50 protein-coding genes and 1 pseudogene (2 of these 51 only partly in view) are annotated in these 56628 nt (G+C 62.4%); 24 read left to right on the top strand and 27 right to left on the bottom strand.

Annotated features, from left to right (window positions below):
• A protein-coding gene (locus ACNAZA_RS05655) for a Crp/Fnr family transcriptional regulator (protein WP_415795480.1) crosses the window boundary here: on the bottom strand, window positions 1-244 show its start. Its footprint begins 488 nt before the window's first position; the window shows 244 of its 732 coding nt (coding positions 1-244); it begins with the start codon at window positions 242-244; the stop codon falls past the left edge of the window.
• A 257-nt stretch (window positions 245-501) separates the two neighbouring features.
• Here ACNAZA_RS05655 and ACNAZA_RS05650 point away from each other — a divergent pair, with 257 nt between their 5' ends.
• The 8 genes from ACNAZA_RS05650 (at window position 502) to ACNAZA_RS05615 (ending at window position 10210) form a co-directional block, all read left to right on the top strand.
• On the top strand, window positions 502-2430 hold the full coding sequence (locus ACNAZA_RS05650) for an AMP-dependent synthetase/ligase (protein ID WP_415795479.1): 1929 nt from the start codon (window positions 502-504) through the stop codon (window positions 2428-2430).
• An 11-nt stretch (window positions 2431-2441) separates the two neighbouring features.
• Window positions 2442-3227: an ABC transporter ATP-binding protein gene (locus ACNAZA_RS05645; protein ID WP_415795478.1), complete on the top strand. Its 786-nt coding sequence runs from the start codon at window positions 2442-2444 to the stop codon at window positions 3225-3227.
• Window positions 3228-3238: 11 nt separating this feature from the next.
• Entirely contained in the window at window positions 3239-4168 is a 930-nt protein-coding gene (locus ACNAZA_RS05640) for a branched-chain amino acid ABC transporter permease (RefSeq protein ID WP_415795477.1), read from the top strand.
• Window positions 4169-4185: 17 nt separating this feature from the next.
• Window positions 4186-5250 carry a branched-chain amino acid ABC transporter permease gene (locus ACNAZA_RS05635; protein WP_415795476.1) on the top strand — a complete coding sequence of 355 codons (1065 nt, stop codon included), beginning with the start codon at window positions 4186-4188 and terminating at the stop codon, window positions 5248-5250.
• 66 nt (window positions 5251-5316) lie between these two features.
• Entirely contained in the window at window positions 5317-6633 is a 1317-nt protein-coding gene (locus ACNAZA_RS05630; RefSeq protein WP_415795475.1) for an ABC transporter substrate-binding protein, read from the top strand.
• Between the two features lie 190 nt (window positions 6634-6823).
• On the top strand, window positions 6824-7663 hold the full coding sequence (locus tag ACNAZA_RS05625; protein ID WP_415795474.1) for an ABC transporter ATP-binding protein: 840 nt from the start codon (window positions 6824-6826) through the stop codon (window positions 7661-7663).
• A gap of 118 nt (window positions 7664-7781) precedes the next feature.
• Window positions 7782-9029 (top strand): phenylacetate--CoA ligase family protein, encoded by a 1248-nt coding sequence (locus tag ACNAZA_RS05620; protein ID WP_415795472.1) that lies wholly within the window; start codon window positions 7782-7784, stop codon window positions 9027-9029.
• Between the two features lie 188 nt (window positions 9030-9217).
• Window positions 9218-10210, top strand: a complete 993-nt coding sequence (locus ACNAZA_RS05615; protein WP_415795471.1) for a tripartite tricarboxylate transporter substrate-binding protein — start codon at window positions 9218-9220, stop codon at window positions 10208-10210.
• 64 nt (window positions 10211-10274) lie between these two features.
• Here the strand turns inward: ACNAZA_RS05615 and ACNAZA_RS05610 are convergent, their stop codons facing one another.
• The 3 genes from ACNAZA_RS05610 to ACNAZA_RS05600 all read right to left on the bottom strand — a co-directional run bounded on the left by ACNAZA_RS05610 (window position 10275) and on the right by ACNAZA_RS05600 (window position 12587).
• Window positions 10275-10604, bottom strand: a complete 330-nt coding sequence (locus tag ACNAZA_RS05610; protein ID WP_415795470.1) for a DUF1840 domain-containing protein — start codon at window positions 10602-10604, stop codon at window positions 10275-10277.
• Between the two features lie 8 nt (window positions 10605-10612).
• A complete protein-coding gene (locus tag ACNAZA_RS05605; protein ID WP_415795469.1) occupies window positions 10613-11875 on the bottom strand; it encodes a class I SAM-dependent methyltransferase in 1263 nt (420 codons plus the stop codon).
• Window positions 11876-11969: 94 nt separating this feature from the next.
• On the bottom strand, window positions 11970-12587 hold the full coding sequence (locus ACNAZA_RS05600) for a hypothetical protein (RefSeq protein WP_415795468.1): 618 nt from the start codon (window positions 12585-12587) through the stop codon (window positions 11970-11972).
• 31 nt (window positions 12588-12618) lie between these two features.
• Here ACNAZA_RS05600 and ACNAZA_RS05595 point away from each other — a divergent pair, with 31 nt between their 5' ends.
• On the top strand, window positions 12619-13827 hold the full coding sequence (locus ACNAZA_RS05595; RefSeq protein WP_415795467.1) for an aminopeptidase: 1209 nt from the start codon (window positions 12619-12621) through the stop codon (window positions 13825-13827).
• A gap of 110 nt (window positions 13828-13937) precedes the next feature.
• A complete protein-coding gene (locus ACNAZA_RS05590) occupies window positions 13938-15659 on the top strand; it encodes a phosphoethanolamine transferase (RefSeq protein WP_415795465.1) in 1722 nt (573 codons plus the stop codon).
• A 68-nt stretch (window positions 15660-15727) separates the two neighbouring features.
• Here ACNAZA_RS05590 and ACNAZA_RS05585 read toward each other — a convergent pair whose 3' ends face one another.
• The 5 genes from ACNAZA_RS05585 to ACNAZA_RS05565 all read right to left on the bottom strand — a co-directional run bounded on the left by ACNAZA_RS05585 (window position 15728) and on the right by ACNAZA_RS05565 (window position 20051).
• Window positions 15728-16495 carry an ABC transporter permease gene (locus tag ACNAZA_RS05585; protein WP_415795464.1) on the bottom strand — a complete coding sequence of 256 codons (768 nt, stop codon included), beginning with the start codon at window positions 16493-16495 and terminating at the stop codon, window positions 15728-15730.
• A gap of 11 nt (window positions 16496-16506) precedes the next feature.
• Window positions 16507-17355 carry an ABC transporter ATP-binding protein gene (locus ACNAZA_RS05580; RefSeq protein ID WP_415795463.1) on the bottom strand — a complete coding sequence of 283 codons (849 nt, stop codon included), beginning with the start codon at window positions 17353-17355 and terminating at the stop codon, window positions 16507-16509.
• A gap of 73 nt (window positions 17356-17428) precedes the next feature.
• Window positions 17429-18457, bottom strand: a complete 1029-nt coding sequence (locus ACNAZA_RS05575) for an ABC transporter substrate-binding protein (RefSeq protein WP_415795462.1) — start codon at window positions 18455-18457, stop codon at window positions 17429-17431.
• Window positions 18458-18497: 40 nt separating this feature from the next.
• The gene (locus ACNAZA_RS05570; RefSeq protein ID WP_415795461.1) at window positions 18498-19022 is read right to left on the bottom strand and encodes a nucleoside deaminase; all 525 of its coding nucleotides are present in this window, start codon (window positions 19020-19022) and stop codon (window positions 18498-18500) included.
• A gap of 12 nt (window positions 19023-19034) precedes the next feature.
• The gene (locus tag ACNAZA_RS05565; protein ID WP_415795460.1) at window positions 19035-20051 is read right to left on the bottom strand and encodes an ABC transporter substrate-binding protein; all 1017 of its coding nucleotides are present in this window, start codon (window positions 20049-20051) and stop codon (window positions 19035-19037) included.
• On the opposite strand from ACNAZA_RS05565, the gene ACNAZA_RS05560 reads away from it, so the two are divergent.
• Entirely contained in the window at window positions 20037-20318 is a 282-nt protein-coding gene (locus ACNAZA_RS05560; protein WP_415795459.1) for a hypothetical protein, read from the top strand. The genes ACNAZA_RS05565 and ACNAZA_RS05560 overlap by 15 nt on opposite strands.
• 230 nt (window positions 20319-20548) lie before the next feature.
• Window positions 20549-21553, top strand: coding sequence for an isopenicillin N synthase family dioxygenase (locus tag ACNAZA_RS05555; protein WP_415795458.1), 1005 nt, complete (start codon window positions 20549-20551; stop codon window positions 21551-21553).
• A gap of 151 nt (window positions 21554-21704) precedes the next feature.
• On the opposite strand, the gene ACNAZA_RS05550 is transcribed toward ACNAZA_RS05555, so the two are convergent.
• From ACNAZA_RS05550 to ACNAZA_RS05530, 5 genes are all read right to left on the bottom strand, one after another.
• On the bottom strand, window positions 21705-21959 hold the full coding sequence (locus ACNAZA_RS05550; protein ID WP_415795457.1) for an acyl-CoA-binding protein: 255 nt from the start codon (window positions 21957-21959) through the stop codon (window positions 21705-21707).
• A 227-nt stretch (window positions 21960-22186) separates the two neighbouring features.
• A complete protein-coding gene (locus ACNAZA_RS05545) occupies window positions 22187-23395 on the bottom strand; it encodes a porin (RefSeq protein WP_415795455.1) in 1209 nt (402 codons plus the stop codon).
• Window positions 23396-23686: 291 nt separating this feature from the next.
• Window positions 23687-24655 (bottom strand): Bug family tripartite tricarboxylate transporter substrate binding protein, encoded by a 969-nt coding sequence (locus ACNAZA_RS05540; protein ID WP_415795454.1) that lies wholly within the window; start codon window positions 24653-24655, stop codon window positions 23687-23689.
• 23 nt (window positions 24656-24678) lie between these two features.
• Window positions 24679-25737 (bottom strand): beta-keto acid cleavage family enzyme, encoded by a 1059-nt coding sequence (locus ACNAZA_RS05535; protein ID WP_415795453.1) that lies wholly within the window; start codon window positions 25735-25737, stop codon window positions 24679-24681.
• A 43-nt stretch (window positions 25738-25780) separates the two neighbouring features.
• Window positions 25781-26629 (bottom strand): TauD/TfdA dioxygenase family protein, encoded by an 849-nt coding sequence (locus ACNAZA_RS05530; protein WP_415795452.1) that lies wholly within the window; start codon window positions 26627-26629, stop codon window positions 25781-25783.
• 154 nt (window positions 26630-26783) lie between these two features.
• On the opposite strand from ACNAZA_RS05530, the gene ACNAZA_RS05525 reads away from it, so the two are divergent.
• Complete coding sequence (locus ACNAZA_RS05525) at window positions 26784-27797, top strand: AraC family transcriptional regulator (RefSeq protein ID WP_415795451.1); 1014 nt, start codon at window positions 26784-26786, stop codon at window positions 27795-27797.
• 77 nt (window positions 27798-27874) lie between these two features.
• Here the strand turns inward: ACNAZA_RS05525 and ACNAZA_RS05520 are convergent, their stop codons facing one another.
• The gene (locus ACNAZA_RS05520) at window positions 27875-29086 is read right to left on the bottom strand and encodes a M20 aminoacylase family protein (protein ID WP_415795450.1); all 1212 of its coding nucleotides are present in this window, start codon (window positions 29084-29086) and stop codon (window positions 27875-27877) included.
• Between the two features lie 223 nt (window positions 29087-29309).
• On the opposite strand from ACNAZA_RS05520, the gene ACNAZA_RS05515 reads away from it, so the two are divergent.
• Window positions 29310-31370, top strand: a complete 2061-nt coding sequence (locus tag ACNAZA_RS05515; protein WP_415795449.1) for a molybdopterin-containing oxidoreductase family protein — start codon at window positions 29310-29312, stop codon at window positions 31368-31370.
• A gap of 177 nt (window positions 31371-31547) precedes the next feature.
• Window positions 31548-33128, top strand: coding sequence for a sensor domain-containing diguanylate cyclase (locus tag ACNAZA_RS05510; protein ID WP_415795448.1), 1581 nt, complete (start codon window positions 31548-31550; stop codon window positions 33126-33128).
• A gap of 196 nt (window positions 33129-33324) precedes the next feature.
• Here the strand turns inward: ACNAZA_RS05510 and ACNAZA_RS05505 are convergent, their stop codons facing one another.
• The 5 genes and pseudogenes from ACNAZA_RS05505 to ACNAZA_RS05485 all read right to left on the bottom strand — a co-directional run bounded on the left by ACNAZA_RS05505 (window position 33325) and on the right by ACNAZA_RS05485 (window position 38809).
• Window positions 33325-34953 carry an MFS transporter gene (locus ACNAZA_RS05505; RefSeq protein WP_415795447.1) on the bottom strand — a complete coding sequence of 543 codons (1629 nt, stop codon included), beginning with the start codon at window positions 34951-34953 and terminating at the stop codon, window positions 33325-33327.
• On the bottom strand, window positions 34943-35353 hold the full coding sequence (locus ACNAZA_RS05500) for a DoxX family protein (RefSeq protein ID WP_415795446.1): 411 nt from the start codon (window positions 35351-35353) through the stop codon (window positions 34943-34945). The genes ACNAZA_RS05505 and ACNAZA_RS05500 overlap by 11 nt, the downstream gene beginning before the upstream one ends.
• A gap of 1 nt (window position 35354) precedes the next feature.
• Window positions 35355-37224, bottom strand: a pseudogene (locus tag ACNAZA_RS05495) (amidohydrolase).
• Window positions 37225-37328: 104 nt separating this feature from the next.
• Entirely contained in the window at window positions 37329-38006 is a 678-nt protein-coding gene (locus ACNAZA_RS05490) for an isochorismatase family protein (protein WP_415795445.1), read from the bottom strand.
• An 83-nt stretch (window positions 38007-38089) separates the two neighbouring features.
• Window positions 38090-38809 carry a pirin family protein gene (locus ACNAZA_RS05485; protein WP_415795444.1) on the bottom strand — a complete coding sequence of 240 codons (720 nt, stop codon included), beginning with the start codon at window positions 38807-38809 and terminating at the stop codon, window positions 38090-38092.
• A 177-nt stretch (window positions 38810-38986) separates the two neighbouring features.
• Between ACNAZA_RS05485 and ACNAZA_RS05480 the strand changes: the two genes are divergently transcribed.
• Window positions 38987-39889, top strand: coding sequence for a LysR family transcriptional regulator (locus tag ACNAZA_RS05480; protein WP_415795443.1), 903 nt, complete (start codon window positions 38987-38989; stop codon window positions 39887-39889).
• 111 nt (window positions 39890-40000) lie between these two features.
• On the opposite strand, the gene ACNAZA_RS05475 is transcribed toward ACNAZA_RS05480, so the two are convergent.
• From ACNAZA_RS05475 to ACNAZA_RS05465, 3 genes are all read right to left on the bottom strand, one after another.
• Window positions 40001-40975 carry a Bug family tripartite tricarboxylate transporter substrate binding protein gene (locus ACNAZA_RS05475; protein WP_415795749.1) on the bottom strand — a complete coding sequence of 325 codons (975 nt, stop codon included), beginning with the start codon at window positions 40973-40975 and terminating at the stop codon, window positions 40001-40003.
• A gap of 100 nt (window positions 40976-41075) precedes the next feature.
• Window positions 41076-42158 (bottom strand): TraB/GumN family protein, encoded by a 1083-nt coding sequence (locus tag ACNAZA_RS05470; protein ID WP_415795442.1) that lies wholly within the window; start codon window positions 42156-42158, stop codon window positions 41076-41078.
• Window positions 42159-42177: 19 nt separating this feature from the next.
• Window positions 42178-43233: a fumarylacetoacetate hydrolase family protein gene (locus tag ACNAZA_RS05465; RefSeq protein ID WP_415795441.1), complete on the bottom strand. Its 1056-nt coding sequence runs from the start codon at window positions 43231-43233 to the stop codon at window positions 42178-42180.
• A gap of 113 nt (window positions 43234-43346) precedes the next feature.
• On the opposite strand from ACNAZA_RS05465, the gene ACNAZA_RS05460 reads away from it, so the two are divergent.
• The 3 genes from ACNAZA_RS05460 to ACNAZA_RS05450 all read left to right on the top strand — a co-directional run bounded on the left by ACNAZA_RS05460 (window position 43347) and on the right by ACNAZA_RS05450 (window position 45773).
• Entirely contained in the window at window positions 43347-44150 is an 804-nt protein-coding gene (locus ACNAZA_RS05460; protein ID WP_415795440.1) for an IclR family transcriptional regulator, read from the top strand.
• Window positions 44151-44173: 23 nt separating this feature from the next.
• Entirely contained in the window at window positions 44174-45277 is a 1104-nt protein-coding gene (locus tag ACNAZA_RS05455; protein ID WP_415795439.1) for a DUF3108 domain-containing protein, read from the top strand.
• Window positions 45278-45485: 208 nt separating this feature from the next.
• Window positions 45486-45773 (top strand): BTH_I0359 family protein, encoded by a 288-nt coding sequence (locus tag ACNAZA_RS05450; RefSeq protein WP_120971723.1) that lies wholly within the window; start codon window positions 45486-45488, stop codon window positions 45771-45773.
• 42 nt (window positions 45774-45815) lie between these two features.
• Here ACNAZA_RS05450 and ACNAZA_RS05445 read toward each other — a convergent pair whose 3' ends face one another.
• Window positions 45816-46910, bottom strand: a complete 1095-nt coding sequence (locus tag ACNAZA_RS05445) for an AbrB family transcriptional regulator (protein ID WP_415795438.1) — start codon at window positions 46908-46910, stop codon at window positions 45816-45818.
• A gap of 134 nt (window positions 46911-47044) precedes the next feature.
• On the opposite strand from ACNAZA_RS05445, the gene ACNAZA_RS05440 reads away from it, so the two are divergent.
• Window positions 47045-47974 carry a ChaN family lipoprotein gene (locus ACNAZA_RS05440; protein ID WP_415795437.1) on the top strand — a complete coding sequence of 310 codons (930 nt, stop codon included), beginning with the start codon at window positions 47045-47047 and terminating at the stop codon, window positions 47972-47974.
• A gap of 51 nt (window positions 47975-48025) precedes the next feature.
• Here ACNAZA_RS05440 and ACNAZA_RS05435 read toward each other — a convergent pair whose 3' ends face one another.
• Window positions 48026-50365 (bottom strand): putative bifunctional diguanylate cyclase/phosphodiesterase, encoded by a 2340-nt coding sequence (locus tag ACNAZA_RS05435; RefSeq protein ID WP_415795435.1) that lies wholly within the window; start codon window positions 50363-50365, stop codon window positions 48026-48028.
• Between the two features lie 51 nt (window positions 50366-50416).
• Between ACNAZA_RS05435 and purU the strand changes: the two genes are divergently transcribed.
• From purU to ACNAZA_RS05415, 4 genes are all read left to right on the top strand, one after another.
• Entirely contained in the window at window positions 50417-51265 is an 849-nt protein-coding gene (purU, locus tag ACNAZA_RS05430) for a formyltetrahydrofolate deformylase (protein ID WP_120971727.1), read from the top strand.
• A gap of 46 nt (window positions 51266-51311) precedes the next feature.
• Window positions 51312-52238: a LysR substrate-binding domain-containing protein gene (locus tag ACNAZA_RS05425; protein ID WP_415795434.1), complete on the top strand. Its 927-nt coding sequence runs from the start codon at window positions 51312-51314 to the stop codon at window positions 52236-52238.
• 135 nt (window positions 52239-52373) lie between these two features.
• Complete coding sequence (locus ACNAZA_RS05420) at window positions 52374-53495, top strand: ABC transporter substrate-binding protein (protein ID WP_415795433.1); 1122 nt, start codon at window positions 52374-52376, stop codon at window positions 53493-53495.
• Window positions 53496-53643: 148 nt separating this feature from the next.
• Complete coding sequence (locus ACNAZA_RS05415; RefSeq protein WP_415795432.1) at window positions 53644-55191, top strand: FAD-linked oxidase C-terminal domain-containing protein; 1548 nt, start codon at window positions 53644-53646, stop codon at window positions 55189-55191.
• Window positions 55192-55200: 9 nt separating this feature from the next.
• Here the strand turns inward: ACNAZA_RS05415 and ACNAZA_RS05410 are convergent, their stop codons facing one another.
• Window positions 55201-56544, bottom strand: a complete 1344-nt coding sequence (locus tag ACNAZA_RS05410; RefSeq protein ID WP_415795431.1) for a D-serine ammonia-lyase — start codon at window positions 56542-56544, stop codon at window positions 55201-55203.
• A 45-nt stretch (window positions 56545-56589) separates the two neighbouring features.
• On the bottom strand, window positions 56590-56628 hold the end of the coding sequence (locus ACNAZA_RS05405) for an efflux RND transporter permease subunit (protein WP_415795430.1). Its footprint extends 3084 nt past the window's final position; the window shows 39 of its 3123 coding nt (coding positions 3085-3123); its start codon lies beyond the right edge, outside the window; the stop codon is at window positions 56590-56592.

Below are 56628 nucleotides of genomic sequence, written 5' to 3'. Positions count from 1 at the left end.
TCATGCTCGCGCCATCGGCACTATCGGTGTTCATCTTGAGCAATCCGTCCACCACGCCAAACCAGTAGGTGGGTGAACGTCCGGTACGGCAAACGTAATCGCCTGGATCGGCATCGCCCACCACCAGCACGTTCAACACTTTGTCGCGCTCGGCGGGCTGCAGGACTGACAACCACGGTATTCCATCCAACTCATCGGGCCGAGGCTTTCGGCGCCTCTGGTGCAAAGACAGTTCTTGACTCATGGGGCAAGAGCATTGCCGCTGCAGCACGCCAGGGAAAGCGGGATTCCCCCGAGGCAGTAAATGCGCCCCTTTCTGCAGCATTTGCCACAGCGGATATCCACTATGGAGAGTTACCCTTGAATTGTCGTCAGACAGACATCAGGGCGTCAAAGTCACCCATAGGATGCCTGCAAGACTTTGTAAACAGCGTTTGGTGCTTCGCCTTTCGAGCGGCTGTTTGCTTTTTGACAACCAAGAATTGCAACAGAGGACTAGGCATGACCACCACGTTCCCGCACCTGCTGCTCAAGCACGCGACCGAACGCCCTGATGCTCCGGCCCTGCGCGAGAAGGAATACGGCATCTGGCAAAGCTGGAGCTGGCGCCAGGCCGAGCAAACCGTACGCCATATGGCCTGCGGCCTGCGTGCCCTGGGCTTGCAACGCGGTCAGAACCTGGCCTTCATCAGCGACAACCGGCCCCATGTGTACATGGGCTTTCTCGCCGTCCAGGCCTGCGGCGCCGTACCGATTCCGCTGTATCAGGATGCGGTGGCCGCCGAAATGCGCTTTGTGATGGAAGACGCAGAAATCGCGTTTGCCTTTGCAGAAAACCAGGAGCAGGTGGACAAGCTGCTGGAAGTACGCGAGTTGGTGCCCTCCATCACCCACATCATTTATGACGACCCGCGCGGTCTGCGCAAATACGACCAGCCCGGCCTGATCAGCACGCAAGACCTGCTGGCCAAGGGCAAGGAATGGGAAGCACAGCATGCCGGCGGCTATGAGGCCATGCTACAGGCCATCTCACCCGACGATGTTTCGGTCATCCTCTACACCTCGGGCACAACGGGCAAGCCCAAGGGCGTATGTCAGACGCACAAAAGCTTTGGCGAATCCGCCCGTGGCGGCGTGGAGACCGACAAGCTCACCGCCTCCGACAATGTGATCTGCTACCTGCCCCCGGCCTGGGTGGGCGACCATCTGTTCTCGTTTGCGCAGTGGCTGGTGGCTGGCTTCACTATCAACTGCCCGGAATCGGCCTCCACCATCTCCATAGACCTGCGCGAGATCGGCCCCACTTACTACTTTGCGCCGCCCCGTATTTTCGAAGGCATGCTGACTTCGGTGTCGATTCGCATGGAGGACGCCGCACCCTTCAAGCAATGGATGTATGACAAGGCCATGGCCGTGGCACGCCGCGTGGGCTCGGACATTCTGGACGGCAAGAATGTGAGCACCCTGGACAAGCTCAAGTACCAGCTGGGCAGCCTGTTTATCTACGGGCCGCTGCGCAATGCCTTGGGTCTGTCGCGCATCCGTGTGGCTTATACCGCCGGCGCCGCCATCGGCCCGGAGCTGTTCCGTTTTTTCCGCTCCATCGGCATCAACCTCAAGCAGCTCTACGGCCAGACCGAAACCTGCGCCTATGTCTGCATTCAGCGCGACCGGCAGGTGGAACTGTCCAGCGTGGGCCAGGCCGCCCCAGGCATCGAGCTCAAGATTGCCGACAACGGCGAAGTGCTGGTCAAGGGCGTGTCCGTGCTCAAGGAGTATTACAAGCGCCCCGACGCCACGGCCGAAGTGATTGACGAAAACGGCTACTTTCACACCGGCGATGCCGGCGTCATCGATGCCAGCGGCCAGTTGCGCATCATCGACCGCGCCAAGGATGTGGGCAAGACCAGCCGCGGCGCCATGTTTGCGCCCAACTACATAGAAAACAAGCTCAAGTTCTTCCCGCACATCAAGGAAGCCGTGTGCTTCGGTCATGGCAAGGACGAGGTCTGCGCCTTCATCAACATCGACTACGAAGCCGTGGGCAACTGGGCCGAGCGTCAGGGTCTGCCTTATGGCGGCTATGTGGATCTGGCTTCCAAGGCCAAAGTGCTGGAGCTGGTAGCCGAATGCATAGGCCAGGTCAATGCCGACCTGGCTGCCGAAGCCGGCATGGCCGACACCCAGGTGGCGCGTTTTCTGGTGCTGCACAAGGAGCTGGATCCGGACGACGACGAACTCACCCGCACCCGCAAGGTGCGCCGCAACTTCATTGCCGACAAATACGGCGTGTTGGTCGAAGCCCTGTACACGGGCAAGACACAGCAGTTCATCGAGACCCAGGTCAAGTTCGAGGACGGGCGCACCGGCAGCGTCAGCGCCACCCTCACCATCCTGGATGCCAAGGTTCACCCGGCCCGCGCCGCCTGAGAAGGAATGCCATGAGTACAAGAAAAGCTGGCGACGTCATTCTGGACATCAAGAACATCAGCCTGCGCTTTGGCGGGGTGAAGGCCTTGACCGACATCTCGTTCAATGTGCGCGAGCATGAGATCCGCTCCATCATCGGCCCCAACGGTGCCGGCAAGAGCTCCATGCTCAACTGCATCAACGGCGTCTACACACCGTCGGAAGGCTCTATCACCTTCCGAGGTCAGACCTTCAATCACATGAACAGCCGTCAGGTGGCAGAGATGGGCGTGGCCCGTACCTTCCAGAATCTGGCGCTGTTCAAGGGCATGAGCGTGATCGACAACATCATGACCGGCCGCAACCTCAAGATTAAGAGCAACGTCCTCATGCAGGCTCTGCGCATAGGGCCTGCACAGCGCGAAGAAATTGCCCACCGCGAGTTTGTCGAACACATCATCGACTTCCTCGAAATCCAGGCCTACCGCAAGACCCCCGTGGGCCAGCTGCCTTATGGCCTGCAAAAACGCGTGGACTTGGGCCGCGCCCTGGCCATGGAACCGCAGGTGCTGCTGCTCGATGAACCCATGGCCGGCATGAACGTGGAAGAAAAGCAGGACATGTGCCGCTTCATCCTCGATGTGAACGAAGAGTTCGGCACCACCATCGTGCTGATCGAGCACGACATGGGCGTGGTGATGGACATCTCCGACCGCGTCGTGGTGCTGGACTACGGCAAGAAGATCGGCGATGGCGAGCCCGAAGAAGTACGCAATAACGCAGACGTGATCCAGGCCTATCTGGGCGCTGGTCACTGAAGGAGCAGAGCATGGGATTTTTCCTAGAAACCTTGTTCGGCGGCCTCATGGTGGGCACGCTGTACGCACTGATCGCCATCGGCTTTGTGCTGATCTTCAAGGCCTCGGGTGTTTTCAACTTCGCCCAGGGCGCCATGGTGCTGTTCTCGGCCCTGGCCATGGCGCGTTTTTCGCAGTGGATTCCCGGCTGGCTGGGCATGGCGCCAGGCATCGTCGGCAATCTGCTGGCCATCATCGTCACCCTGGCCCTGATGGTCGTCGTGGCCTGGGTGATCGAGCGGCTGGCCCTGCGCCATCTGGTCAATCAGGAACCCATCACCTTGCTGATGGCCACTCTGGGCATTGCCTATCTGCTGGACGGCCTGGGCCCCATGGTCTTCGGCAGCGAGGTCTACAAGATCGATGTGGGCATGCCCAAGGACCCCATCTTCATCATGGACGGCCTGTTCCCCGGTGGCGTGCTGATCAGCCTGGAAGACCTGTACGCCGCCTGTATCGCCGCCATCCTGGTGCTTGCCTTGAGCATCTTTTTCCAGAAAACCAAGACGGGCCGCGCTCTGCGCGCCGTGGCGGACGACCACCAGGCGGCTCAATCCATAGGCATCCCCCTGTCGCGCATCTGGGTCATCGTCTGGTCGGTGGCCGGCGGCGTGGCCCTGGTGGTAGGCATCATCTGGGGCAGCAAGCTCGGCGTGCAGTACTCCCTGTCTCTGGTGGCCCTGAAGGCCTTGCCCGTGGTGATTCTGGGCGGCCTGACCTCGCTGCCCGGCGCCATCATCGGCGGCCTGATCATCGGCGTGGGCGAGAAGCTCTCCGAAGTCTATCTGGGCCCCATGGTGGGCGGCGGCATCGAGACCTGGTTTGCCTACGGTCTGGCCCTGTGTTTCCTGCTGGTACGGCCTCAAGGCCTGTTCGGCGACAAGATCATTGACCGCGTCTGAACCGGGAGAACAAGAAGATGTTTTATCGTGAAAACGGGCAGTTCAAGACCAGCTACGCGGCCGATCAGCAAATCTTTGGCGTCACCCAGGATCGCCTGGCCATCTGGCTCATTTTGGCTGTGGCCTTTCTGATCGTCCCCTTCATCGCCAGCGACTACACCTTTCAGGCGATTCTGATTCCCTTCGTCATCATGTCGCTGGGAGCACTGGGCCTCAACATCCTCGTGGGCTACTGCGGCCAGATTTCTCTGGGAACCGCAGCCTTCATGGCCGTAGGCGCTTATGCAGCCTACAACCTGCAGGCCCGCATCGAAGGCATGCCGCTGCTGCTGGCCCTGATCGGCGGCGGCCTGGTGGCCATGGTGTTCGGCGTGATTTTCGGTCTGCCCAGCTTGCGCATTCGCGGCCTGTACCTGGCCGTGGCCACGCTGGCCGCCCAGTTCTTTGTGGACTGGCTGACCACCCGTGCCGCCTGGGTGACGAACAATTCCTCGTCCGGCTCGGTCAGCGCCAAGCCTCTGGCCATCCTGGGCTGGCAGATCGATACACCCATGGAGAAATACCTGCTGTGCCTGGTACTGCTGTGCGTGCTGGCCCTGGCCGCCAAGAATCTGGTGCGCAGCGCCATCGGCCGCGAATGGATGGCCATGCGCGACATGGATGTGGCAGCGGCCGTGATCGGCATCCGTCCCACCTACGCCAAGCTCTCGGCCTTTGCCGTCAGCAGCTTCATCGTCGGCATTGCCGGTGCGCTCTGGGGCTTTGTGCACCTGGGTGCCTGGGAGCCTGCGGCCTTCAGCCTGGACCGTTCGCTGCAGCTGCTGTTCATGATCATCATCGGCGGCCTGGGTTCGGTGGTGGGCAGCATTTTCGGCGCAGCCTTCTTTGTGCTGCTGCCTCTGCTGCTCAACCAGGTGCCGCACTGGCTGGGCCTGCCCCTGTCCACCGCAACAGCCACCTATCTGGAACACATGATTTTTGGTGCCCTCATCGTGTTCTTCCTGATTGTGGAACCGCATGGTTTGGCCAAGCTCTGGGCTACCGCACGCCAAAAGCTGCGCGTCTGGCCCTTCCCACATTGATTTCAAACAAGACACCACAGAGTGCCTGCCCGGGACTTTGTCCCAAATAACCCAAGGAGACAGTTGATGATGTTCAAGAAAGTTGCGATTGCCGCTGCTACCGTCGCCGCTGGCATGGGCGCCCTGATGGCGTCGCCTGCGGCCATGGCCCAGGAACAGTTTGTGCCTTTGCTGGTCTACCGCACCGGCCAGTTCGCACCTCTGGGTATCCCATGGGCCGACGGCAAACAGGATTACCTCAAGCTCATCAACGCCAAGGGTGGCATCAACGGCGTGAAGATCAAGTTCGAGGAATGCGAAACCGCTTATGACACGGCCAAGGGCGTGGAATGCTATGAGCGCCTGAAAGGCAAGGACGGCGGCGCTTCGGGCTTTGATACCCAGTCCACCGGCATCACCTTTGCCGTGACGGACAAGGCCGTGGGCGACAAGATTCCCGTCGTCACGCCCGGCTATGGTCTGTCGCAATCGGCGGACGGCAAGGTGTTCGAGTGGAACTTCCCCCTGCTGGGCAATTACTGGACGGCAGCCGACTCCATCATCCAGGACATCCTGAAGAAGGAAAAAGGCAATCTCAAGGGCAAGAAGATCACCCTGGTCTACCACGACTCGCCCTATGGCAAGGAACCCATTCCTTTGCTGCAAAAGCGCGCCGCCAAGGATGGTTTCGAGCTGACCCTGCTGCCCGTCACCGCCCCCGGCGTGGAGCAAAAATCCACCTGGCTGCAAATCCGTCAGAACCGCCCCGACTATGTGCTGCTGTGGTCCGCCGGTGTGATGACGCCCACGGCCGTGCGCGAAGCCCAGGCCACCGGCTACCCCCGCGAGAAGATGTACGCCATCTGGTGGGGCGGCTCCGACCATGACGTCAAAGACATCGGTGCCGGCGCCAAGGGCTACAACACCGTGACCATCCACAACACGGCCGAGCGCGACAAGGTGCATGACGAAGTCAAGGCCCAGGTCTACGACAAGAACCAGGGCACGGCCAAGGATGTCAAGGAGCTGGGCCAGCTGGCACACACCCGCGGCATGATGATTTCCATGCTGCAGGTCGAAGCCATTCGCACCGCTCAGGAAAAGTTCGGCAAGGGCAAGGTCATGAGCCCCGAGCAAGTGCGCTGGGGATTGGAAAACTTGAACCTGACCCAGGCCCGCCTCAACGAGCTGGGCTTTGGCAAGATCATCCGTCCCTTCAAGACCAGCTGTGACAACCACCTGGGTGCCGACTGGGCGCGCATTGCAACCTGGGACGGCGCCAAGTTCACCGTGACTTCCGACTGGTACCAGTCCGACAAGACCTTGATCGATCCGCTGGTCAAGGAATATGCGGACAAGTACGCCAAGGAAAAGAACGTCAAGGTGAGAACCTGCACCCCCTGAGGCGCTAGCGCCTTCCCCCTCTCTCGCTGCGTCGCATCGGGAGAGGGGGCGACATCCTCGCTGCGGGGCGGCCCTTGCTCGATGTCTCTGAGCTGGGCCTCTGCAGCGAATCATGATTTAAACGAAAAGCCTCAAACGCTTATTTATCAAGCGTAATAAGCTATCAATTTTGATATCACCAGGTGAGCGCATGACCGATTCCCCACACACAGTTTCCACCTCTGCCGCAGCCGCGCCGCTGGTGGAGGTCAATGGCATCGAGGTCATCTACAACCATGTGATCCTGGTGCTCAAAGGCGTCTCGCTGCAGGTGCCCCATCAGAGCATCGTGGCCTTGCTGGGCGGCAACGGCGCGGGCAAGACCACCACGCTGCGGGCGATCTCCAATCTGCTCAAGGGCGAGCGCGGCGAAGTTACCAAGGGTGGCATCACCCTGGAAGGCGAGCAGATCCAGAATCTCTCGCCGGCCGAGCTGGTCAAGCGCGGCGTGGTTCAGGTCATGGAAGGGCGCCACTGCTTTGCCCACCTGACGATTGAAGAAAATCTGATGACCGGCAGCTACACACGCAGCGACAAGGGCGAGATCGCCGCCAATCTGGAAAAGGTCTACAACTATTTCCCGCGCCTCAAGACCCGCCGCACCAGCCAGGCCGCCTATACCTCGGGCGGTGAGCAGCAGATGTGCGCCATCGGCCGCGCCCTGATGAGCAACCCGCGCATGGTGCTGCTCGATGAACCCTCCATGGGTTTGGCGCCGCAGATCGTCGATGAGGTATTTCACATCGTCAAAGACCTCAACAGCAAGGAAAAAGTCACTTTCCTGCTGGCCGAGCAGAACACCAATATGGCGCTCAAATACGCCGACTACGGCTACATCATGGAAAGCGGCCGCATCGTGATGGACGGCAAGGCCAGCGACCTGGCCAGCAACGAGGACGTCAAGGAGTTCTACCTGGGCGTGGGCGGCGGGGAGCGCAAGAGCTTCAAGGATGTGAAGAGCTACAAGCGCCGCAAGCGCTGGCTGGCCTGAGCACCCCGGAACCATAACTACCAATTCAATAGCAAACCCCGCTTGATACACAAGCGGATAAGGCTTGCTTCGCCTGAAATCTGAATTCACTGGAACAAATGCGTGCAGGAGAGATGAGATGAGCCACTTCTACGACGCCCTGGAAACCCGCAGCCCGGAGCAGCGCGAAGCCGAGCTGATGGCGCGCCTGCCCGAACAGATCGCCCATGCCCAACGGCATTCCGGCGCGTTTGCCGAGCTGCTCCATGGCGTGGATGCCAGCCGTATCAACAGCCGCGCCGCACTGGCACAGCTGCCCGTCACCCGCAAAAGCGAGCTGCTGGAGCGCCAGGCCGCACAGCGGCCCCAGCAGATCTTTGGCGGCTTCAACGCCATTGCCACCGGCCACGAAATGCCGCGCGTGTTTGCCAGCCCCGGCCCGATTTACGAACCCGAAAGCCGCCGCAGCGATTACTGGCGCATGGCCCGCGCCATGTATGCCGCCGGCTTTCGCACCGGCGAGCTGGTGCACAACTGTTTTTCCTACCACTTCGTGCCTGCAGGCTCGATGATGGAAACCGGCGCCCATGCCCTGGGCTGCACGGTGTTTGCCGGCGGCACCGGCCAGACCGAGCAGCAGGTGCAGGCCATGCTCGATCTGCAGCCCGCAGCCTATGTAGGCACGCCCAGCTTTCTCAAAATCATTGTGGAGAAGTCCCTGGAGATGGGCATCCAGCTGCCCAGCCTGAGCAAGGCCATGGTCAGCGGCGAGGCCTTTCCGCCTTCGCTGTGCGCCTGGATGCGCGATCACGGCATTGACGCCTATCAGTGCTACGGCACGGCCGACCTGGGCCTGATTGCCTTTGAGACCAGCGCCCGCGAAGGCCTGGTGCTCGATGAAGGCGTGATCGTGGAAATCGTGCGCCCCGGCACCGGCGATCCGGTGGCCGAGGGCGAGGTGGGCGAGCTGGTCGTCACCACGCTCAACCCCGACTATCCGCTGATCCGCTTTGGCACGGGCGACCTCTCTGCCTATCTGCCCGGCCAGTGCCCAACAGGCCGCACCAACGCCCGCATCAAGGGCTGGATGGGCCGCGCCGATCAGACCACCAAGGTACGCGGCATGTTTGTGCATGCCAAGCAAGTGGCCGAGGTCGTCAAGCGCTTTCCGCAGATAGCCAAGGCCAGACTGGTGGTCACGGGCGAGATGGCCAACGACCAGATGCAGCTGCTGGTGGAAACCACGGAAACCGCGCCCGGCTTTGCCCTGCAGGTGATCGACGCCCTGCGCGAAGTGACCAAGCTGCGCGGCGAAGTGCAACTGGTGGCGCCGGGCAGCCTGCCCAATGACGGCAAGGTGGTGGAGGACGCCCGCTCCTACCAGTGACGGCCGGACCGATACCCGATCTTGGCGCGTTTGCGCAAGCGCAAACTCCATGGGAATACCCGTGTCTTCACGGGATAACACTTAGAAAATAGATAAAACCTTACAAGGCCGCTCTTCATAGAATTCGGCTCTGCTCCTGTAGTAACCAACTGTCTTGGTTCATACAGACGAGTTTTTAGGGAGACATCATGAAGACAATTTTCAAGATCGCCACCGTGGCCCTGGCCGCTACTGCAGCCATCAGCAGCTACGCTGACAGCACCTACCCTGCTGCCGGCAAGACGATCACCATCATTGTTCCGTTCACGGCCGGCGGCCCCACCGACAAGGTGGCCCGCGACCTGGCCGAATCCATGCGCAAGCAGCTGGGCAATGCCACCATCGTGATCGACAACGCCGACGGTGCAGGCAGCACCATCGGTATCGGCAAGGCCGCCCGCGCCAGGAACGATGGCTACACGCTGTTGCTGACGCACATCGCCATGTCCACGATCCCGACGCTGTATCGCAAGCTGCCCTTCAATGTGCTCAACGACTTCGAGTACGCCGGCATCATCAACGATGTGCCAATGACGCTGATCGGCCGCCCCACCCTGCCTGCCAAGAACTTCGCTGAAGTCAAGGACTGGGTCGGCAAGAACCAAGGCAAGGTGAACCTGGCCAATGCCGGCATCGGTTCCGCCTCCCACCTGTGCGGTCTGATGTTCCAGGCGGCCTTGCAAAACGATATGACGCCTGTGCCTTACAAGGGCGCAGCTCCTGCGATTGCCGACCTGATGGGCAACCAGGTCGACCTGCTGTGTGATCAGACCACCAACACCACGTCGCAGATTGCAGCCAAGAAGGTCCAGGCCTATGCCGTGACCACCGCCAAGCCTCTGACCACACCGGCACTCAAGGATCTGCCCACGCTGCAATCCCTGGGCCTGAAGGACTTCAACGTCACCATCTGGCACGGTCTGTACGCCCCCAAGGGCACGCCTGCCGAAGTGGTGCAGAAGATCAACGAAGCCATGAAGACTTCGCTCAAGGATCCCGAGTTCATCAAGCGCCAGGAAGCCCTGGGTGCCGTGATCGCTACGGATGACCGTATCAACCCCGCCGGCCACAAGAAGTTTGTGGAAGCCGAAATCGCCAAGTGGGGCAAGGTCATCAAGGCAGCCGGCACCTACGCCGACTGATAAGCCTACGCCCTCAACAACAAGCCCGCATTGCTGCGGGCTTGTTGTTTGCCTGCTCGGCAGGCTACCAGGTCACGTCCCGGCCTTCGGCGGCGCTGCGGCGCAGCATCTCCACCAGCGGCGCCACACGCCGCCCCAGACTCACACCGTCCTTGGCACCCGACGAGTTCGTGTCTTCCTCGGCTTCATCGGCCTCGTCCGCTCCGGCGGCGGCACGGCGGGCAGCATCCTCGGCCGCGGCAGCTTCCAGCGCCGCAATCGCGGCAGGAATCTGCTCCACGGTGACTATGCCATGCGCCTCTGGCGGCTTGCCCATGATTTCCAGCACCTGACGACCATTGGCCTCCAGCATGATGAGATCTGCGGTGGCGCGCGATTTGAATTTGTAGAGCATGGTGTCCTTCAGCGGTAGATGTATTCGCGGTTGAAAGCATAGCGGCTCTGCGCACCGGGCATCACGCCATGCTGCAGATCGCCGTCGGGCTTGATGCACAGCATCTGATGCAAGGCCACCCAGCCGTGCTCGAAGCCCATGGCGCAACCGGCCAGATACAGGCGATAGGCACGCAAGGCCCTAGCTGCCCTGTCTGCATCATACTGAGCCGTCAGAATGCTTTGCGCCTGCGCTAGCTGGGCTTCCAGACTGTCGGACCAGGCCCAGAGCGTGCGCGCATAGTGGGGGCGCAGATTCTCCACATCCACCATCTCCAGCCCGCTTTTTCCCAGGTCATGCAGCACGCGGCTGATGTGCATCAACTCCCCGCCCGGAAAGATGTAGCGGCTGATGAAGTCACCAATACCAGCTCCCACCTCGCCATTGCCCACGCCCCCGGCCGTGATGCCGTGCACCAAGGCCATGCCTCCGGGCCGCAGCATCTGATGGATGGTCTGAAAATACTCGGCCAGATAAGCGCTGCCCACATGCTCGAACATACCTACCGAGCCAATCTTGTCAAAAGGCAGCACGCCCTCCATCTGCCGGTAGTCGCGCAGCTCCACCGTCACGCGGCCTTGCAGGCCTTTGGCTTCGATCTGGCGCTGCACATACTCGAACTGGTTGCGCGACAAGGTGATGCCATGGGCTTGCACGCCATAGTTTTCGGCCGCCCAGAAGATCAGACCGCCCCAGCCTGAGCCTATGTCCCAGAAGCGCTCACCGGGCTGCAGCTGCAGCTTTTTGCAGATGTGATCAAGCTTGGCTTCCTGGGCTTGCGCCAGGCTCATGCTCAGGTCCCGGTAGTAGGCGCAGGAATAGACCCGCCTCGGGTCCAGCCACAGCGCATAGAACTCGTCGGAGAGATCGTAGTGAAACTGGATTTGCTCGGCATCCCGCGTGAGCGTGTGCATGGCCAGAGACTTGGCCTTGGAGACGGTCTGCTCCAGCCAGGTCGGCGCCAGCTCCACCGGATTGCCCTGCAACAGCCCCGTAGCGACGGCCATGATGTCGCGTGCACAGCCTTTGACATCGACCCAGCCTTCCACGATGGCGGCTCCCACCGAGCCGATCTGCCCGTCGGCCAGCGCCGCCAATGCCTTGGGGGAACGAAAATTGAGCTGAACTGCGCTGTCGTCCGGGCCTATGCGTTCCCCGGAGGACAGCTGCACTGAAGTGGTCACTGGCAGCGTAGCCAGATGCGATTCCAATGTGCTTAACAGGTTTTTCATCTCCCCCATTTTTCACATCCCTGATTGCAGGGTCAAGACGGTGCAATCAGGGATATGTCGGAGAGGGCCGCATATAGACCCCGTCGCTGCCCGCTCAGCTGCGTATGCCTGCGAGCTGCTGATAGGCCTGGCGCGTATTGGCAGCCACCGATTGCAGCACCTGCTCATACGAGGTTTTATGGCGCGCAATCAGCCGCATGGAGGCCACGGTGCGGCTCTTGCAGAACCAATGGCAAGTGTGTTGCATCAGCATGAGCTCGGCCGTCATGGTGAAAGCCTGGCGCTTGCGCTCTTCATCATCCATGCCGTCACGCATGGCTGCGGCGGCTACCGCCTTGGCATGCAACTGCATGGCTGCGCGCACATCCATGGTGGCTGCGGGGAAAAACTTATCCATATACGGCAGAGCCAGCGGCAGGGTGGAGACCCGGGTCTGCTCCGGCGGCAGCTGGGCAAACTCGTCGGCAAAGCGCTGAAACTGCGAAACTAGGCTGCTTTCCGTGTTCTCCAGCACCGTCCAGACCTGGGCGCGGCGCTGCAGATCCTGCTCGCCAACGGCGCGCAGATAGCCCTCCATCAAAGAGCCCATGAGCTTTTCGATCTGAAACCGCCCCAGCTGCTGCGCCAGCAGCTGCGTGTTGCGGCGTTGCTCCTGCTTTTTGAGCAGATACAGCACAGAGGTCAAAATGATGAGAAGCGTTAAAAAATCCATGAAGCAAGAATCGAAAAGGTAGGCGGTTGCGATGCGCAAAGACCAGAGTGTAGTCAGCCGCACAGGCTTTGGTGGTCTGGTCGTGTTTGTCGCCATGCTGGTATCCACGCTGGTGCTGGGCGGCTGCTCCAGTCTGGGCTTTTACTGGCAGGGTTTTCGCGGCCAGATGCAGATCATGCATGCTGCCCAGCCCATACCCGACTGGCTGCGGCAGGAGAACCTGGCCCCGGCCCTGCGCCAGCGTCTGCAAGCGGCGCAGAAGATGCGCGAGTTTGCGAGCGACACGCTGCAACTGCCCCGCAACAGCAGCTACACCCGCTATGCCGCGCTGCAGCGCAGCCACGCGGTGTGGAATGTGGTGGCGGCACCGGTCGACAGCCTGGAGCTGCACCGCTGGTGCTTTCCCATAGCCGGTTGCGTAGGATATAGAGGCTATTTCGATCCAACCGATGCCAGAGCCCAGGCCAGCGAGCTGGCCCGCCAGGGTCTGGAAGTCAATGTCTATGGCGTTCCCGCCTATTCCACGCTGGGCTATCTGAACTGGCTGGGCGGCGATCCGCTGCTGAGCACCTTTGTGAACTGGCAGGAAGGCGACTTCGCCGGCCTGCTGTTTCACGAGCTGGCACATCAGCTGCTGTATGTGGCCAATGACACGGCTTTCAACGAGTCCTTTGCCAGCACGGTGGAGCAAATCGGCACGCCACTGTGGCTGCAAGCGCATGCCAGTGCCGCCACGCAAAAGCGCTGGCAACAAGCCCAGGCACGCAGACAGCAGTGGCAGGCGCTGACCCAGCAGACCCGTGAGGCCTTGCTGGAGATTTACCAGCAAAACAAGGCTAAATCGATTGATGCACAAGCACTTGAAGCTATGAAAACAGAAGTATTTTCAAGCTTTCGCCAACAATATGCCCTGCTGCGCGCCCAATGGCTGGGCCAGGACGAGCCTCTGCTGACCACGCCGGCCCTGCGCGCAACCTATCTGCAGCGCCTGCAGCAAAGCGATGACTGGGTGCGCGATGCCAACAACGCCAGCTTTGGCGCTCTGGCGGCCTATGACGACTGGGTTCCCGCTTTCACGGCGCTATGGCAGCAGACGCAAGCGCAGGCCGCATCGCCAGAGCAAGGCTGGCAGGCGTTTTATGCACAGGTCAGCCGGCTGGCGCAACTGCCGCCCGAGCAGCGCCATGAGCAGCTGTGCCAATACCTGCCTCAGGCCACGCGCAAACACCTGATCTGCTGAAAGGCTGGCAGGACCGGCCCGGCGCCGGATGCGACACCCTGCCGCGCGAGTCGAGCACTTCGGGCCGAGCTTCAGATGCTCTTAAGAAAGCAAATTTAGGCTTCGCATCAATGTCCCGGCCCTATCCTCTTCCCCACTTCACGCAAGCCAGCTCGCATCCGTCATCTCCGACCGCAGAGCGTCGTGCGCTGTCTCCTCAAACCGTGGTCCTGCTGCTGTCAGCCTGGATCACGCTGACCGCCAACTGGGCGCTCTGGCTGCGCCTGCCCACGCTCGATGGCTACGATGGCAGCCTCACCGTGCTGTTTGTGCGCATCCTGCCGCTGGTGTTTTTTGCCACCTCGCTGCTCTTGAGCCTGACGGCCTGGCCGCGCTGGATGAAGCCGGTCTGGCTGCTGCTGCTGCTGATTGCCGCCGGCTCCCAGTACTTCATGGTGGAGTACGGCACCATCATGGACCGGGGCATGATCCACAACATCGTGCAGACCGACGTGCGCGAAAGTGCCGACCTGTTCAATCCCAAATTGCTGCTGCAGCTTGCCGTGATCGTGGGTCTTCCGGCGCTGTGGCTGTGGAGGCAACCCATACGCGGCAGCCAAACGGCCGGCCGCACTCTCATGCGCACCCTGGTGCTGGCCGTGTCATCGCTTGCCTTGCTGGCGGGCAGCGTCTTCATCTCCTACCGGGAACTGGCCCCGGTGGTGCGCAACAATCTGTGGCTGCGTTTCATGTTCAACCCCGTGAACCCGGTGCTAGCCACGGTGGATGCTGGGCTCAAGCCTTTGCTGCACAAACCCCGCCCCTTCAAGACCATTACCGGCGGCGTGGCCCTGGGTGCCAGCTATGCGCAGGCGGGCAACAAGCCTCCGCTCTTCGTTCTGGTGGTGGGTGAGACGGCCCGCTCGGCCAACTTCAGCCTCAACGGCTATGCCCACCAGACCAATCCAGATCTGGCTCAGCGCAATGTGCTGAGCTGGCGCAACGCTACCTCCTGCGGCACCAGTACCCGCGAATCCGTGCCCTGCATGTTCTCCAGCCTGGGGCGCGAGGCTTTTTACGCCGCCAAGGAAGATCACGACAATCTGCTCGATGTGCTGCAGGCCGCAGGCCTGGCCGTGCTGTGGGTGGACAACCAAGCGGGCTGCAAAGGCGTGTGCCAGCGCATACCGAATGCCAGCACCGCCGATCGCGTGAATACCGCCGACGGCAAAGCCCTGTGCAGCAGCGATGGCGAATGCCTGGACGGCATCTTGCTCAGCGGCCTGGACGAGCGCATCGCCAAGCTGGACCCCGAGCGCCGCGCCAAGGGCGTGGTGCTGGTCATGCACCAGATGGGCAGCCACGGCCCGGCCTACTACAAGCGTGCCACGGCCGAGACCAAGCTCTTCCAGCCCGAGTGCGACACCAATGCGCTGTCCAGCTGCGCACAGCAAACCGTGATCAATGCCTATGACAACTCCATACGCTACACCGATCACTTTCTGGCGCAGACCATAGACTGGCTCAAGGCCCGCCAAAGCCAGTACCAGACCGGCCTGCTCTACATGTCCGACCATGGCGAATCACTGGGCGAGATGGGTATTTATCTGCACGGCATGCCCTATGCCATGGCACCCGACGAGCAAAAGCATGTGCCCATGATTGCCTGGCTGGGCGAGAGCCACGGCCTGGGCGCGCGCACCCAGATCTCGGATGCCTGCCTGCGCAACGGACTGGATCAGGCGCTCTCGCACGACAACCTGTATCACACGGTGCTGGGCCTGATGGATGTGCAAAGCCCCAGCTACCAAAAGCCGCTGGATGCCATGGCCGCTTGCCGAAACGCGGGCTGAATATGATGAAAGGCCTGCCGGATTGAACATCCGGCAGGCCTTTTTTGCCCCAAGACAGCCAGCAGTTTTTACTCGCCTTGTGAGCCTCTGCGTGCCCAGCCCGTGGTGCGTTTTTCCACCGCATTGAACAGCTCATACATCACCATGGCCATGGCGCCCACCACCAGCAGGCCGGCAAACGCCAGCCCCATCTGCATGGAAGAACCGGCGGAGACCAGCAGATAGCCAATGCCTTCATTGGCGGCCGTCATCTCGCTGACGGTCGTGCCCACAAAAGCCAGGGTGATGGCCACCTTGAGCGAGCCGTAAAAATACGGCATGGAGCGCGGCAGGCCCACCTTGATCAGCACATCCCAGCGCTTTGCCCCCAGCACGCGCAGCACATCTTCCAGCTCGGGCTCCAGCGTGGCCAGGCCGGTGGCGATGTTGACCATGATGGGGAAAAAGCTGATCAGGAACGCCGTCAGAATCGCCGGCCCGGCACCAATGCCGAACCAGACCACCAAGATGGGCACAAAAGCGGCCTTGGGCAAGGCATTGAAAGCCGTCATCAGCGGGTAGAAAGCCGCATAGGCCAGACGCGAAGAGCCGATCAGAAAACCCAGCAGCACGCCCACCACGATTGCCAGACCAAAACCGGCCATGGTCACCCAGAAAGTGCGCCAGGCATGGACGGCGATGATGGAGCCGAACTCCACCAGCTGATGACCTATGGCCCAGGGGCTGGGAAAGATGAATTCAGAAATCTCGAACGCCGAGCAGATCACCTGCCAGAGCAGAACGATCAGCAGCAAAAGCACCCAGGGCGCCCAGCGTTCCGCGGTTTTTCCGTGCATGAAAGCTTTCCTTATTGGTTGATGACAGCGCCAGCGGCGGCGGTGTTTTTGCGCAAGGCACCGATGTGGCCGCGCAGCTCATAGACGATGTCCGAGAATTCGCTGGAGTACGTCACTTCCAGGTCACGCGGGCGGGGCAGTTCGATGTCGCGGCGCACCACAAAGCGGCCGGGACTCTTGCTCATCACATACACGGTGTCGGCCAGAAAAACGCTTTCGCGCAGATCGTGGGTCACCAGGATCACATTGAATTTCTGCTCGGCCTGCAGGTCCCGCAAAATGCACCATAGCTCCTCGCGCGTGAAGGCATCCAGCGCACCAAAAGGCTCGTCAAGCAGCAGCATCTGCGGCTCATGAATCAAGGCCCGGCAAATGCTGGCCCGCTGCTGCATGCCGCCCGACAGCTGCCAGGGAAACTTGTTCTCGTATCCCGCCAGCCCCACCTTGGCCAGCAAAGCCACGGCCCGGGCCTCGTATTCCTTGCGCTTTTGCTTGAACTGCGAGCGGTGCGGCTCCACGATTTCCAGCGGCAGCAGCACGTTATCCAGCGTGGTGCGCCAGGGCAGCAGCGACGAGGACTGAAATGCCATGCCCGAAATCTTGAGCGGCCCGGTGACGCGCTGGCCATCGACCGTGATGCGGCCCATGGAGGGCATCTTCAGCCCGGTGGTGAGTTTCATGAAGGTGGACTTGCCGCAACCCGAGGGGCCGACGATGGCAATGAACTCGCCACGCTGGACCTGCAGATCGATGGCCTCCACCGCAAAGTGATTGGCCTGCAGCAATTGCTCGTTGTAGGCCAGCCAGACGTCCTTGAACTCCACAAAGGGCGCGTCGGTATCCGAGAGTGATGGTGTCATACTAAAACTGGCTGTAGCGCCTATCAATCAAGCGCCATCAGCTATCAAATCAAGTGCAAATGGAACGCAGATCTCACTTCTTTGGCAGCACGTTGAGCTCGGCAGCCGAGGGCAGAAAGCTGCCGTTCCACACGGTCTGCGGATTCACACGCGTCTTGGTTGCATACACATCCGAGACCTGGGAGGCCATCAGCGCCAGGCGTGTGGGAGCGATCTGACCAAAGCCTTCGGCGCGCGCATCGGCGGTGTTGATCACGGTGTCTATGGCCAGCTGCAGCCGGCGACCCTCCAGCTGGCTGTTGACGATGCCGTCACGCGCTTTCACATGCGCGATCGAAGCGGCAGGATGGGCTATGACTTCCTTGACACCCTTGGTGAAGGCTTGCAGGAATGCCTTGATCGCCTCGGGGTTCTCCTTGACCAGCTTGGGGCTGGCGATGATGGCGTTGCCGTAGAGCTTGACGCCGTTGTCGGCAAATGGCAGCACCACCACGTCGGAGGCCTTGACGCCGCGCGTCTCCAGGTTCAGCAGCGAGGTGAAGGTAAAGCCCGTGATGGCATCGATATCGCCGCGTACCAGCATGGTCTCGCGCAGCGGCGGGTCCATGCTGGTCCACTGCACTTCGCCCACCTGGTTGGCCTTGGCAAACAGGGGAAAGCCGCGACGGCCCGCATCAAACACCGGCGCACCCAGCTTCTTGCCGCTCAGGTCGGCGGGCTTGGCGATACCGCTTTTCCTGAGCGCCATCACCGAGGCCGGCGTGTTGTTGTAGACCATCATCACGGCCACGGGCTTCTCCTTCATGTCCGGGTTGTTGGCCTGAAACTCCATCAGCGCCGCCAGATCGGCAAAGCCCATGTCATAGGAGCCGGACGCCACGCGCTGGATGGCGCCACCCGAGCCGCTACCCGCATCGATGGTCACATTCAGGCCGGCCGCCTGAAAATAGCCCTGGGCGGCAGGCTGGAGAAACAGGGCGGACGGGCCTTCAAAGCGCCAGTCCAGCTGGAACTTGATGGGCGTGGCCGCAAACGCGGCCGTGGCGCTGGCATAGGCGCCCAGGGCCAGGGCGGTTTGCAGAAACAGTCGTTTGCTTGGCATGGTGGCTTCTCCTCTCTGTAGATCAATCGGTTGTCGGTACTCAGGCTTTCCAGGCGCCCTGATGCGAGGCGCGGGCCTCGTCGATCAGGGCCGGGCCTATGCATTCGATGGCGTGCGAGGAACGGCCGAACACGTCGCGACAGGACAGCTCGGCATCCTTCTGGTCCAGCCGCTCGCCGCGAAACACGCGCAAGCGCTCGGCATCGATGCCGTAAATCACCCGCCCTATGGCCGACCAGAAAATCGCCCCCGCGCACATCACGCAGGGCTCGGCCGACGAATACAAGGTGGCTGACGCCAGCGCCTGGCGGGAATGCTGCGGGCTGGCCAGGCGTATGGCCGACAGCTCGGCATGGGCCGTGCAGTCGCCGCTTTCGCCGTTGGCATTGCTGGCCTCGGCCAGCACCACGCCTTGGGCATCCACGATCAGCGCACCAAAGGGTCGGTTGCCGCGCGCGCGAGCACGGTCGGCCAGGGCAATGGCCTGGCGCAGATAACGGCCGTCGGTTGCGTTGAGCGCCTGAGGTGCAGGCAGCAGAGAAGGCAAAGTGGCGGACACAGACATGGCGCTCCCCACTCAGGCCTTGAGCATGCGCGCCGCCTTGGCGGGCAGCATGCTGCGATTGAACAAGGCATCGGCCGAGGGCTGGGACTTGAGCGCAAAGGTCTCCACCACGCTGTCCACCTGCTGCTCCAGCAGGCGCTTACTGAAGTCGCCCAAGCCATGGCTTTGGGTATCCGCCGCACCCACGTACTGGGCGGTAATCGCCCAGCGTGCCAGCTCCAGCTTTTCGTCCAGAATCGGCTCGCGTTGGCGGGTGGCGGCAATGGCTGCGGCCGGGTTGGCAAAGCTCTCCACAATCGCGCGGTTAGTGGCTCGCAAAAAGGCGGCCACCACTTCCGGCTTCTCGGCAATCAGCCCGCTGGAAGCCAGAATGGCATTGCCATAGAGCTGCACGCCGGCATCGGTGTAGCGCAGTATGGAAAGCTCTTCGGGCTTGATGCGGGCGAACAGCGACAGGGCCGAGTCGTGGAAATACGTGGCGGCATCCACATCGCCGCGCACCATGACGTTGTCGCGCGCAGAAAACTCGGTGGTGGACCAGGAAAACAGATCCACCGGCAGCTGCTTGTTGCGCGCCACCATGGGCCAGGCACGGCGCGTGGACTCCACCGCCGCTGCGGCCACCTTCTTGCCCTTGAGACTTTGAAAATCCGTGGTCACGCCTCTGTCCTTGCGGCCGATGATGACGAAGGGCGCACGGTTGTAGTACTGGTAGACGGCTTGCACGCGCGGCGTGCCGGCGTTCTGCGCATTGAACTCGATCAGCGAGCTGATATCGCCCAGGCCCAGCTGGTAAGCGCCACTGGCAATCCGGGTGATCGAAGCCACCGAGCCCGAGCCCACATCCAGGCTCACATCCAGCCCTTCGTCGCGGTAATAACCTTTTTGCTGTGCCAGAAAAAACGGTGCGGTCTGACCTGTGACACGAAAGTCCAGCGTGAACTTGAGCGGTGTCAGCGACCTGCCCTGGGCATGCACCCAGGGAGCGACACAAACAGGTAAGGCGGCGAGGAAATGGCGACGTTGCATGGTGGAACTCTCAGGTCTCTATCAGCGATAAAGCCAGGCAAGAAGCTGCGACTGGCAGGACATGAGCAATTTCCGGGCGCTGTGCATTGCGGCAAGACACAGGCTGAACGCTTCTACTCGTTCATCATCAAAGCAATTGGCGTGCCTGCTTTTTGGCGGCTTTTGTTTGCCGCAGTTTTTCACTGGCAAGCCCTGCACACATGCTTCAAGGCGGTGCAGTGCGCGCAGCGACTGCATGCATTCATGCAGGCGTTCGCACCAGATTGAAGCAAGACGCCTCGGATCAAGCATGTCCTGCCCGCAAGCCATGCTGGCACGGCGTTTGCTGCACTGAAATTGAGAGTAGAAGCGTTCAGCACGAAGCCCCAACCGGCTTCGCGGGTCATTGCTCTTGAAGTGGGTACCGGCGCCCTGGGCGCAGCGTAGCCTTATCCATCACTTCAGGAACCACGACGCTGCACTGGCGGGTTTCTGAAGCCATTACAAGTGAACGACTCATGACAAGCCACACCCTTCACCACACCCCCTACAGCCTTGGCGAACTGGACAAGGAGTCCCGCATGGGCGGCCAAGGCATGGAGACTCGCGCACGCGAAGTGCGCGTGATCGACATCTCTGATTTCGAACATCGCAAGGCCGAGATTGCCGAAGCGCTCTGGGCTGCATCGGTAGAGATTGGCTTCTTTCAGGTCTCCGGCCACGGCATTGCGCCGGACGATATCAGCGCAGCCTTCCACAGAGCCGAGCAGTTCTTTGATCTGCCGCGTGAGACCAAGGCCCGGTGGCCGCTGGCACGCAACTCGGGCTGGGAGCACAAGGCCCAGATTCGCCCTTCCACCCGCACGCCAGACCAGAAGGAGTCCTACCAGGTCACCCGCCCGCGCATGGAAGGCCTGTGGCCTGGCGAGGAGGAACTGCCGGGCTTCAAACAAGCCACCTTGAACTTTGAGCGTCAGTGCTGGCAGGTGGGCATGAAGCTGCTGTCCTGCTTTGCCTACAAGCTGGGTTTTGATGCCGAATTTTTCACCCGCGCACACAACCCGGACCTGCCCGGCTACCAGAGCACGCTGCGCATGCTGCATTACTTTGCGACAGACCCCGCGCTCAAGCACGAAGTAGGCCTGTGGCGCGCCGGGGCGCATACCGACTTTGATTGCCTCACCCTGCTGTTTCAGCGCGCAGGTCAGGGTGGACTGCAGGTGCTGCCCGGCAAGGATGCCGCATCCGAGCAATGGACGCCGGTAGACCCGGTGGAAGGCGTGATCACCTGCAATATCGGCGATATGCTGACCCGCTGGAGCGACGACCAGCTGCCCAGCAACTTCCATCGCGTGCGCAACCCTCTGCCCCATGAGTACCAGGGCGCACGCTACAGCCTGGCATTCTTCTGCCAGGCCAACGAGGACGCGCTCATCGAAGGTCCGGACAAAAAATATCCGCCCATTACGGGGGCGGAGTATCTGCGTCAGCGCATCAGCGCCAATTTCTCGAACAAGTATTGATCCCCTTAAGTCGCAACGTCGCTTCACATCAGGGAAACGACACCCCGCTTAGGTATGCCCGTTTCAGCGCTCCGGTCTTGGACCTATACGGGCGTTGAAACAACAAGACCCCGGAATCCGGGGTCTTGCTTGCGATTGCGGCTGGAGCGAATCAGCGCAGCGACTCGATCAGATCGATGTAGAGCTGCTTGGCTTCGTCAGCAGTCGTGTCCTTGAGCTTTTCCCAGGCATCCCACTTGGCACGTCCCACCATGTCGGTAAAGCTGGGTTTCTTGGCCTCGTTGTCGCCTTCGGTGGCCTGCTTGTACAGCGCATAGATCTTGAGCAGCGTGGCGTTGTCTGGGCGCTCGCTGATCGAGGTGGAGTTTTTGACTGCAGCCTCGAAAGCGGTGTTGAGATCGGACATTTAGAGTCTCCTGGGCTTTAAGAATCCGGACCAGTGTAGCGAAAAACTCTTTGAATTAGAACGACCGTTCTTTTTTATTTACAAACCATATCAAAAGAAAAAAAGGGCTGGCCCTCGCCAGCCAGCCCAACCCACCTTGAATCACCATTTTCAGCAGACCACCCCGTAGGGTATGAGAGCCCTATTCCACTGGGCGGCAGTCTGCGGAGCATTGCAGATAAGAACGCTCAAAAAATCATGCGCAGGCCGAAGTCAACGCCCAGTGCGCTGCGCGGCTGCATGCCGGGGCTGGTGCTGTAGCTCGGTTGCGGCATGATCAGCGCGCTGCTGACCGCCAGCGGAGTCACGCCGATGATGCCGGGATTGTTGCTTCCATTGCTCACGCTGATGCGGGAAACAGAGGTGTAAAGCGCCGTGCGCTTGGACAGGTTGTGCACATAGCCCAGCGCCAGCTTGTTGACCGACGCATCGCCCGTGCCTTGCCCGTTTTTGAACTGCACACGGGCCACAGAGGCCCGCAGCTGATGGTTGCCCACAGGAAGCTGCACACCGGCCATCAGTCCGTCATAGCGATCGGTGGCTGCCACATCGCTGCGGGCATTGCGCACTTGAGACCATTCACCCAACACCTTGACCGAGCCAAAGTTGTACGAAGCACCCAGGTTCAGCGATTTGATGGTTTCCTTGCGGCCGTTGAAAGTGCCCAGCATGCTCTCGCCATAGCCCAGTGCCACATCGGTAGGACCTTGGGCCCAGCCAATGCGCCCGCCCGCATAGCGGCCGCGCTTGGAAGTGTTTTCTGGAAAGGCATACATCAGTTGCCCATACACGCCACCCAAGCCTTGCGGCAGGTGATAGCCAATGGTGTTGCTGGCACGCAAATAACTGTCAGTACCCGCCGACAAACCACCGCCCAGCAGCCGCTCGGTCAGCGTGCCGGTAGTCTGTGTGCCCAGCGCACGGCCGATGGCCAGATTGCTGCTCACCACGGCAATCAGGTTCACGCCCACGCCGTTGACGGTGAAGGGGTCAAAAGCCCAGTCATTCAAAAAAGAAGGCGTATGGTCGCGCCCTAGACGGACTTCACCCCATTTTTGACTCGTCATGCTGACCGTGGAGCGGCGCCCAAAATTCAGCGCGCCGCCGCCGGTGTCGTTGGTCACCGGTGCCTCCAGCCACAGGCTGGCAGAGCTGCCGCCGCCCAGGTCTTCGACAGCGCGAATGCCGATCCGGCTGGCTAGGTTGCCAGAGGGTGACAGCGCCCAGACACTCTGGCTTGCGGTACGACCCGAACCATCCCAGGCATTGCTGTGCACGCTATAGCGGCTGATACCGGCATCCATCACCCCAAACAAGGTGACGGAGGATTGCGCGTTGGCCGCACTGGCAGCAGACAGCGCACAGAGGCAAAAAAAACACAGAGGAAATCGGGGCACGGCTGGGTCTCCTTTTCGTTATGAAGTCGCGGTTTTGATCCGCGAAGCCACTCTAAAAAAGTAAGACTTTCAGCCTTGTGCAGTTGATGCCAGTGGCTGCGCATTTGGTGCCAGAGACCCAAGGTGAAATCCCTAAGATAAGCTCAGCGCCATGGCGCCGCCGGCGATCTTTGGCTGGTATTCATCACCCGCTGGACCCACAAAAAAGCCAGCGCTTCTGACGAAGCGCTGGCTGCGTTACATCAACGATGTCAAGGACTGTGCGGCCACGCCGACATGGCCGCCAAAAGCCTAGTTCAGCTTGATGCCATAGGTCTTGACGATTTCGCCGTTGCGATCGAACTCCGCCCGCAGATCGGTGGAGAGCTGCTCCAGAGAACGCTCCTGGCGAATGGGCTCAAAGCCTGTGGCCTGATAGCGCGCCTGCACGGCCTGACTCGCATTGATTTTCTGCATCGTGGCATGGATCTTCTCCATCAGCGGCTGCGGCGTCTTGGCCGAGGCAAACACGCCGGACCAGTTGCTGAAATCCACCTCCGGGTAGCCTAGCTCGGCCATGGTCGGCACATTCGGGAACTCAGCCCAACGGTTTTTGTAGCTCACGGCCAGCAGCTTCACCTTGCCGCTGGCAATCAAGGGCTTGGAAGTCACCGATCCATCGAACATCAGCGGGATCTGATTGCCCATGACTTGCGCCAAGGCGGGCGCAGACCCGGGAAATGGCACATGCTGCATATCCAATCCCGCCTTCTGATTCAGGATCACGCCAGCGTACTGCGATGTCGTACCCTGGCTGTATGAGGCGAACGATACCTGGCCCGGATGGGCCTTCACATAGGCAATGGCTTCCTTGGCATCCTTGGCCGGGAACTGCGGCGAGGCAATGAACACCTGCAGCGAGCGCGCCATCTGGGATGCTGGTCTCACGTCCTTCATGGGATCAAAGCCGCCTTTGAGCACATGCGGCACTTCGGTCAGGATATTGGTCACCGTGACCAGCAAGGTGTTGCCGTCGGCCGGCTGGGACAGCATGTATTTGATGGCCAGGGCACCACCGGCACCCGGCCGGTTCTCGACGATGACCGGCTGCTTGATTTCCAAAGCCAGCTGGTCGCTGATGATGCGGGCAAACACATCGATCGTGCCGCCCGGCGGGGCGGGAACGATGAGCTTGACGGGCTTGTCGGTGAATGCCATGGCGCTGCCGGTCTGCAAAGCGGCGGCCAAGGCCAGGGGTAAAAAAACTGCAATGCGTTTCATGCGTTACTCCTGTGCGTTTGCTCTCAAGCCACCTTGCGCAAAAAGCCTTGCTGGGCGCCGTTGCGGTTGGGGGCAAAGCCGTTCTTCTCCAGCGTCTCTTCCACGCTGTCGTAGAACACACCAATCTGGCAGATCTCACGCGCCTGCGCCGGCGTGGCGATGGGGCGGCTGAACTCCTTGGCCATGCGTACCAGTTGCTCGATCTGCGCCACCGTGCCCATTTTTTCGGTGCGGGTCTGGTTCCACAGGTTGTCTTCGGTGCCGCAGCGCACATGCAGGCCCATGGCAATGCCCATGGCGTTGATGGGCAGCACGTTGAGCACCGAGCTTTCCACGGTCAGCACGGCGCCATCGGGTACGGCGCGCACAAAGTGGGCCAGGCTGTAGATGTTGGGGGCGTCCATGCCGCCGCCAATCGCCACCCAGTTCAGCACCAGCGGGCCTTTGTAGATGCCGCGGCGCATCAGGCGCTCCACCGACTCGAAGCTGTTGATGTTGTAGCACTGGAAGGCGCTCTGGATGCCGGCCTCGGACAGGCGGCGGATATGCTCCTCGGCCCAGCCGGGCTGGGCGGGCACGGTCATTTCCTTGTAGGCGTTGAACACGGCCGGGTCTTCCATGGAAGTGCCCTGGATATCGCGGGCATCGAACTGCTCCAGGATGTTCATCTGCGAGGTGTTGATGGTCACCGTCACCTGATCGGGCTTGGGGTCCAGCTCGGCCAGCATATGGCGGGTGTCGTCGGACAGCCACTTGGCGGCGGCGCCATCGTTTTCGGGGGCAAAGCTGATGGAGCCGCCAACCTGGATGATCATCTCGGGCACGCGGGCACGCACGCCGGCGATCAGCTCGTTGAACTTCGAGAGGCGCTTGCTGCCGCGACCGTCGAGTTCGCGCACATGCAGGTGCAGCACCTGGGCACCTGCGTTGTAGCAGTCCACGGCTTTCTGGATCTGCTCTTCCATGGTGACGGCGATTTCGCCGGGAAAGTCACTGGGCATCCACGAGGGAGCATAGGGTGCAGCGGTGATGATCAGCGGCTGCTGGTTTTCGGGGAAGAGGTGGCCGTCGAGGAAGTTCATGGTGTTGTCTCCGTTGTTATGAATAAAAAGCGCGGTATCGAACTCAGTACGTGGGGGTTCCAATGATCCCGGCGCGATCCATCTTTCGATGGCATGCCGGGTAGTCCATGACGGCGTAGTGCTGCGTGGCCCGGTTGTCCCAGATGGCAATGCTGTTGGGCTCCCAGCGCCAGCGCACCTGGTATTCCGGAATCGAGGCCTGGTTGATCAGGTACTGCAGCAGACTGGAGCTGCCCTGGGTGAAGTCCTGACCCACACGCACATTCGCCGGCGTGTGGAAGTTCGTGAAATGCGAAGTGAAGCCGCTGACGAAAAGAACTTTTTCGCCCGTTTCGGGGTGGGTGCGAACCACGGGATGCTCCGCATCGGGGTACTGGGCCTTGAGGGCCAGGCGCTTTTCCAGCGGCATGGCGGCACCAAAGGTGCACTCGATGCTGTGACGGGCGCGCAGCGGTGCAATCACCTCCTTGATGTGCTGAGGCAGCCTCTCGTAGGCCAAGGCCATATTGGCCCACATGGTGTCGCCGCCCAACGGCGGGCATTCAATGCAGCGCAGCACGGCGCCCATGGGCGGAATCTCTCTCCATGTGGCATCGCAATGCCAGGAGTTTTCATACCGGTCCACGGGCTTGTCGGGCGTTTTGTAGATCTGTACCAGACCCGGGTGTTCAGGGTCGCTGCCGACGACCGGATGGTCCTCCAGTTCACCGAAGCGACGGGCGAAAGCCACATGCTCTGCACGACTGATGTTTTGGCTGCGCAGAAACAGCACCTTGTGCTGGAGCAGGGCCGTCCTGATCTCCGAGAAAAGTTCGCCATCGTGCACTGCGTCCGCCAACTGCACACCAAGCAGCTCTGCACCAAGGGCACAGGTCAGAGGGTTTATCCGCATAACTGTCTCCTACACTTTTAAGTCCGGGCTTTTTCGCAAACTGCGCCGCCCGGTCAATCCACTGTAGAAAACCTGTGTCACATAGGTTGTGCATTTCATGCCGCCTGCTGTGCATCTCATGCCAGAATCCCGCTGCCCTTTTGGTGGAGCAGTCATGGTCAACTTGGTACGTGCAGCGTCTCTGACTAATTTTTCCGAACTCTTCAGTGAACTAGGGGGAGACCCGGATACGGCCATGCGCCGTGCCGGCCTGCGCCCGGCCCTGGTGCGCGAGCAAGACCAGTTGATCGATGTGCGGCTCGCCGGACGCCTGCTGGAAGACGCGGCGAAAACCACGGGTTGCACAAACTTTGGCCTGCGCATGGCGCAGTCGCGCCAGGTCTCCAATTTCGGCGTGGTCAGCCTGCTGCTGCTGCATCAGCCCACGCTGCGCACGGTGCTGAGCGCGTTGATCGAGCATGCACATCTGCTCAATGAATCGCTGCTGGTTCACATGGAAGATGTGAACGGTGTCGTGGTGCTGAGAGAGGAGTTCACCATCTCCGAGGCTTTTCCGCAGTCCATGGAGCTGGCGATTGGTGTGCTGTTTCGCACCTGCGAATTCTTGTTGCGCGAACGCTGGCATCCTCAGCGCGTTTGCTTCAGCCACGCCGCCCCGATCGATACCAGCCTGCACAAGCAGCTGTTCCGTTGTCGCGTGGAGTTTGATGCCGATTTCAATGGCATTGTCTTGCGCACCGAAGACATGGAGACGGCCAACCCCATGGCCGATCCGGTGCTGGTGCGCTATGCCAAGACCATGGTGGACACCACCCAGCAGGGCCGGCAAGCCTCGGTCGCCCAACTGGTGCGCAAAGCCATTTACCTGATGCTGCCTTCGGGCAATGCCACCTGCACCAGTGTCGCTCAAGGTCTGGGGCGTAGCGTACGAACGCTGCAGCGGGAACTCGATAGCGAAGGTGTCAGCTTCAGCGACCTGCTGGTTGAAGTCCGTTACGAGCTGGCGCAGCGCTACGTCCGCAACCCTGACTATTCCGTTGGCCAGATCGCCAACCTGCTGGGCTACAACAGCCACAGTGCCTTCACGCGCTGGTTCAGCAGTCTTTTTGATTGCTCACCCGAAACCTGGCGCGAAAAACATATCGCCCCGCGCAGACCAAGCAGGTAAATTCAAGCGCTCGGCACCTGACAGCGGAGCCTTGATCGGGACAGGCATTCAGACAGAATGCCCGTCGCCGCAAAAAATCAGCTGCGTGTCGGATTGGCCAGCCAGCGCTGCGCCAGCTTGACCCAGAAAGTACCACCCAGCGGAATCAGCGTGTCGTTGAAGTCATAGCTGGGATTGTGCAAGGTGCAGGGCCCGCCGCCATGACCCAAGGCGCGGTGGTCGCCATCACCATTGGCGATAAAGCAATAGGCTCCGGGCTTTTCCAGCAGCATGAAGGCAAAGTCTTCCGCGCCCATGGAGGGTTCCTGCGGCAGCACGCCCTCATCACCCAGCATCTCGCGCATCACGGCCTGGGCAAACTCGGCCTCGGCGGCAGTGTTGATGGTGGGCGGATAGTTGCGCACAAACTCGAACTCGCATTGCGCGCCATGGGCGGCGCACAAGGCCTTGCTGACCTGCTGCATGCGCTGCTCGATCATGTCCAGCACCTCCAGCGAGAAGGTGCGCACCGTGCCCTGCAGTTCCACGCTGTCGGGCACCACATTTGTGGCTTCGCCCGCATGGACCATGGTGACGGAGATCACGCCGGCCTCGATGGGTTTGACGTTGCGGCTGACAATGGTCTGGAAAGCCATGATGAGCTGGGCCGTCACGGGCACGGGATCTATCACCATATGCGGCATGGCCGCATGGCCGCCCTTGCCGCGCACCACGATCTTGAACTCGTTGCTGGAAGCCATGGCCGGCCCGGCCCCCACGGCCATGGTGCCAGCCTTCATTCCCGGCCAGTTGTGCATGCCAAATACGGCCTGCATGGGGAACTGGGTGAACAGGCCGTCCTTGACCATTTCACGCGCACCGCCGCCGCCCTCTTCCGCAGGCTGGAAGATGGTGTAGACCGTGCCGTCAAAGGAGTCGCGGTGGGCCGCCAGATACTGCGCTGCCGCCAGCAGCATGGCCGTGTGGCCGTCATGGCCGCAGGCATGCATTTTTCCTGCATGCTGGCTGGCATGGGCAAAGGTGTTGAACTCCTGCATGGGCAGGGCATCCATGTCGGCACGCAGGCCCAGAGCCTTGCCGCTTTGGCCGCCATCGCGGCCGTGGATGATGCCCACCACGCCGGTCTTGCCCAGACCGCGGTGAACGGGGATACCCCAGCCGCTCAGCGCGTTGGCAACCAGGTCCGAGGTTCGCAGTTCCTCGAAACACAGTTCAGGGTGGGCATGAATTTCGCGGCGCAGGGCGCTGATGGCCTCTGCGCTGTCTTGAAGCTCTGGCAGCAAAGTCATGAGCTTTCTCCTTGAGATCGTCAATGTAAAACAAGCACATCATGACCCAAAGCGCGCCGCGCTGCGACCCATGCCGAAGAGACCTCAGGCACTGGCTGAGACCACGCAATTGACGCCTCATTTTTTTGCGTCCTGACAGGGCTGAGCGCCGCATAATGAAGCGCGCAAAAATCCATGAGCCGGCTCCAACCACCCGAGAGCGGCCCGTCAACCGCCCCACGCCATGCCTCACTCCTCCGACGCTCCCGTTCAAGTCATAGGCGCCTGCCCGCATGACTGCCCCGATACCTGCTCGCTGGTGACTACGGTGTCCCAGGGAGCTGCCATCAAGGTGCAAGGCAACACCGCCCACCCGCACACCGGCGGCGTGCTCTGCGCCAAGGTCAGCAAGTACACGGAGCGCAGCTATCACGCCGATCGCGTGCTGCAGCCTTTGAAGCGCAGCGGCCCCAAGGGCAGCGGCCAGTTCGTTCCCGTCAGCTGGGATGAGGCGCTTGCCGACATCACCCAGCGCCTGCACGCGATTGCTCAGCGCGATCCCGAAGCCATACTGCCCTACAGCTACGCCGGCACCATGGGCATGGTGCAAAGCGAGAGCATGGACCGGCGTTTTTTTCACCAGCTGGGCGCCAGCCTGCTGGACCGCACCATCTGCGCCAGCGCCGGCAGCGAAGCCTTGGCCCATACCTATGGCGGCAAGCTGGGCATGCGCGTGCAGTTCTTTGCCGAAAGCCGGCTGATTCTGATCTGGGGCAGCAACTCCATTGCCAGCAATCTGCACTTCTGGCGCTATGCGCAAGAGGCCAAGCGCAATGGCGCCAAGCTGATCTGCATCGATCCGCGCAAGAGCGAGACCGCCGACAAATGCCATGAACATCTGCAGCTGCTGCCAGGCACCGATGCCGCGCTGGCCCTGGCGCTGATGCATGAACTCATAGTCAACAACTGGCTAGATGAAGACTATATTTCCCAGTACACACAAGGCTGGGATGCTCTCAAAGCAAGAGCACTGCAATGGACACCCGAACGCGCAGCCGCCGTCTGCGGTCTGGCGGAGGAACAGATTCGCTCTCTGGCGCGCGACTACGGCACCACCGAGCACGCCGCCATCCGCCTGAACTACGGCATGCAGCGCGTGCGCGGTGGCGGCAATGCCGTGCGCGCCATTGCCTGCCTGCCAGCCATGATCGGCGCCTGGCGCCACCGTGCCGGCGGTCTGCTGCTGTCCAGCTCGGGCGTTTCGCCTTTCAACCGGCCGCAGTTGCACATGCCCCAACTGCTGGGCGAGCGCCGTCCGCGCACGCTGAACATGAGCCAGATTGGCGATGTGCTGCGGCACCCCGGCGACGCCGAATTCGGCCCCAGGGTCGAAGCGGTGGTGGTCTACAACAGCAACCCCGTGGCGGTGGCGCCCGAATCGGCCAAGGTAGCCAAAGGCTTTGCCCGCGAGGACTTGTTCACCGTGGTGCTCGAGCATTTTCTGACCGACACCGCCGACCATGCCGACTATGTGCTGCCGGCCACCACCCAGCTCGAGCATTGGGACATCCACGGCAGCTACGGCCACACCGATGTGCTGCTCAACCGCCCGGCCATTGCGCCAGAAGGTCAGGCCCGCAGCAACGGCCAGATCTTCCGCGACCTTGCCGCACATATGGCGCGGCTGGACCCGGCCTTTGCTGCGCCCCATTTTTCAGAGTCGGATGAAGCGCTATGCCGCGCAGCAGTTGCGTATACAGCTATTGATTTTGAAGAGTTGCTGGAGCGCGGCTTCGCCAATATTCCGCTGCCCGACGCGCCGTTTGCTGAAGGGCACTTTGCCACGCCCTCGGGCAAGTGCGAGTTCGACAATCCCCGGCTGGCCCAACTGGGCATCAACACCTTGCCCGACTACCTGCCCAACTACGAGCCACCCACGGCCGAGTTTCCTCTGGCCATGATCTCGCCGCCGGCGCGCAACTTCCTCAACAGCACCTTTGCCAACGTGGCCAGCCTGCAGCGCATGGAAGAGCGGCCGCTGCTGGAGCTGCACCCCGACGATGCCGCCGCGCGCGGCATCGCCGATGGCGATACCTTGCGCGTCTTCAACGCCCGGGGCGAGCATATCTGTCACGCGGCCATCAACGGCAGAGCGCGCCCCGGCGTGGTGGTCGGGCTGGGCATCTGGTGGCGCAAGCAGGGCCTGAACGGCACGAATGTGAACGAGCTAACCCACCAGCAGCTCACCGACATAGGCCGGGCACCCTGCTTTTACGACTGCGCCGTCCAGGTTCAGCGGGCCTGACCCCGCCGGACTTACTGCACCTGGCAATTACCTGCAGCAGGCACAGCTTGCGCATCCGCCCATAATGCAGACCTTGGGTCAAAGTGGCGCCGGGCCGGATGCGGCGCGCCCGCACATTGAATGAATTCAACCGTCATGAGTAACTGAGGGCCGCAGATGCCAAACACGAGCTACAAAATGGATCTGCGCCGCCTGATTCTGGTGCTGACCATCTGCAGCGCCCTGATCCCGTTCGCCAACACTTTCTACGCCGGCTATCTGGTGCAGCGCCAGCAACTGATAGACAACACGCTGGAAGGCCACTATGCCTATGCCAACAAGCTGGCCCGCAGCACCGATGATTTTCTGCAGTCCGCCCTGCAGCAGCTGGACTACAGCGCCAAGCTACTGGGACCGCACATGGGCGACGAAAACTACCTGAGCCAGGAGGCTACGCGCCTGCGCCTGCAGACCAAGAGCTTCAACTCCGTCACTGTCCTCGACCACACCGGCTATGTGCTGGCCACCTCGCCCGATACCTTGCAGATCAAGGGCAAGACACTGAAAAGTGCCAACGTGCTTGAGGCTCTGGAGACCAAGAAGCCGGTGATCAGCTCGCCCTATCTGGCTATCACGGGCAATTTCATCATTTTCATTTCCCAGCCGGTTTTTGCGGCCGACGGCAAGTTCCTGGGCGTCGTGGGCGGCAGCATCTACCTCAAGCAGGAGAGCATGCTGGACACGCTGCTGGGCTCGCACTTCTACCACGACGGCTCCTACGTCTATGTGGTGGACAAGAGCAAGCAAATCATCTATCACCCCGACGGCAAGCGTGTGGGGGAAAGAATTCAGAACAATGCCGCCATCGAACAGCTTCATGAGGGCGAATCCGGCCACGTTCCGCTGGTCAACAGCCGGGGCGTGGAGATGCTGGCCGGCTATGCCATCGTGCCCTCCACGGGCTGGGGCATCGTGGCCCAGCGACCCAGAGCCGCCACTCTGGCGCCGCTCAACGAGCTGATGCGCTCCGTGCTCTACAAGACCCTGCCCATCGCCATCATCATGCTGTTGGTGATCTGGTGGAGCGCCCGCCGCATTGCCAGCCCTCTGCGACAGCTGGCCAATGGCGCACACGACATGGACAAGCCCGAAACCGCGCAGAACATCCAGTCTGTCAAGTCCTGGTATTTCGAGTCCCATGAACTGAAAAAAGCCATGATCAAAGGCATTGGCCTGTTGCATCGCAATATCACCAAGCTGCGCGAGGACGTTAACACCGACCCCCTCACCGGCCTGGGCAACCGCCGCCATCTGGACGCAGCCATTGCCGAGTTTCAAGCGCAGAGCATTCCGTTTGCCGTGGTGGCCCTGGATATAGACCACTTCAAGCGGGTCAACGACGGCTTTGGTCACGATGCCGGCGACGAGGTACTCAGGCTGCTGGCCCTGCAGATGCGCGAAGTTTCGCGACTGGACGATGTTCCCTGCCGTGTGGGAGGCGAAGAGTTCCTGCTGCTGCTGCCCAAGGCACCGCTACACAGTGCGGCCCAGGTGGCAGAACGCCTGCGTGCGCTGGTGGAGAGCACGCCGCTGCCCGCTGTAGGCCATATCACCGTGTCCCTGGGTGTGTCGGCCTGGCCGGATAGCGATGCCGATATCAAAACCGTCTTCCAGCAGGCCGATGCCATGCTCTATACCGCCAAGCGCGGCGGCCGCAACCGGGTCGCGATTTACGGCCACAGCGTCAGCCCCAGCACACAGTCCGCAGCCCTGATCTGAACATCGCTGCGGCGCACAAGGAGAAATCGCAATTCAATAGCACCTTGCGCTTACTGGATATCGGTTTGAAGCCAATTCAACATAAAAAAGGCCTGGAATGCCCGGGCTTTTTTTATGTTGAAGTCATTCATGTGATTGAACACAGCTGAGTCCTGCTGCGCATGGTTCGAATCGGCAATGAACGCCGATTGCATGCTCAGTGACCAGCCATGACAGGCTCGGTCTGGGCGCTGCGGCCGTCCAGCGCCAGGAAGTGGTGGACTACAGGCTTGTCTGCCCCCTGGTGGTAGCGCAGCGCAGCGGCCTGCAGGTCGGCATCGGCCTTGGAGACGCGGCCATGCTGGCGCAGATGCTCGGCCCAGGATTCGACCAGGAACCATTCGATCACCCGGCCCGACTCGCCCGTGTGCTCGGCCACCCCCCAGGCATAGGCCCCATCGCGGCGCCGTTCCTGGGCCACCTGCTGCATGGCCTGCAGAAATGCGGGCAGGTCCTCACGGGCGATCTGGTACTCGATCTGGATCATCACCGGGCCACGGTCGTGGGCCACAGGCTCGACCAGCAGCGGCTCGGGCCAGTGGTTGGACGGCTGCAGGTCAGCCTCGCCGGTGGGCAGCTTGATGCGGTGGAAGGTCAGCGACACCACCACCAGGCCCACAGCACCGATCAGCAGCGTGACCGGCAGGCCCATCTGACCGGCAATCAGACCCCAGCCCAGGCTGCCCAGAGCCATGGCGCCGTTAAACACCATGAGGTAGATCGCCAGGCCGCGGCCACGCACCCAGTTGGGCAACACCGCCTGGGCCACGCCGTTGAGCGTGGTCAGCGCAAGAATCCAGCCCAGGCCCAGCACCAGCATCAGCACCACGGCCAGCCACTGGGGCGGCGCCAGGGTCAGCACGGCCATGACAAAGGCCGTGACCACCGAAGCCAGCAGCACCAGGCCGTCGGTATCGAGGCGCTTGCGCAGTTGGGGCAGCAGCACGGCGCCCAGAATGGCCCCTGCGCCCACAGCCCCCAGCATCACGCCGTAGAAACCGGCCGTGCCGCCCAGCATGCGGCGTGCCACCAGGGGCAACAAGGCCCAGACCGCGCTGGCGAACAGGAAGAACACGGCGGCACGCAGCAGCACCACATGCAGCTCGCGGCTGGCACGGGCATAGCGCACGCCGGCCCGGAAGGCACCGAAGAACTGCTCGTTCAGGCCCGAGGCTTCGGCCTTGGGGCGTTTCCACCAGATCAGGGCGGCGATCACGAACACATAGCTGAGCACATCCAGGCCGTAGGCCGCAGCGGCACCGAAGCTGGCCAGCAGCAGGCCGCCGGCAGCCGGACCGATGGCACGGGCGATGTTGATGCCCAGGGAGTTCAGGGCCACGGCGCTCTTGAGTTCGCTGCGCGGCACCAGCTCGGGCACGATGGACTGCCAGGTCGGCCCCATGAGGGCGGCGCCTATGCCACCCACAAAGGTCAGAGCCACCAGGTATTCCACCGTGAGGGTGTTGGTCTGGGCCAGCACCAGCAGCGTTCCGCTCACGGCGCCCAGCAGCACCTGCACCCCGATGAGGAAACGGCGACGGTCCAGGATGTCGGACAGCACACCGGCAGGAATGGCCAGCAGAAAGACAGGCAGCGTGGCCGCCGTCTGGATCAAGGCCACGGCCGTGGGGCTGCTGGACAGCTCGGTCACCATCCAGGCGCTGGCCACATCGCGCATGAAGCTGCCGATATTGCCCAGCACCGTGGCGGCCCACAGCACGGCAAAGACAGGGATTGCGAGCGGCGCGAAGCTGCCCGAGGTGTTAGTGGTTTTGTTATCCGGCACGGTGGCCTCCCAGGTCGTGCCAGGCGACGAGCAGCATGCCGCCCACCAGGCCCCAATGTTCAAAGAATGCGTTGGCTGTGCGCTGGCGTTCGGCCCGCGGCGCAGCCCAGAAACGATCGGCCAGCAAGGCCGCGGCCACGGTAAAGGCCGCCAGCGCCAGGGCGCCCGCCCAGCGGTACCAGCCCGAGACGATCAGCGCCGAGGCACCCAGTTGCAGTGCGATGGTGGCCACCGCAATGGGCGCGGCCGGCGCCAGGCCGAACTGGCGCATCTCGGCAACAGCCCCGCCGAAGTTGCGTGCCTTGTCCACGCCGCCTTGCAGGTAGGCGGCACACAGGCACAGCAGGGCCAGCGACTGCACCCAGGGTGCGGTGGCGGCGGCGTGCAGCGCGTTGCCCATGTCACACCGCCCAGCAGGCGCAGCCCAGGGCGCCCCAGAAGCCCTTGAGGTCGGCCACGGGAGCTTGCTGCTCCAGGCCGTGGCGTGGGCATGGCCGTGCATGTTGCAGCTGCTGGCACAGCCGCAATTCGCTGCTGCATTGCGCATCACGGCCTGCAGCGGTGCGCCTTCCTGCACACCCCAGGCGCCATAGCCCTTGAAGGTGCGCACGGGCGACCAGTCGGGCATGGCCAGAGGCGGGGCCGACTCGTCCAAGTCGGCGAAAGCGCCGGCGCCGTAGACCACCTTGCCGCCCACCACCGTGAGCAGGGCCGAGGTGTCCGCAATATCGGACTCGGGGCAGGCGAAGAAATCGCGGTCAGGCACGATGAGGTCGGCCAGCTGGCCCACCTGAATGCGGCCCTTCTTGCCCTGTTCGTTGCTGAACCAGGTCACGTTCTCGGTCCACATGCGCAAGGCCTGGTCGCGAGTCAGGCAGTTGCACTGGGGCGTGAGCTGCAGGCCGCCCACGGTCTTGCCCGTGATCAGCCAGGACAGCGAGACCCAGGGGTTGTAGCTGGCGACGCGGGTGGCATCGGTGCCGGCGGACACGTTGACGCCCTTTTCCAGCATGCGCTTGACGGGGGGCGTGGCCTCCGCCGCGGCAGCGCCGTAGCGCTCGACGAAGTACTCGCCCTGGTAGGCCATGCGGTGCTGCACGGCCACCCCGCCGCCCAGGGCCGCGATGCGGTCGATGGACTTTTCGGAGATGGTTTCGGCGTGGTCGAAGAACCAGTTCAAGCCGGCCAGGGGGATATCTTCATTGACCTTCTCGAACACATTGAGGGCGCGGTCGATGGTCTCGTCGTAAGTGGCATGCATGCGCCAGGGCCAGCGGTTCTGGGCCAGGATGCGTACCACCTCCTCCAGCTCGCCTTCCATGCCCGGGGCCAGTTCGGGCTGGGGCTGGCGGAAATCCTCGAAGTCGGCGGCCGAGAACACCAGCATCTCGCCCGCGCCGTTGTGGCGAAAGTAGTCCGTGCCCTGCTTGTACTGGGAGGTGGAGGTCCAGCGCAGAAAGTCGTCCTTCTCTTGCTTGGGCTTTTGCGTGAACAGGTTGTAGGCCAGGCGAATGGTGAGCTGATCGGCATCGGCCAGCTCCTGGATCACGTCGTAGTCGTCGGGGTAGTTCTGCATGCCACCGCCCGCGTCAATGGCACCGGTCACGCCCAGGCGGTTGAGTTCACGCATGAAGTGGCGCGTGGAGTTGAGCTGGTAGTCGCGCGGCAGCTTGGGGCCTTTGGCCAGCGTGGCGTAGAGGATGGACGCATTGGGCTTGGCCAGCAGCAGGCCCGTGGGGTTGCCGGCGCTGTCGCGCAGGATCTGGCCGCCGGGCGGCTCGGGCGTGTCCTTGGTATAGCCCACAGCGCGCAAGGCGGCGGCGTTGAGCAAGGCGCGGTCGTACAGGTGCAGGATGAAAACCGGGGTGTCGGGGGCCACGGCGTTCAGCTCGGCCAGCGTAGGCAGGCGCTTTTCCACAAACTGGTGCTCGGTGAAGCCGCCCACCACGCGCACCCATTGCGGCGCAGGGGTCACATCCACCTGGGCCTTGAGCATGGCCATGGCATCGGCCAGGCTCTTCACACCGTCCCAGCGCAGCTCCATATTGAAGTTCAGGCCGCCGCGAATCAGGTGCAGGTGGTTGTCGATCAGTCCGGGCAGCGCACTGCGCCCACCCAGATCGATGCGCCGCGTCTGCGAGCCGGCCAGAGGCAGGACTTCGCGGTCGCTGCCGACGGCACTGAAGCGGCCGTGGCCGTGGGCTTGCTGCGGTCCAGCGTGGTGAAGCGGCCGTTGAACAGAATCAGGTCGGGGGTGGTGAGCTGGGTCATGGATGTCTCTGGAATTTCAGCGGCGCGAAGAGTGCGCCAGATTTCGTAGCGTGCAGACCGCAGGTGCGAGATCGGTCTGCACGACAGAAAGATGGTGCGCTCTTTTAACCCTCGTGGGCACCGAACATGGTCTTGGCGTAAGTGATGCCGATGCCGTAGCCGCCACCCAGCTTCTTGGCAATGCCCGTGGTCATGTCGTAGGTCTCGGTGCGAGCCCAGTCACGCTGCATTTCCAGCAGGTATTGCAGCGAGGTGATGGGCTGGGCGCCAGCCTGCACCATGCGGTCCACGGCGCGGTTGTGCGCTTCGGTGGAGATGTCGCCGCAGGCATCGGCGATCACAAAGACTTCAAAACCCTGATCCAAAGCCGACAGGGCCGGGCCGACGATGCATACGCTGGTCCAAAGGCCGGCCAGCACGATGCGGGGCTTGCCGATCTCGTTGACCTTGTTGATCACGGCCTGGTCTTCCCAGGTGTTCATCGAGGTGCGGTCCAGCAGGGCCTGGCCGGGGAAAGGCGCGGTCACTTCCTCGAACATGGGGCCGGAGAAGCTTTTTTCCGCCACGGTGGTCAGGATGGTGGAGGCGCCGAAGCCGGCGGCGGCCGAAGCGACAAGGGCAGCGTTGGAGCGCAGCTGCACGGGGTCGATGGAGTGCGTGGCAAAGGCCATCTGCGACTGGAAGTCGATCATGATCAGCGTGTGGTCATGGGGATTGAGCAGCTTGGCACCGGGCTTGGCGACAGCGACGGGACGGGCAATGGCAGTGTTGGCGTTGGTCATGGTGATACTCCGGGTGAAAGCGAAAGCGAGGTTGAAGGAGAAACAAGAAAGCGGTGTGAAAACAGGGGGCAGACAACAGCTGCTTACAGAGCAGGCAACTCTCGGGGGCGCAGGTCAAAGACCAATACCTCGGCCTGCTCGCCCTGATCGAAGCGCAAGGCACCGGCGTTGCGGATGCGGGCGCCGTCACCTTCGGACAGGCGCTCGCCATTGACATTCAGGCTGCCACGGGCCACATGCACATAGACGTGGCGCTCTGGCCCCACATCGAGTGCGGCGGACTCGGCACCGTCGAACAGGCCGGCATAGACCCGGGCGTCCTGGCGCACGGCCAGCGTGCCGTCCTGACCTTCGGGGGCGATGATCAGACGCAGGCGACCACGCTTTTCGGCCTCGTCCACATGGACCTGCTGGTAGCGCGGGGTGGCGCCGCGTTCGCCGGGAACGATCCAGATCTGCAGAAAGTGCACGGGGTCCTGGGCCGAATGGTTGAACTCGCTGTGCTGCACGCCGGTGCCGGCGCTCATCATCTGCACGTCGCCGGGGCGGATCACCGAGCCCGTGCCCATGGAGTCCTTGTGCTCCAGAGCGCCGTCCAGCACGTAGGAGAAGATTTCCATGTCGCGGTGGCCATGGGTGCCGAAACCCTGGCCGGGGGACACTTGGTCATCGTTGATGACCAGCAGGTCCGAGAAGCCTTGCTGGTTCAGATCACGGTAGTGGCCGAAGGAGAAGGTGTGACGCGATTGCAGCCAGCCGTGATTGGCGCGACCGCGGTGCTTGGATTGGCGAATTTCGAGCATGGAAATCTCCTGTTGATTCGATGAATTTCACACTTCCTGCGGAGAGCCATCTTGGCTTTTTCTCTGCGTTCCGTGTTGCGATGGATGAAGTATCTGCGGCCATCACGATCTTTATGCTGAAAGAAAATGCTCTTAACCATCGATAATTTCGATGATTATTTTTTACGCAAAATCCGCATGCTCAAACTCTCCCTGGAAGCCATCGAACTCGTGGACACCATCGCGCGTTACGGCTCGTTCGCGGGCGCGGCCGAACGCCTGCACAAGGTGCCGTCGACCATCTCCTATGCCGTGTCCAAGCTGGAGGAGCAACTGGGCCTGAACCTGTTTGTGCGCAACGGTCCGCGTGTGAGCCTCACACCCGCGGGTGAGGAGCTGCTCAAGGAAGGGCGCTGGCTGCTGGCTGCCGCACGCCAACTCGAATCACGGCTGCGCCAGATCGCCACGGGTTTCGAGACCGAGATCCGCCTGGTGCACGACTCGCTGATCCCCACCAGCGCCTTCGGCCCCGACATCCAGGCTTTCGAGGCCTTGAACAGCGGCACGCGGCTGCGCATAGGCAGTGAGACGCTGACCGGCACCTGGGAAGCCTTGCGCGAAGGCCGGGCCGATCTGGTGGTGGCAGCAGGTGAAGGCCCGGCCGGCGGCGGCTACAAGGCCGTGGCCGTGGGCCAGCTGGATTTTGTGTTCTGCGTGACGGCCAGCCACCCGTTGACCCGCCTGGGCCGCCCCCTGGCACGCAGCGATCTGCTGGAGCACACGGCCGTGGTGGTGGGCGACGGCGCGCGTTCGCTGACCGACCGCACGGTGGGCTTGCTGGCGGGCCAGCGCCGTATCACCGTACCCAATATGCAGGCCAAAATCCAATGCCAGCTCGCAGGCCTGGGGCTTGGCTTTCTGCCGCGCGCCTGCGTGCGTGTGGAGCTGGAAACGGGGATGCTGGTGGAGCTGCCGGTGGAGGAACCGCGCCCACCCGAGACCTTCTGGCTGGCCTGGCGCAGCGATGCGCGCGGCCGTGCCCAGCAATGGTGGCGCGAGCGCCTGAGCCGCCAACTGCTACCCGGCATACTCCCCTATTGAAAACAGCCCTGCAACGCAAGATTGCAGGGCTGTTGCTATGCAGGCCGACGAGGCCTTGCATGGCTGTTCAAGCCATGCGCAATGACTTGGCCATTCCAGAAAGCCGAACGCTTAGTCCAGCTTCACACCGGCGGCCTTGATGACCGCGCCCCAGCGCTTGGCTTCGGCGCGGGCCAGGGCGTGGAATTGCTCGGGTGTGCCGGGCAGGGCTTCCATGCCGAAGTCAGCCATGCGCTTGACCACGGCGGGGTCAAGCAGCGCCTTGTTCAAGTCGGCATTGAGGCGCTGAACGATGGCGGGCGGCAAGCCCTTGGGACCCAGAATGCCCTGGAAGGCATAGACCTCGGAATCCTTGATGCCCAGCTCGGCCAGCGTGGGCACGTTGGGCAGATTGGGCACGCGCTTGGCCGTGCCTATGGCCAGGGCTCGCACCTTGCCGGACTGGATCATGGGCAGGCCCGAGGCCAGGTCCAGGAACATGCAAGGCACCTGGCCGCCCATCACATCGGCCACGGCGGGGGCGGCGCCCTTGTAAGGGATATGGGTCAGGAAGGTGCCGGTGCGGTTCTTGAACAGCTCCATGGCCAGATGGTGAGGCGAGCCATTGCCGGGCGAGGCGTAGTTGAGCTTGCCGGGGTTGGCCTTGGCATAGGCCAGGAACTCCTTGAAATCCTTGGCTTCGAAGTTCGGGTTGACCACCAACGCCAGCGGGAAACGGCTGATGCCGCCCACATACGTGAAGTCTTTTTCCGGGCTGAAGGGCAGCTTGCTGAACAAGTGCTCGTTGAAGGCCAGGATGGCGTTGTCCGCCGACATGATGGTGTAGCCATCGGGCTTGGCCGAAGCCACCATCTGGCCGCCGATATTGGTGGCAGCACCCGGGCGGTTGTCCACCACGATGGTCTGGTTCAGCGTCTTGCGCATGGACTCGGCCACGGTGCGGGCCAGCACATCGGTGCCGCCGCCCGGTGGGTAAGGCACAACCCAGCGCACGGGGTTGGCAGGCCATTCCTGCGCCATGGCAAAAGGGGAAGCGGCTGCAGCCGAGCTGGCAGCCACAGCGGCCAGAAATTGACGACGATCCATCATTTGTCTCCTTAGGGGGTGATGTGTGGGTGTTGAAATCGAGATTCAGACCCCGCGCCCGCTGCCGTTTATTGTTTTTGATAGCAGCTGGCGCTTGTCTTTATTGCGTGACCATGGGTTTTGAATGTGTTTTTGGCGGTATTGCTTTCGGGGCCGGCGGCGCGAACTTCACGCGCTCTACCTGGTAGCCTTTTTGGCGCAGCAGCGTGGGCAAGCCCTGGGGGCCGACCATGTGCAGCGCGCCCACGGCCGCAAACACGCTTTGACCTTGCTGCAGCAGCCGGACGATGCCGTCTGCCATGCCTGCGTTGCGGTCGTCCAGCATGCGTTTGAGCTGGGCACGCTCACGCGGCGTATTGGCGCAGTCGCACCAGTCGGCGTAGTTCTCCAGTTTTTGCTCGTTGCCCTCGGCCCATAGCTGGGCCAGCAGTTGCATCTGCTCCGGTGCTGTGCCGCTTTCCAGCTGCTTCAGGCCGTCGCTCACGGCTTCCTCTATCTCGACCGGGTCGTCCGAGACCAGCTCAGCGAGCTGGGCCTGCACGGTTTCCAGCGCCAGCACCGGCTTGCGCATGCCGCTGGCCATGCCCGCCAGCATCATGTCCACGCCATATTGGGCATCCAGCCCATGGCTGCGGCCCGCCATGGCCAGCAGACCCAGCACCTGTGCCTCTGGGCGCAGACCGGCCAGCTCCGGCGCGCAAGCCTGTTGGCGCTGCTGCTCCAGGCGCGCAGCCAGTGCGGCCGCCAGCTCGGGCGCATCGTCACGGGCCTTGAGTCCCTGCGCCAATGCCTTGCCGACTTCCGGATCCGTCACATTGAGCTCCAGCGCCAGCTTGTCCACGCCCGCCATGGCCTGCATGATGCTGCGCCCCGGCAGCATCCACTCGCGCTTGGCCACATGCATGGTGCCGTAGAGCCAGCTGCTGCGCCCGCCATGGCCGACCCGCCAGAGCAAGCCCCGGTCCTGCAGGTTCTGCGCCAGCGCCTGCAGCTCTGCCTGCGTAGGCATCTGCACCGGCGGCGGGCAGGTCGCAGCCTTGACAGAGCCCATGGCGGACACGGCCATGGGCGACTCCTGGGAAGAGCGCTCGATCGCCGGCGCGGCCCAGGCCATGGCCGTGCACAGCGCCAGGGCGGCAGCCAGCAGGCCGCGCTGCAGCAAAGGCTTCTTCAGAGGGGACATGGCGTTTTCCAGGCCGGGTTCAGAGCGACTGGACATCTGCTGCAGCGGCATCGCTGCCGCCGGGCGGGGCAATGTTCTGGTCAATGGCACCAAAAATGCTCTGGCCGTCCTTGCCCTTCATCTCGATGCGTATGGTGTCGCCGAACTGCATGAACTCGGTCTTGGGCGCGCCGTCCTGAATGGTTTCTATGCAGCGCTTTTCGGCAATGCAGCTATAGCCCTTGGGCCACTCCATGCGCTTGTCCTTGCCCTTGCCGGTTTCCACGCCACGATTGCTCACCGTGCCGCTGCCCACGATGGAGCCGGCGCGCACATTGCGGGTCTTGCAGATATGGGCAATCAGCTGGCCGAAGTGAAACGTCATGTCCTCGCCCGCATCGCACATGCCGACCTTGCGGCCGTTCCAGGTCGATTGCAGCGTCAGGTGCAGGCGGCCGCCCTTCCAGGCATCGCCCAGTTCGTCCAGCGTGACGGCCACGGGGCTGAATGCCGTGGCGGGCTTGCTCTGGAAAAAGCCAAAGCCCTTGGACAGCTCGTTGGGAATGAGATTGCGCAGGCTGACATCGTTGACCAGAGCCACCAGGCGTATGCCGTCCAGCGCCTGCTCGGGCGTGCTGCCCATGGGCACATCGCTGGTGATGACGGCGATTTCGGCCTCGAAATCGATGCCCATGGCCGTGCTGGGCACGATGACCTCGTCGCGCGGGCCTATGAAGTCATCGCTGCCGCCCTGGTACATCAGCGGGTCGGTGTAGAAGTTGGCCGGCACCTCGGCATTGCGCGCCTTGCGCACCAGCTCCACATGGTTGATATAGGCCGATCCATCGGCCCATTGGTAGGCGCGCGGCAACGGTGCCATGCAACGCTGAGGGTCAAAGGGAAACGCGTGACGCGCCTTGCCGCTGTTGAGCTCGTGCGAGAGATCCTGCAACTGGGGCGCCAGATAGGCCCAGTCATCGAGCACCTGCTGCATGCGGCTTGCAATGCCCGTCGCATAATGGGCCAGGCTCAGGTCGCGCGAAACCACGACCAGTTGCCCATCACGCGAGCCATCCTTGTAAGTTGCCAGTTTCATTGCCGCTCCTGCCAATCGTAGGGCGCCAAAGCCCTGGAAACATGCCAGTCAGCACGACACCAAATTACGATTGGTTAAATTGATTTAACTAAACAAAAACAAATTCTATTGCAATGGACAAGGAACGCGCAGGGATTCAGTCGGTTGAAGTGGGTTTCTCCCTAGTTGAGGCCCTGGCACAAGCCCGTGGCCCACTCATGCTCAAGGACTTGGCGGCCAATGCGGGCATGAGTGCCGCCAAGGCTCATCGCTATCTGGTCAGTTTTCAACGCGTAGGCCTGGTCACGCAGGACGAGCGCAGCCTGCGCTATGACCTGGGGCCTGCGGCGCTCAGAATCGGTCTGGCCTCGCTGAGCCGGCTGGATCCGGTGCGGCTGGCCCGGGCCCGCATGTCCTCGCTCATGGAGGAACTCAACCACACGGTGGCGATTGCCGTCTGGGGCAACCACGGCCCTACCATCGTGCATTGGGAAGAATGCGCACAGTCCGTCACCGCCAATCTGCGCCTGGGCGATGTGATGCCCATGCTGGCCTCGGCCACGGGGCGTTGCTATATGGCCTGGCTGCCGCGCGAGATGACCGCCCCGCTGCTGGAGCCCGAGCTGGAGCGCGCCCGCAAGGCCCGCCGCCAGGACCTGCCCCAGACGCTGGAGGCCGTGGACGCCATGCTGGCCGAGGTGCTGCAGCGCGGCACGGCCCGCGTGGTCGATACCGTGCTGCCCGGCATCGTGGCTTTTTGCGTGCCGGTGTTCGATGCCTCGGGCCATATCGTCCTGGGCTTGATGACCTTGGGCTCGCTGGCGACTTTCGATCCCGAATATGGTGGCGCCATAGACGCCCCCTTGCAGGCCGCGGCCCGCCAGCTCTCCAGCGATCTGGGCTGGAGCAGTGCGCAGCTGCTGCCGCCAGAGACCTGAAAGCACTTGCACCGGAACCCACCATGGGCAGCCCCTCCAAAGCCTTGATCCCCGTGACCGGCGTGGTCCTGGCGGCCCATGCTGCGCTGCTGTGGAGCTTGCCCGCTGCGGACATCCCACCCCAGGCCAAGGACGATCAGCTGCTGATGCAGACCCGCATGGTGGAGATTGCACCGCCGCCGCCACCTCCACCTGCACCTGAACCGGCCGCGCCGCCCAAGCCCCGCCCCCAAGCGGTGCCCAAGCCCAAAGCGCCAGCTCCGGCACCGTCGGCAGAGCCGGCAGCGCCAGAAATTGAGCCAAATCAGCCACCAGCCGTTGATACACAATCGCCAGCAGCTCCTGAAATAGAAGCGCCATCTGCGCCGGTAGCCGCGCCAGAACCCGAGCCCGCAGAAATCAGCGATGGCGATACCGCCAAGCCCATGCAGATCACGCCGGCCGGCAGCGCCCCGTTGCCGCCGGGAACGCCCTTGCCCATCGCCCTGCCCGGCGGGGCCACGCTGGAGTTCAATGCCTCCGGCCAGGTCAAAGGCTTCAACTACTCGGCAGGTGCCGAGCTGCAATGGCAGCACGACGGCCAGTACTACCAGGCCCGCCAGTCCATCAGCATGTTCTTGCTGGGCGAGCGTGCCCAGACCAGCGAAGGCCTGATCACCCCCAGCGGCCTGCAGCCGCTCAACTTCACCGACAAAGGCCGCAAAACCCAGTCCGCCAGCTTTGACCTGCCCGCCGGCAAAGCCAGGTTCAGCGACGGTACGGCAGATGCCGCCATTGCCGAAGGCGTGCAGGACAGGCTCAGCGTCTTCCTGCAGCTGTCGGCCCTGATGGCGGCCGGCCCCGAACGTTATCCACAGGGTACGGTGATCGACCTGACCACCAGCGGCGCCAGATCCGCCATTCGCTGGCGCTTCAGGGTGGGCGCTACCGAGGCGCTGGAGCTGCCCATAGGCAGCGTCATGGCCCTGCGCCTGGACAAGCTGCCCGGCCAGAGCAAAAGCGACCAGCAGGGCGCAATCTGGCTGGCCCCGACCATGCAATATCTGCCGGTACGCATACGCCTGACGCAGGGCCAGGACGATTTTGTGGACCTGAAACTCAAGAAATACCGTCCGGTAACGCAATGAGAGCGCCGAAATAGGCTTTCGTCCGCCACGGCGGCTCTCCTACCGCAAAACAGGAGTCGCGGTTTGGCTGCACCGACGCAAAACCATGGAATACTGTCCTTAAGTGCCCGGGTAGGCGTCTCAGGTCTTGAAACGCAGCACTTCGCCGCCATGTGGGTCATGTCAATGGCAAGCGACACCCATAACTGGAAGTGAAAGGGGGAACACCATGCAAATGCTTTACGACTCCGAATCTTTTGCGGTGCTCCATCTGCGTCCAGACATGGAAGCAGACGCTCCACCCTCGGAGACCACCAGCGGACCTCAGCTGCCGCGCCACGGTTTTGAAATCGTGGACAAGCGCTCGGGCAAGGAGGTCTATCTGGACGGCTCCTGGGCCGAAATGTTCCAAAAGCAAATCCTCGCCTGGCAGCAAGACGCGCCCACCGAGGAGGAAGTCGAGGACATTCTGGACACCTATACCGGTCTGGCCCAACAGCCAGTCATCGTGCACTGACAGTGTTGCAAACCAAAAAAGCCGCTAGCCATAGCGGTTTTTTTATGTCCGCTGCGTCTCAGGGTTCACCCAGCGGTAAAGCGGTGCCACCAGCAGCAGCACCGCAATCAGGCGGCAGACCTGGAACGCCGTCACCACCGGCACTCCCAGCTGCAGCACCTTGGCGGTAAGCGCCATCTCGGTAATGCCGCCTGGTGAGGTGCCCAGCAGCAGCGTGACCCAGGGCAGGCCTGTGGCACCGTGCAGCACCCAGGCAAAACCGGCGCAAATCAGCATCAGGCCCACGGTACCCACGGCCACCATGCCCAGCCAGCGCGGGGCGGTGTGCACAAATTCGCGCCGAAAACGCACGCCCAGGCTGGCGCCGATCACCAGCTGTGCCGCATTCATCAGCCACTGCGGCACGGCAGACAGCTCAATCCCCGCCATGGTCAGGCCCATGGAGACCATCAGTGCGCCCAGAAACCAGGGGTTGGCACGCTTGAGCTTGAGCATCACCAGTGCGCCCAGCCCCGTGGCCAACACCAGCCAGGCCAAGCCCGGCCATTGCACGACGCGAATGCTGGGCAGGCTCAGGCTGGGGTCGCCATGCAGGCCCGCCCATTGCAGGGCAAACGGAATCGTCACCGTGACGATCACCAGGCGCAGACTGTGGCTGGCGGCCACCAGATCGGTGCGCGCATGTTCGCGCTCGGCCAGCAAGGTCATCTCGGATGCCGCGCCAATCGAGCCCGAGAAATACGTGGTGGCGCGCAACTTGGCAGTCGTCATGCCTGGCAGCTGCAGCATGGAGGGCGCCTGCATCCGGTACAGCCAGCGGCCAAAAGCCCAGCCCAGCAGCAGCGCCCAGACAATGGCCAGCACAATCGCCCACCACAGGCCGACGATCAGCTCCGTCACCGCTGGCGTGAAATACAGACCCAGAGCCGCACCGATAGTCCACTGACCCAGGTTGCGCAGCCGCGTCGAGCTTTGCGTGGGAGCACCGGCAATCGAGACCAGGGAGACCGAAATCAACGGCCCCAGCATCCAGGGCAAGGGGGTGTGCAGTGCCGTGCACAGCAGCGCTGCCAGCCAGGCCAGCGCCAAAGTGGCGGCCGCTCGGGCCAGAAAAGCGGGGGATGGCAAGACAGACATGCGAACGGGGTACCGGCTAGGCGCGACAATCGGGGCAATTGCCGCAGTATCGCGGCAATTTCGGTGGGCAAAGCCGGTGCGATTTCCTTCATGTACGAAGCCATGCCCCGTCTTTCAAGATAGGACTGGTTGATATGTGGACTTCATGGATTTCCGATGCGAAGGCGCTGCCGCGCCACACCTTGGGCACGCTGGGCGCCCTGGCCTGCGCCGCGCTCGTCACGCTGAGCGGCTGCGCCAGCACGGCCACGCCACCAACCATGCCACTGACGGCCTCCGGCCAGTGGCAGCAGACTTTGCAGCAATGGGCAGGCACGCCTCTGATCTTGCTGGGTGAGCAACACGACCAAAGCGCCCACCATGCCTGGGAAGGCGAAACTGTGCGCCATCTGGCAACCCAGGGCCGGTTGGCTGCCGTGGTGGTGGAAATGGCCCCTGCCGGCGGCAGCACCCAGGGTCTGCCCGCCAGTGCCAGCGAGGCCGAGGTCAAAGCCGCTCTGCTCTGGGAGCAAGGTGGAGCACCCGGCGGCTGGCCCTGGCAGGACTACGGCCCTGCGGTCATGAACGCCGTACGCGCTGGCGTGCCCGTGCTGGGCGGCAATCTGCCACGCACGCAAATGAAGCAGGCCATGGCCGAGACACGCTATGACAGCCACCTGAGCGCTGCCGGCTGGCAGGAACAGCTAGCTGCCATCAAGGACGGCCACTGCGGGCTGCTGCCCGAATCCCAGTTCGCCCCCATGGCCAGGATTCAGCTGGCGCGCGATGAAAGCATGGCCAAGGTCCTGACCCAGGCGGCGCAGGCGGCCAGCCCGGGCCAGAGCGTGCTGCTGGTGGCTGGGCGTGGCCATTCGCGCGCCGACATCGGCGTACCGACCTGGTTGCCCAAGAATCTCAAGTCAAAAACCGCTATAGCCCGCGCTGAATCTACGCAAGCCGCTCTTCATTTTGCTGCTGACTGGTGGCAGGTGCTGCCGGCGACTGCTTCGGAAGATCAATGCGCCAAGCTGCGCGAGCAATGGCAAAAGCGAGCCGCGCCAGCAGGCAAGCCCGCTCAGCCATAAGCAAAGAGGCGTCTTCGGACGCCTCTTTTTTTTGAGTTGAACACCCGCCCTTTAAATGATGAAGGTCTCATCCACTTCGGGCAGCAGCTCCACCAATGGCTGGCCGGCATGCGTCTTCTCCAGCAACTGCATGAAATCGGCCGCAGGCAAGGGCCGGCTGCACAGATAGCCTTGCATGTAGTCGCAGCCTTTTTGCTGCAAAAACTGTAGCTGCTCGCGCGTTTCCACCCCTTCCGCCAGCACCTTCAGGCCCATGGCATGACCCAGGGCAATGACGGAGCTGCTGATGCTCATATCGTCCGTGCTGTGCGGAATGTCGCGGATAAAACCCTGGTCGATCTTGAGCAAATCCAGCGGAAAGCGCTTGAGGTGGGCCAGCGAGGAATAGCCGGTACCAAAGTCATCGATTGCCAGGCGCAGACCGAGTTCACGCAGGCGTTTGAGCACGGCCAGCGCCTCCTCGGGCTGGGTGGCCAGCGCGCTTTCGGTGATCTCCAGCTCCAGCTGACTGGCTGGAAAGCCCGTCTCGCGCAGCACCTCGGCCGTGGCACCCGCGATATCGGTGAGCAGAAACTGATGCAACGAGACATTGACGGCAACAATGATGTCCGGCATGCCGGCCTCGCGCCAGCGCTGTCCCTGGCTGCAGGCCTCCCGCAACACCCACAGACCCAATGGGCCGATGACGCCCGAGCTTTCCGCCACCGGAATAAAGCGCGCCGGCGAGATCAAGCCCTCCTCGGGGTCCAGCCAGCGCACCAGCGCCTCGGCACCCACCAGGCGGCCTGTGGCCAGGTCGATCTGCGGCTGATAGAACAGGCGCATATGGTCCAGCTCAAGCGCCTTGCGCAAGCGCGCCTCCAGCGCCAGCCGCTCATGGGCCGCGAACGTCATGCCTTCATGAAAAAAGCACCAGGCACTGGCGCTACGGTTTTTGGCACCGTAGACGGCGGCATGTGCGCCCTGCAGCAATTCGCTGCTGGTTTTCGCATGCTCGGGATACAGGCAGATGCCCACGCTCACGCTCACCACCACCGACAGACCATCGGGTGAAGTCCATGGCTGGGCGGCAGCGGCCATCAGGCGCTCGGCAAGGGCCACGGCTTCCTCGCGGCTGCCCAGACCCTTGGCGATCACCGCCAGTTCGTCGCCAGCCATGCGGCCGATTTCGTCTCCGCTGCCCAGAGCAGCCTGAACCTTGACCGCAATATGCTGCAGCACCTTGTCGCCAATGGAGTGACCGTAGCTGTCGTTCACATCCTTGAAGCGGTCGATATTGAGCAACATGACCGCCAGCCCCTGGTCCACGTCCTGGGCCTGCTCCACGGCCTCGTCCAGCAAACGAGTGAACAGGCTGCGGTTGGGCAGACCGGTCAGCACATCACGCTGGGCCAGAAACTCCAGTTGCTTCTCGCGCGCCTTCTCGGCCGAGATGTCGGTGAACATGCATACATAGTGCGTCACCGTGCCAGCGTCATCCGTGACGGCACTCAAAGACATGCGCTCGGGAAAAATTTCTCCGTTCTTGCGCTTGTTCCAGACTTCGCCCTGCCAGTGACCCGTCTCGCGCATGCTGGCCCACATCTGCTCGTAGAAGGCCTTGTCGTGGCGACCGGACTTGAACATGCGCGGCGTCTGGCCCAGCATTTCCTCTTCGGTAAAGCCCAGCAGGCGGGTAAAGGATTTGTTGATCGACAGAATGCGGCTGTTCGCATCGGTGACGACCACGCCTTCGCTGGTGTTCTCCACCACGGTCGTGGCCAGACGCTGACGCTCGTCGGCGGCCAGCATCTCGCTCATGTCCTGCAGCACGCAGACCAGGGCCACCGGTTCGCGCCCCGAAGAATGGAGTCTGCTGAACGTGCACAGCACGCGCGTGACCTGACCCGTGATCTGGTGGGTACAGCGGCGCTGCATCTGAAAATGCGCCAGGTGTCCGTCGACCAGCAAGTCAATCTGACGGGTCACGCCCAGCGGATCATCGGCTGGTACCAGTTGACGGAAGCTCTGGCCTGCCAAAGACTCCGCGCTCATGCCCAGCCAACGGGCCAGCATGTCGTTGCCCCAGATGATCTCGGCGTTATCTGCCAGCACGCGGGCCATGCCCGCCGGCGCATGGCGCACCACCAGTTGCAGCTCCTGGTCGGCTTCCATGCGCTGGCGCTCGGCCCGGTGCATGCGCAACAGCAGCCAGGCGCCCACCGCCGCCGTCGACAACAACCAGCCCAGAAAAAGTGCAATCCGCCACTTCACCGAGCGCGGATTGACTACCACATCGAAGTAATCCAGCACCCGTGCTTGTGCCCACAACCACAGCAGCCCCGCGCACAGATACGACAGTACGAAAAGCCCCCATAGCCTGAGACGGCGATGCCACTCTTTGCTTTTCATGTATTTCCTTTGTCCGCAGGGTCACGCGCTTGCTGCGACAATTGTGCGGCTATGACCCAAGCCTATATTCTTACCCTATCCTGCCCCGATCGCCTAGGGCTGGTGCATGCCGTCTCGGGCTTCCTGCTCGAACAAGGCGGCAACATTGAGGAAGCCGCTCAGTACAACGACCCCGCCACAGGCCTGTTTTTCATGCGCGTGCAGTTTGCCTGCGATGACAAGGACGCCTCAGCGCTGAAGGCCGCTATCACGGCCCTGGCTGACCAATATCAAATGCAGTGGAGCCTTCATTCCAAGGCCGAACGCATGAAGACCGTCATCATGGTCAGCAAGGAAGGCCATTGTCTCAATGATTTGCTGTTCCGCTGGAAGTCCGGTCTGCTGCCCATCGAAATCCGCGCCATCGTCAGCAATCACCGCGAGTTCTATCAGCTCGCTGCCAGCTACAACATTCCCTTCCATCACATTCCCGTGACGGCCGGCACCAAGGCCCAGGCCGAAGAGCGCCAGTACGAAATCATTCAGGAAGAAGGCGCGGAGCTGGTGGTTCTGGCCCGCTACATGCAAGTGCTGTCCAACGACCTGTGCACCAAGCTGTCAGGCCGGGCCATCAATATTCACCACAGCTTCCTGCCCAGCTTCAAGGGCGCCAAGCCTTACTACCAGGCCCATGACCGTGGCGTGAAGCTGATCGGAGCCACCGCTCACTATGTGACGGCCGACCTGGACGAAGGCCCCATCATCGAGCAGGACGTGGCCCGTGCCGATCATACCGACACCGTCGAGACGCTGACCGCTCGCGGCCGCGACACCGAAAGCCAGGTGCTGGCCCGTGCCGTGAAATGGCATAGCGAACGCCGCGTGATCCTCAACGGTCACAAGACCGTGGTCTTTCGCTGATGCCTGTGGGTCATAGGCCAACGGTGACGTACTGCCCAATACGCACATGGGGATAACCGTCACCCACACCGTCACCGGTAGCGCCGCTGCGATGAACAGCAGCGGCGCACGGCGTATTCCGCCCATACAGTGCTTGCTCACTTTTGAAGCCCTGGCCCGGCTGCGCTCCGTCACGCAGACAGCGGAAGAGCTGTGCGTCACCCCCAGTGCCGTCAGCCACCGCGTCAAGCAACTGGAACAGATTCTCGGCACGCGCCTTTTTGGCCGTGCCGATTTTTCTTTGACCACCGACGGCAGCGCCTACCTGGCCCATGTGCGCGAAGGCCTGGGCGCGTTGCAGCGCTTTCCCGGCGCCTCGGCCGCGCCGGGCAGAAGACGGCTCAAGCTGGCCGTCACGCCCACGTTTGCACGCGTCATCCTTATTCCACGCCTGCGCCAGTTCACCGACACCTATCCCGAAATCGATATTGCGCTGCAGGTATCCATCCCGCTGCTCGATGTGATTGCCGAGGATGCCGACCTGATGGTGCGCTATGGCGCCGGTCACTACGCCGATGTGGAGCATATCGAGCTGGCACGCGATGTGGTCACCCCGTTGGCATCGCCCGCCTTCATCCGCGAATACGGCCCCTTCGAGTGCCCCGAAGATCTGGAAGGCCTGCCGCTGCTGCGCAGCCCGCTGGAACCCTGGCGCACCTGGTTTGCCGCCACCGGCCTGCAAATGGCCGAGCCCAATGAAGGCTCCCAGTTCAACGACATCGGCCTGATGTGCGACGCCGCCGCCGCCAGCATGGGCGTGGCCCTGGTACGCCACAAGCTGGGCGCCCCCTGGATGGAGAACGGCACGCTGGTGCGTCTGTTCGATGTGGATGCCCCCAGCCCCCATGCCCACTATCTGTGCTGGGAAACCGGCACCATGGACCGTTGGGAATGCGCGGCCTTTGCCGAATGGCTGCGCAAGGCCATGGGCTGACAGCCATCAAGCACCTGCGCCATATCCAGGTCAAAACAGCCTAACGTCTCCCCCTGCCGACACTGCAGCACTTCTACTCTTCTCCCCCTGTTGCGGGCCATCCACCATGGACTCACAACACAAGACAGGAGACATATGCGCAGCACACTGCCCGGCGTTTGGCTGATCGCCGCCATTGCAGCCACCGGTTTATCGGCACAGGCCCAGGAAAATCCCCTGACCATAGCGGCCAGCCTGCCGCTATCCGGAGCCCAGGCTGAAGCCGGCAAGGAAGGGCAGGCCATCATGCAGGCCCAGATCGAAGCACTCAACCGCCAAGGCGGCCTGGGCGGGCGGGCGCTGACGCTCAAGATCCTGGACGACGGCTACGATCCTCAGCGCGCTGCCAGCAACGCGCGCCAGCTGATTCATGAAGGCGCTGTGGCCCTGCTCAACTGCTGGGGCACGGCCAGTTGCAGCGCCATCCAAGCCGAGCTGCAGCAAGGCCAGACACCTCTGGTGGGAGTCATAGCCGGAGCCGGCAGCATGCGCCAGCAGCCGGGCCGCTATGCATATCCCTTGCGCGCCAGCACCCAGGCTGAAATCGCCGCCATGCTGCAGCAGATGCAGACTCTGGGCCAGCAGCAGATTGCCATCGTTCACCAGAATGACGGCTTTGGCAAAGACAGCCTGCAGATCGCACTTTCGGCGCTGGCCGGTGCAGGGCACCAACCGCTGGCAACGCTGGCCATAGAGGCCTCGGGCAGCAATGCGCCCGAACTTGCCAAGCAGCTGGCGGCCCTGCCCGGCTTGCAAGCCGTCATCGCGCTGGCCGGCGCTCCGGCCACCATAGGTCTGATCACCAGGGCGCGGCAAGCCCAGATCGGCACCCAGTTCTACAACCTGGCGGCCCAGGCCAGCCGCGCCGTGGTGCAGGGGCTGGGAGCGCATACCCGCGGCACGGTGTTCACCACGCTGGTGCCAAGCCCCTGGAAAAGCGCAGTCCCCGCCGTCAAGGAGTATCAGCAGCTGCTGACCCAAAGCGGCATGCCGCCCGCCTCTTACCTGGGCCTGGAAGTTTTTCTCAACACCCGAACCCTGCTGGAGGCCATGCGCAAGGCCGGCCCTGCAGCCAGCCGCACGGGGCTGATGGCAGCACTGGATGCCATGGGAGAAATCCGCTATGGAGCGATGAGCCTGCGCTTTGCCACGCCACGCCCAGGCTCCAGCTATGTAGGCCTGGCCGTGATTGACGCAGGCGGACATTTCAGGGAATAACTGGCTCTAGCCCAATACAGAAAATCGCTTTAAGCTATTATTTTTGAAGCACAGCAAGACTGGCAACTTCCAAGCCCGCAGCGCATTTCAAGCAGTGTTGCAATAAAGCTCACACCGCGCTGGCAGCACATCCCCTACAGTGATGCACATGACGCCTGCCAGCACTTTCACCGACCTTGTTGCCGCCTCCAGCGAAGCGGCCAACGCCGCACATCGCCAACCAGCGCTCTCCGAGCGAGCCAAGCGCCAGGCCGAGGTGCTGGACGCGCTGCGCCCCCATGTACCGGCCCACGCCCTGCTCTACCAGAGCGAAGACACCACGCCTTATGAATGCGACGGCCTGACCGCCTATCGCCAGCGCCCGCTGCTGGTCTGCCTGCCTGAGACTTATGCACAGGTGCAAGCCGTGCTCAAGGCCTGCCATGCCGTGCAAGTGCCCGTAATTGCGCGCGGCGCGGGCACGGGTCTGTCGGGCGGAGCCATGCCCCATCCCATGGGCGTGACGCTGTCGTTGGCCAAGTTCAACAAAATCCTGAATGTGGACGCCTACAGCCGCACGGCCCTGGTGCAATGCGGCGTGCGCAACCTGGCCATCAGCGAGGCCGCAGCCCCCTACGACCTGTACTACGCCCCCGACCCCAGCAGTCAGATTGCCTGCACCATAGGCGGCAATGTGGCCGAGAACTCGGGCGGCGTGCACTGCCTCAAATACGGTCTGACCGTGCACAACGTGCTGAAAGTCAAGGGCTTCACCATCGAAGGCGAGCCGGTTGAATTCGGCTCCGAGGCTCTCGACACCCCCGGCTTTGATTTGCTGGCCGCCATGATCGGTAGCGAAGGCATGCTGGCCGTGGTCACCGAAGTCACCGTCAAGCTCATCCCCAAGCCCCAACTGGCGCGCTGCATCATGGCCAGCTTTGACGATGTGCGCAAAGCCGGCGCTGCCGTGGCCGCGGTGATTGCGGCCGGCATCATCCCGGCCGGGCTGGAAATGATGGACAAGCCCATGACGGCCGCCGTGGAAGACTTTGTGCGTGCCGGCTACGACCTCACGGCCGAAGCCATTTTGCTATGCGAATCCGATGGCACGCCCGAGGAAGTGGAGGAAGAAATCGCCCGCATGAGCGAGGTGCTGCGCAGCGCCGGCGCCACAGCCATTACCGTGAGCGAGAGCGAGGAAGAGCGCCTGCGTTTCTGGAGCGGGCGCAAGAACGCTTTCCCGGCCAGCGGCCGCATCAGCCCCGACTATATGTGCATGGATTCCACCATTCCGCGCAAACGTCTGGCCGACATCCTGCTGGCGATTCAGGAGATGGAAAAAAAATACCAGCTGCGCTGCGCCAACGTGTTTCACGCCGGCGACGGCAATCTGCACCCGCTGATCCTGTTCGATGCCAACAACCCCGACGAGCTGCACCGCTGCGAACTCTTCGGTGCCGACATTCTGGAAACCAGCGTGGCCATGGGCGGCACGGTGACCGGCGAGCACGGTGTGGGCGTGGAAAAGCTCAACAGCATGTGCACCCAATTCAGCACCGAGGAGAACCAGCAGATGTTCGCCCTCAAGGCGGCTTTCGATCCACTCTCGCTGCTCAACCCCGGCAAGGTGATCCCCACGCTGAACCGCTGCGCCGAATACGGCAAGATGCTGGTGCGCGGCGGCCAGATCAACCACCCCGACCTGCCGCGCTTTTGAAGCGCTGATTTACGCTGTCTGCTGAAGTTTCTGGCCCCGCGCCAGAAACTGCGCGTATTCGGCTTCGGGCACAAACAGCCCGCCCGTTGTCCAGACGATATGCGTGGCCTGGGCCATCTGCTCCAACAACTGGTGGCGCTGCAGATAGTCCCGCCCGGCCTCGCTGTTGAGCAAAGCCTGCGGCCCGCTGAAGCCTGCCGCCGCCGATGGCTCTATGCGCATGCCCTGTGTGCTCTCAAGCAGGTAGAGATGACGAAACAGCGTTGCATCCTCCACCGTGAACACGCCGCCCAGAAAGCCGCGCACCACATCGGCCGCCAGTTGCGAGGCGCTGGGAACGGCCAGGCCGTCGGCCTCGGTGTGGTTGTCCATGCCCAGCTCGTAAACCGAGGGGTGTGGGCCCAGCCCCGGTAGCGCGGATTCGCCGGCCAACATTTCCACCATAAAGCACGGCGAGCGCACCGGCTCGGCAAAGAAACAGTGGGCATGCTCGCCAAAAATCTGCTGCAGGCCCAGTGCCACACCGCCGGGTGCGCCGCCCACACCGCAGGGAATATAGACAAACAGCAGGTGCTCGGCATCCACCACGCAAGCCGCTTGGCCCAGCTGCTGCGCCAGATGCGGAGCCGCTGCCGCATAGCCCAGCAGCAGAGACAGCGAGTGCTCGTCATCCACAAAATGGCAAAACGGGTCTTGCTCGGCCAGCTTTCGGCCGGCGGCCACGGCCTGGGCATAGTCGCCCGCGTGCTCCACCACCTGCACGCCGCGCAAGCGCAGGCGCTGCTTTTTCCATTCCTTGGCATCGGCCGACATATGCACGGCAGCCTTGAAGCCCAGAGCCGAGGCCATCACCCCAATCGACAGGCCCAAATTGCCGGTGGAACCCACCGCCACCTGGTGCCGGGCAAAAACCGCCCTGGCCTGGTCCGAAGCCAGTTGCAGGTAGTCGCCGTCCTGCAGCAGACCATGCTGCAGGGCAATGTGCTCGGCGTACTCCAGCACCTCGTGCACGCCGCCCCTGGCCTTGATGGAGCCGGCCACGGGCAGCCCATGGTCGGCCTTGACCCAGCACTGTCCTAGGTCCGGCGAAAGGCCCAATGCGGCCTGCATCTGCGGCACGGCCAACAGCGGCGATTCGATACGCCCGCCACTGGCCTGCAATTCAGGAAACAACTGAGCTAGCAGGGGAGCAAAGCGCTCGAAGCGCTGTACGGCCTGCTGCACCTGCTCGACGCTGACATGGTGAGTGGACTGCGTCTGCCCGCCGCGCCCCGCCCAGAGCGTGGGCCGGGCCTGGCGCAGGTCTTCAACAATGTCCGGCAGCAGTGGGTAGGCAGAAGTCATGGCTGGCATCCGTTAAACAGGCCTGCCATGTTAAAGCCTGCTGACGGCCTGACTTCAGGGCCGCTGGCGATAGCCAAGCCAGTACAGCAGGGG

The organism is Comamonas aquatilis (assembly GCF_965139575.1).
Lineage (GTDB): Bacteria > Pseudomonadota > Gammaproteobacteria > Burkholderiales > Burkholderiaceae_C > Comamonas > Comamonas aquatilis.
The sequence above is the reverse complement of the archived record's forward strand: the minus strand, read 5'-3'. Positions and strand labels throughout refer to the sequence as shown.

Coding starts and splice junctions, on each gene's coding strand:
- ACNAZA_RS05445 (WP_415795438.1), bottom strand. CDS start 46,910: ATGTCTGTCTTGCCATCCCCCGCTTTTCTGGCCCGAGCGGCCGCCACT.
- ACNAZA_RS05580 (WP_415795463.1), bottom strand. CDS start 17,355: ATGACACCATCACTCTCGGATACCGACGCGCCCTTTGTGGAGTTCAAG.
- ACNAZA_RS05640 (WP_415795477.1), top strand. CDS start 3,239: ATGGGATTTTTCCTAGAAACCTTGTTCGGCGGCCTCATGGTGGGCACG.
- ACNAZA_RS05485 (WP_415795444.1), bottom strand. CDS start 38,809: ATGCTCGAAATTCGCCAATCCAAGCACCGCGGTCGCGCCAATCACGGC.
- ACNAZA_RS05650 (WP_415795479.1), top strand. CDS start 502: ATGACCACCACGTTCCCGCACCTGCTGCTCAAGCACGCGACCGAACGC.
- ACNAZA_RS05520 (WP_415795450.1), bottom strand. CDS start 29,086: ATGACTTTGCTGCCAGAGCTTCAAGACAGCGCAGAGGCCATCAGCGCC.
- ACNAZA_RS05595 (WP_415795467.1), top strand. CDS start 12,619: ATGCGCAAAGACCAGAGTGTAGTCAGCCGCACAGGCTTTGGTGGTCTG.
- ACNAZA_RS05555 (WP_415795458.1), top strand. CDS start 20,549: ATGACAAGCCACACCCTTCACCACACCCCCTACAGCCTTGGCGAACTG.
- ACNAZA_RS05425 (WP_415795434.1), top strand. CDS start 51,312: ATGGGGATAACCGTCACCCACACCGTCACCGGTAGCGCCGCTGCGATG.
- ACNAZA_RS05450 (WP_120971723.1), top strand. CDS start 45,486: ATGCAAATGCTTTACGACTCCGAATCTTTTGCGGTGCTCCATCTGCGT.
- ACNAZA_RS05565 (WP_415795460.1), bottom strand. CDS start 20,051: ATGCAACGTCGCCATTTCCTCGCCGCCTTACCTGTTTGTGTCGCTCCC.
- ACNAZA_RS05635 (WP_415795476.1), top strand. CDS start 4,186: ATGTTTTATCGTGAAAACGGGCAGTTCAAGACCAGCTACGCGGCCGAT.
- ACNAZA_RS05615 (WP_415795471.1), top strand. CDS start 9,218: ATGAAGACAATTTTCAAGATCGCCACCGTGGCCCTGGCCGCTACTGCA.
- ACNAZA_RS05410 (WP_415795431.1), bottom strand. CDS start 56,544: ATGCCAGCCATGACTTCTGCCTACCCACTGCTGCCGGACATTGTTGAA.
- ACNAZA_RS05510 (WP_415795448.1), top strand. CDS start 31,548: ATGGATCTGCGCCGCCTGATTCTGGTGCTGACCATCTGCAGCGCCCTG.
- ACNAZA_RS05530 (WP_415795452.1), bottom strand. CDS start 26,629: ATGCGGATAAACCCTCTGACCTGTGCCCTTGGTGCAGAGCTGCTTGGT.
- ACNAZA_RS05610 (WP_415795470.1), bottom strand. CDS start 10,604: ATGCTCTACAAATTCAAATCGCGCGCCACCGCAGATCTCATCATGCTG.
- ACNAZA_RS05525 (WP_415795451.1), top strand. CDS start 26,784: ATGGTCAACTTGGTACGTGCAGCGTCTCTGACTAATTTTTCCGAACTC.
- ACNAZA_RS05605 (WP_415795469.1), bottom strand. CDS start 11,875: ATGAAAAACCTGTTAAGCACATTGGAATCGCATCTGGCTACGCTGCCA.
- ACNAZA_RS05585 (WP_415795464.1), bottom strand. CDS start 16,495: ATGCACGGAAAAACCGCGGAACGCTGGGCGCCCTGGGTGCTTTTGCTG.
- ACNAZA_RS05455 (WP_415795439.1), top strand. CDS start 44,174: ATGGGCAGCCCCTCCAAAGCCTTGATCCCCGTGACCGGCGTGGTCCTG.
- ACNAZA_RS05465 (WP_415795441.1), bottom strand. CDS start 43,233: ATGAAACTGGCAACTTACAAGGATGGCTCGCGTGATGGGCAACTGGTC.
- ACNAZA_RS05560 (WP_415795459.1), top strand. CDS start 20,037: ATGGCGACGTTGCATGGTGGAACTCTCAGGTCTCTATCAGCGATAAAG.
- ACNAZA_RS05500 (WP_415795446.1), bottom strand. CDS start 35,353: ATGGGCAACGCGCTGCACGCCGCCGCCACCGCACCCTGGGTGCAGTCG.
- ACNAZA_RS05600 (WP_415795468.1), bottom strand. CDS start 12,587: ATGGATTTTTTAACGCTTCTCATCATTTTGACCTCTGTGCTGTATCTG.
- ACNAZA_RS05415 (WP_415795432.1), top strand. CDS start 53,644: ATGACGCCTGCCAGCACTTTCACCGACCTTGTTGCCGCCTCCAGCGAA.
- ACNAZA_RS05515 (WP_415795449.1), top strand. CDS start 29,310: ATGCCTCACTCCTCCGACGCTCCCGTTCAAGTCATAGGCGCCTGCCCG.
- ACNAZA_RS05590 (WP_415795465.1), top strand. CDS start 13,938: ATGTCCCGGCCCTATCCTCTTCCCCACTTCACGCAAGCCAGCTCGCAT.
- ACNAZA_RS05480 (WP_415795443.1), top strand. CDS start 38,987: ATGCTCAAACTCTCCCTGGAAGCCATCGAACTCGTGGACACCATCGCG.
- ACNAZA_RS05490 (WP_415795445.1), bottom strand. CDS start 38,006: ATGACCAACGCCAACACTGCCATTGCCCGTCCCGTCGCTGTCGCCAAG.
- ACNAZA_RS05535 (WP_415795453.1), bottom strand. CDS start 25,737: ATGAACTTCCTCGACGGCCACCTCTTCCCCGAAAACCAGCAGCCGCTG.
- ACNAZA_RS05440 (WP_415795437.1), top strand. CDS start 47,045: ATGTGGACTTCATGGATTTCCGATGCGAAGGCGCTGCCGCGCCACACC.
- ACNAZA_RS05460 (WP_415795440.1), top strand. CDS start 43,347: ATGGACAAGGAACGCGCAGGGATTCAGTCGGTTGAAGTGGGTTTCTCC.
- ACNAZA_RS05570 (WP_415795461.1), bottom strand. CDS start 19,022: ATGTCTGTGTCCGCCACTTTGCCTTCTCTGCTGCCTGCACCTCAGGCG.
- ACNAZA_RS05470 (WP_415795442.1), bottom strand. CDS start 42,158: ATGTCCCCTCTGAAGAAGCCTTTGCTGCAGCGCGGCCTGCTGGCTGCC.
- ACNAZA_RS05435 (WP_415795435.1), bottom strand. CDS start 50,365: ATGAAAAGCAAAGAGTGGCATCGCCGTCTCAGGCTATGGGGGCTTTTC.
- ACNAZA_RS05620 (WP_415795472.1), top strand. CDS start 7,782: ATGAGCCACTTCTACGACGCCCTGGAAACCCGCAGCCCGGAGCAGCGC.
- ACNAZA_RS05625 (WP_415795474.1), top strand. CDS start 6,824: ATGACCGATTCCCCACACACAGTTTCCACCTCTGCCGCAGCCGCGCCG.
- ACNAZA_RS05475 (WP_415795749.1), bottom strand. CDS start 40,975: ATGGATCGTCGTCAATTTCTGGCCGCTGTGGCTGCCAGCTCGGCTGCA.
- ACNAZA_RS05575 (WP_415795462.1), bottom strand. CDS start 18,457: ATGCCAAGCAAACGACTGTTTCTGCAAACCGCCCTGGCCCTGGGCGCC.
- ACNAZA_RS05540 (WP_415795454.1), bottom strand. CDS start 24,655: ATGAAACGCATTGCAGTTTTTTTACCCCTGGCCTTGGCCGCCGCTTTG.
- ACNAZA_RS05550 (WP_415795457.1), bottom strand. CDS start 21,959: ATGTCCGATCTCAACACCGCTTTCGAGGCTGCAGTCAAAAACTCCACC.
- purU (WP_120971727.1), top strand. CDS start 50,417: ATGACCCAAGCCTATATTCTTACCCTATCCTGCCCCGATCGCCTAGGG.
- ACNAZA_RS05630 (WP_415795475.1), top strand. CDS start 5,317: ATGATGTTCAAGAAAGTTGCGATTGCCGCTGCTACCGTCGCCGCTGGC.
- ACNAZA_RS05645 (WP_415795478.1), top strand. CDS start 2,442: ATGAGTACAAGAAAAGCTGGCGACGTCATTCTGGACATCAAGAACATC.
- ACNAZA_RS05420 (WP_415795433.1), top strand. CDS start 52,374: ATGCGCAGCACACTGCCCGGCGTTTGGCTGATCGCCGCCATTGCAGCC.